Source organism: Chryseobacterium sp. ON_d1 (assembly GCF_006829085.1).
In the GTDB taxonomy this organism is placed as follows: Bacteria; Bacteroidota; Bacteroidia; order Flavobacteriales; family Weeksellaceae; genus Chryseobacterium.
In genome coordinates, this window is record NZ_BJTC01000012.1 from 71,903 (window position 1) to 129,573 (window position 57,671).

Consider the following 57,671-nt stretch of genomic DNA (forward strand, 5'->3'; position numbering starts at 1 on the left):
TCAAAAGAGAAAACGATTACAGTAATCATGAAAGTAATCAAGATTGGTACGATAACCCCTCCTTTGTAGATAATACCTAAAAACGATTCTGGGTGAATGTCTTTTCCTTCAACACTTGAAAAAGCTACAGATCCACTTCCTAGTTTATCTGCATCTTTAAAGTTTCCTGGGCTCCCAAGAACAAATAAATAAATACATACTCCTATAGCAAATAGAATAGGAATAATAACAGCTGGATTTAAACCTCCTGCCTTTCTAGCAACTACTTGCTCATCATTTTTTGAAACATTCATTTCCATATTTAACTAAATTATATTGTTTTAAAATTTTACAGGGTGTAAATTAAAGGCAAAATTAATTAAAATGCAAGAGTCTTAATTAAACATTTTGCTTTTTTTTGATAAAGAAATTTTAATACGATTTCGAAATAATAATTATTTTAAATTATTTTATTTATTTTTTCCAAATTTAACATTTGAATTAAAAAATCAAAAAAATAAGACACCCATTTTTTTTAATTTCCCAATGTTAATTTTTTTTTAAATTACGATATTCACAATACGGTGAGGAACTACAATGATTTTTTTAGGGGTTTTACCCTCCAAAATCTGTTGCATTTTTTCATTTGAAATCACCAAATCTTCCACCTCCTTCGCAGATAATTGAGCTGAAAGTGAAATTTTGAACTTCATTTTGCCATTTACACTTACCGGATATTCAATTTCGTCTTCCACCAGATAATCCTCATTCAATACCGGGAATTTTTCAAATTCGATGGATGTATTATGTCCTAATAAACTCCACAGTTCTTCACAGATGTGAGGCGCATAAGGAGAAATGATAACGGCTAACGGCTCTAAAATATTGCGTTTGTTACATTTTATTTTCTGAAGCTCGTTTACAGCAATCATAAATGAGGATACCGATGTATTGAAAGAAAAGTTTTCAATATCATATACTACCTTCTTTATTAAGGTATGTAAAACTTTGTATTCAGCTTTTGAAGGTTCTTCATCTGAAACTTCAAATACATCTCCATTGAAATAAAGATTCCAGAATTTCTTAAGGAAACCATATACTCCGCTTAACCCTTGTGTATTCCAAGGCTTGGATTGCTCCAATGGTCCCAGGAACATTTCATATAGTCTTAAACCGTCAGCCCCGTACTCTTCACAGATATCATCAGGGTTTACCACGTTATATTTAGACTTGGACATTTTTTCCACTTCACGGTCAGTGATGTATTTTCCATCTTCCAGAATAAATTCTGCGTTCGCATAATCTGGCCTCCATGCTTTAAAAGCTTCAGTATCCAATTCATCAGAAGTTCCTTTTAATAAGGACACGTCCACATGAATCTGCTGAGTCTGGTAGTCTTTAGCTAAATTTTTAGATACATATTGATTAGTCCCGTCAATTCTGTAAACAAATGCACTCATCCCTAAGATCATCCCCTGGTTGATCAATTTCTGAAAAGGCTCATCATGGCTGATATAGCCTCTGTCTTTTAAAAACATGTTCCAGAAACGGGAATATAACAAGTGACCGGTTGCGTGCTCGCTCCCTCCTATATATAAGTCTACCTGTCCCCAATAATCTGCCAATTCTTTTTTAACAAAAGCCTCATCGTCATTCGGATCCATATATCTAAGGAAATACCATGAGCTTCCTGCCCAGCCTGGCATTGTAGATAATTCTAACGGGAAAATTGTTTTATCATCAATTAAATCTGTGGCAACTACTTTCTGATTCAATTCATCCCAGGCAAATTCTTTTGCATTTCCCAGTGGCGGATCTCCATCTTCAGTTGGTAAGTATTTTTCAACTTCAGGAAGTTCCAACGGTAAAGCAGAAGCAGGCAGTGTGTAAGGCATCCCATCCTTATAATATATAGGAACAGGTTCTCCCCAATAACGCTGTCTTGAGAAAATAGCGTCACGCTGTCTGTAGTTGGTCGTTCCGTGGCCGATTCCTTTGGTTTCGATCTCGGAAATTATTTTTGCTTTCGCATCATTATAATGTAATCCGTTCAGGAAATCAGAGTTTACACAAACGGAATCTTTAGAATCAAAAGACTTCTCCTGAACATCTTCTTCAGTGTCTACCACTTTTTTGATCTCAAGGTTGAATTTCTTTGCAAACCTGTGATCACGCTCATCATGTGCCGGAACAGCCATCACGGCTCCTGTTCCATATCCCATTAATACATAATCAGAGATATAGATTGGCATTTTTTCATTGCTGAATGGGTTCACTGCATAGCTTCCAGTAAATGCACCGCTCACGTTTTTCACGTCAGCCATTCTGTCTCGCTCCGTTTTTTTGGAGGTTTCTTCAATATAAGTATCCACTTCTACTTTTTGTGCATCCGTAGTAATAGTTTCCACTAAAGGATTTTCCGGAGCCAATACCATAAAAGTTGCTCCAAAGATAGTATCAGGTCTTGTTGTAAAGACCTCAACAACCTTGTCATGCCCTTCTACCTGAAACTGCACCTGCGCTCCCTGAGATTTTCCAATCCAGTATTCCTGGGAATCTTTCAACGGCTGTGGCCAGTCTAAAGTATTTAATCCCTGTAACAGTCTTTCAGAATATGCAGAGATTCTCATGCTCCACTGCATCATTTTCTTCTGGAAAACCGGGAAACCACCTCTTTCGGATTTTCCATCTTTCACCTCATCGTTTGCCAGTACTGTTCCTAATGCTGGACACCAGTTTACAGTAGTCTCAGCCCTGTAAGCAAGTCGATAGTTTAATAAGATGTCTTCTTTATCAAGATCGGAAGCATTCTTCCATTCTTCTGCGGTGAAATTTAATTCGTCGTTCTGATTGGCATTTAAACCTTCTGTCCCTTTTTCTTCAAAATGCTGAATCAAAGAATCAATAGCTTCTGCCTTATCCGTATTTTTATTATACCAGGAATGATACAGCTGAATGAAAATCCATTGCGTCCATTTATAATAAGATGCATCTGAAGTTCTGACTTCCCTGCTCCAATCAAATGAAAAACCGATCTTTCTCAACTGCTCCTCGTATCTGTTGATATTTTCTTCAGTAGTGATGGCCGGATGCTGTCCGGTCTGGATCGCATACTGCTCAGCAGGGAGTCCGAAACTGTCATATCCTACCGGATGGAGCACATTAAACCCCTGATGCCTTTTGTACCTTGCATAGATATCCGATGCAATATATCCCAGCGGGTGACCCACATGAAGTCCTGCTCCTGATGGATACGGAAACATATCGAGTACATAAAACTTAGGTTTATCTGTGTTATTAGAGGTTTTATAGGTTTGATTATCCTCCCAGTATTTCTGCCACTTTTTTTCTATCTGCTGATGATCGTAAAACACTTTATATATATTATATGTTAGATTTTAAAATATTGAATTATTTTTTCTTTTTAACAAGATTCACAAAAATAATGATTTTAAAGGAAATAGAAATTTAATTTATAATGAATTGCAATTCCCATCTCAACAAAAAAATCCCATCCGTGGATGAGATCTATTTTTTGATGTCCTGAAGTCTAATTATTATTGAGGAACTCTTTTGAATGTATAAGTTCTTGTCTGGAATACAGTAGGATCCTGAGTTTCCTCTCTTACAGCAAGATTGAGTGTTGTATTGTCCAAAGTAACCACCTTTGCATTTTGCGGCTCTACTATTCCCTGGATCTTCATCTGAACGTCTTTTCCTTCTTTATTATAGGTATAGTTGAATTTTATATCAGAAAGAATAGCACACTGACCTGGTGTAGCAGTATCTCCCCAGTTCGTTTTTCCACCTTTGGAGTCTGCACCGAACCACCATCTGGTCTGCTTCTGGCAGTCAGTATAAGTAATCGTGTTAGAAACCGGGTCTTCGCCTACCTCAACAGTAGTAACTACTTCTTTTAATGGTTGCCAGGTCCCAACCAGAGGAGCTTCCAGAACAGTATCATTGTTATCACTACATCCTGTAGCGGCAAACAACGACAAACCTGCAAATAGTAATGCTAATTTCTTCATAGATCATTTTTTTCAAGCGCTAAAATTATAATTTTTTTGATTTATATTACTATTTTTTATGAAAAATTATTTCATTCAGCGTTATTTATATATATTTTAAAATGCTCAGACTTCATTTCCCCTTTATTTAACAAATAATGTACAGTTGACCCTTTCATTTTATTAAAAAAGTTATTTTTGTAGGAAAAGAAAATACAAATGCAGGATATTACGAAAAACAATTTTGACTTCATCCGTGTTCTCCTTGCTTTCATTGTCTTTATAGGACACCTGGGAGCATTAAGTGGCTCTGATCAGCTCACCATTTTAACATACAGCCCCGTAGAAGTAGCCGTTTTTTCATTTTTCATTGTGAGTGGGTTTCTTATTGCAAGAAGCTACGAAAGATCTTCCAGTCTAAAAAGTTATGCCAAAAAGAGATTCAACAGAATTGTTCCTGCTTATTTATTGGTTGTATTTTTATGTGCCCTGTTACTGAGCCTGGTCAGTACGCTTCCTTTTTCAGAATATTTTGGAAACACACAGGTTTATAAGTATCTGTTCTGGAATTCAATTTTTATGAATTTTAAGGCCCCGTGGCTTCCTGGTGTATTTGGCAATCAGGCGGTGAATGGCGCATTATGGACGCTTAAGATAGAAATATGTTTTTATATCGCTGTTCCTCTGATGTTTTTATTGTTTGGAAAAAATAATAAATACAGAAGTCTCAGTCTGATCGTGTTGTACTTTCTCTCGCTGGTTTATCTTAATTATTTTGAAATGGCCGGAAAAGCAGCTCTTTCAAGACAATTGCCAGGGTCACTATGTTACTTCATCGGCGGGATGCTGATCTATTTTAATTTTGATAAGTTTATCAAACATAAAAATGTCTTATTCATCATTGCTGTGCTTACAGTATGGATAGATCTTATTTTTAAAATAAAGCTGTTCTCTCCTATAATGATCAGTATTATTGTGCTGTATGTTGCCTATTCTTTTAAATTTCTGAACAATTTCGGGAAGTATGGAGATTTCACTTACGGGATCTATATCTTCCATTTTCCAATCATCAGGGTATTTGCGACCTTGGGACTTTTTGCCAATTACAACCCTTATTTTATGGGATTGGTATGTATGCTGGTGGTCATCAGCGTAGGAATTGCTTCCTGGCATCTTTATGAAAAAAGATTTTTATAATTTTACATATTCAAAAAGCATAAATGAAAGATCTTGTCTCCATTATCACTCCCTGTTATAATTCTGCTGAATTTATCGAGGAAACCATCCAGTCTGTTCTCAACCAAACCTATGAAAACTGGGAATGGCTGATCACCGATGACCTTTCCAAAGATAATACTGTTGAGATCATCAGAAAATACAACGACCCCAGAATAAAACTGCAGGTACTGGAGAAAAATGGAGGAGCCGGAAATGCCAGAAACAACAGCCTGAAAAGGGCACAAGGAAGATATATTGCTTTTCTGGATTCTGACGATTACTGGTACCCGGAATATCTGGAAACAATGACAGATTACATGCGGGAAAACAATGCGGAACTGGTTTACTGTAACTATTCCAGGTGTAATGAACAGCTGCAGCCTATTCTGAAAGATTTTCTCGCAGATAAAGTCGTTACTTTTTCCAATCTGCTGAAGACATGCCGTCTGGCCCCGGTTTCCACAATGTATGATACAAAGAGGGTTGGAAAATTTTTATTTCCTGTAAAAAGCAAGCGCGAAGATCATGTGATGTGGCTTAACCTTTTAAAAGAAATTCCGGAAGGAATACCTGTAAAGCAGACACTGGCAAAATACAGAATGCGCGAGAACAGTGTTTCCAGAAAAAAAAAGAATATCATTAAAGATCAATATCTTGTCTATAAAGATTTCATGGGGTTCTCAACAGTAAAATCATTATACTATACGGCTAACTGGGCGTTAAACGGATTTATGAAGTATTCAAAAATTTTCAATTAATGGAGTATTCAAAAGAGTTTAAAGCCGCTTTAAGTGCTTTTACCGGAGCAGAGAAAGATAAACTTATTTTCAGACTTCTGAGAAAGGATAAATTGTTATCTAAAAAACTGTATTTCGAACTTATTGATCCGGAAACCACCGATGATAAAAGGAATGCTATGGAAGACCATGTACAAGAGCAGGTACTCTTGGCTTCAAAATATGTCGGAAATGCCAAATACTTCCTTACCATCATCCGTAAAATAAGTGCCGAAATCACTGAACATGTAAAAATTACTACGGATAAATTCGGAGAAGCCACCCTTAACCTTCTTCTTATCAACAAAGTATTGAACAGCAATATTGACTTCAGCAGACAACGTTTTGACAATGTTTATAAGCTTTATATTTATATCATCAATAAAGTATTCAAATCTTTGGTCCTGATTAAAAAACTGGATGAGGATTACTGGATGGAAATTGATGAATATCTTCGTGAAACTTTAAGTAAAATTTTAGAAAATCACTATCTGCAAAAGCTTTGTATCAATAATGGACTTGATTTCAACTGGTTTGAATGTGATAAAATTCCTGAGAATATCGATCAGATCATGAAAGAAATTAAAAGTCAGGGATTTTTAAGATAAAATTTTCTGTAGAATCATCCTGGTAGAATCAGGCTTATCATCAACAAATCTTCCTGCATTTTGAGACATTGCTGATAGTTCTTCTTTATTATCATCATTGGTGAGAAACAAAACAAATTCTGACGCCGTATATTCATCAGGGAAGGCCTTTCCACCGTTCAATGAGATCAGGTCATCAGCTTCAGGGTTCTTCTTATAATGATTTCCAAAGATTACAGGAACACCAAAGGTTGCCGCCTCCAGAATATTGTGAAGCCCTGCATCATGAAATCCTCCTCCTACAACGGCTACATCTGCATAAGAATATAATTTTGACAATAAGCCTATACTGTCTATAATCAGAATCTGGGAATTCAGAGCTGAAGATTGGCTATTTTGTATTTCACTGTACAGTAAAGCACCGGGAAATATATTTTTAAGATGCTCTACCCTTTTCAGATCGTGCGGTGCTATAATGATTTTTACGGCCTTATTTTTAAGAGTAACTACTTCTGCTATTTTTTCTTCAGCCTGCCAGGAACTTCCAAAAACAACGGCTTTATTTTCTCCTTTGAAATCAGAAATAAAATCTACATGATTATCGCGTTTTCGCAGTTGCTTTACTCTGTCAAACCTTGTATCTCCCGTTACAGAAGATTGTAGCAACCCCACACTTTTTGCCAGGGCCAATGAAAACTGGTTCTGATGAAAAAACCAATCCACATTGTTCTTAAGCTGCCTTACAAACCATTTTCCATAAGAAGTAAAAAATGATTGCCTTTCATAGAACAGTGCAGAAATTACATAAATTTTAGTCCCTTGGTTTTTAAGTTCTGCAAGGAGATTATACCAATAATCGTATTTAACCGTAAAAAATAGTTCAGCATTAAACTGTGATGTAAATTCTTTTACAGTGCTTTTTTTATCAAAGGGTAAATAACAGATAACATCTGCAATATGCTTCTTTTTCACCACATTTTCATATCCAGATGGAGAAAAGAAGGTTACCAGAACTTTGTGTTGTGGAAAATTCTCCTTAAGCTTCTCCAGAACGGGTAATCCCTGCTCATATTCACCGAGGCTGGCTGCATGCATCCAGATGACTTTATCTGTTTTCGAAAATACAGATTTTACTTGAGCCAAAGACTGGCTTCTCCCTTCAACGCCTTTTTTAGTTTTATCATTAAATAAAGCAAAAACCTTCATTCCGAAAGTAATGAGACTGATAAATATATTGTATAGAAAAGCCATTTAATTATTCTTTAACTTCAATTCTATCATGATCCGCAGGTGGACTTGATATGACTAAAAATTCAATTTCTTCAGCAGATTCATTGGAGATAAGGTGCTTTGATTCCGGGGCAATAGAAATAGATTCATTTTGTTTAACCCAAAATCTTTCTTCATTGATAAAGAATACCGCTTCTCCTTTAAGAATGTAGAAAAACTGTTCTGCCACTTTATGAAAGTGTAGTTTCTCTGAAGTTCCAGCAGGCATCTTTTCCTGCTTTATGGATATTTTATTTGTATTTTTCAGAATCCAGCTCTCACAAAGGTTTCCCCAGATATAGTATTCTGAATTTTCTTTAGAATGTATCATTTAAATAAGTGAGTAATAAAAAGTAACAAGGGGACAAATAAAACAACGGACAAAAATATGGTCGCAAATGAAATCCTGGGTTTGGCCTTATCATCAGCAGCATATCTGAACATATAATCCTGAATATTCAAAAAAACCATTCCCAATACGATAAAGAGGGTCCTCAGTCCTATTTTCATAATTAAATACTGGGCATTCATATTCTGATCTGTAATTTCTACCGGAAAATTAGTATTTTCGGGATGTCTTGTTCCATAGGTGAACACAGCATACAATCCCAAGGCCAATACGGGCATCAGAAAGGCATAGATTCTTCCCCCGAAGCCATCAGCTTTTCCTTCCATATCAAAATGTACAGGAATCCGATCTGGTAAAGTCCTATAGTTTTTCAGGGTAAACCACCATAAAAAAGCAACCCATCCAAAATTAAAAATATCAAAAATTATAAAAAGAATATTTTCCATTTCAAATGAGATTTAACTGAGGCTAAATTACACTTTTCAGCACTCTCAGCTTATGAGTATGCTTGTTCATTTCTTTATTGAAAATCCCTGTGGAATCTAAGGTGTCAATTCTTACTTTCCCGGAAGCATGGATGATCTTCTGATTATCCAGCATTATTCCTACATGAATAATTTTTCCTTCTGCATTTTCAAAGAAGGCAAGGTCTCCGGGCTGTGCTTCTTCTACAAAAGTAAGCGGCTCTCCTACCTCTGCCTGCTGGGAAGCATCTCTCGGAATTTTGATATTGTGAATTTTATACACCAATTGAGTAAAGCCCGAGCAATCAACGGCAAAAAAGCTTTTACCTCCCCACAGATAGGGTACATTAAGGAATTCTTTTGCTGTCAGTGCGATACTTTCACGTACATCATGACTCCTTCTTGAAGCCACTACCGGAAACTCCACTTCTGAGCCCATAGAAAGCAAAGTCTTCCCATCATTCATCAATACGGAAGAAAAATCTTCAGTAACAACAGTCACTTTTCTGCTGGCCAGTTCTTCGTCTGTCACCGGTTTTAGCTGTTTGGTATCCATCCATCCTTCATACCCGTCATAATGCATTTTTATTCTGGTCCAGTTTTTATTGACTTCCAAAATATCTGCACTTTCCCCAAACAATATTTCTGTAACAATTTCAGCCCTGTCAGAATTCTCTGCACGGACCGGCGCTACTGTAACAATACAAATTCCTTTATTCATTAATTCTCACTTTAAAGATTGAATAATTTAAAGATTAAAATACGATCTTTAAATGTTTTTAATCTTTGAATATTTTAATTACTTTCTGCGAAGAAAGTTGACTCCGTCACGCAAAGGTAAAATAAGATTTTCAAAATCTTCGTCTTTTGCCGCTAAATCATTTAACTCCTGAATAGACTGGGTAGATTTAAGCTTCGGATTTTCTTCCAGGACTTTTCCGTACCACAGAACATTATCAAAAAGAATTACGCTTCCGGATTTTGTATGGGGCTTGATCAGCCTGAAATATTCCGCATAATTTTCTTTATCAGCATCTACAAAAATCAGATCAAAGAACTCATCTGTTTCTTTTAAGAACTCTTTAGCATCCTGAAGCCTGAAATCAATCTGCCTGGCATATTCACTTGATTCAAAATATTTTTTCGGCAGGTAAGCAAGGTCTTCATTAACGTCCAGAGTAGTAATCTTTCCGTCTTTTGCCAACCCTGAAGCAAGACATAAGGTAGCATACCCTGTAAATGTTCCTATTTCAAGAATACTTTTCGGCTGAAGCATCTGGGAGATAATCGTCAGAAGTCTTCCCTGCTGGTAACCGGAAATCATATGAGGCTGTGTCGTCTTCTGGTAAGTCTCTCTTCTCAGTTTTTTCAGAATTTCGGATTCCGAAGAAGCATGTGCTTCCAAATATCTGTCCATTTCAGGATTTTTTTCTTCAAAAAAACTCATACAATTTAATTTAAAACAAATTTAAGGATTTTAAAGCTACTTTTTCCATGGAAAAAGTAGATAAAAAAAGAGAGAAATTAATCTCTCTTAACTATTCTGCATGTTCTTACAGGTCATTACAATGCCACACAATACTGTCCTCTTGATGCACAAACCCATCCCGGGCAGCAGTCAGTCGTTCTTTGGCAGATGATTTGCGGATTACAGTCCAGAGCAGCGCCTTGTACGTTTTTCATTGCTCCTCTTGAAAGTTTCTTTAAATTTTTCATAATTATTGTAGTTTAGTATTAATCCCTACTCTTTAGATTTTCGGGGTCCTCTTTATTTAATTCCTTATATAGAGATTTAAATATACACTTTTTATTGTTAACCAGACCATTACAAGACCAATAATCTGGCATAAAAATCTTCATTATAACAAATCAGTAAAAACCCCATATGAAATACCGGGAAAACACGGATGGTATTTTTGTGGTATTAATGATAAGTTTGCAATAAGAATAAGGGGTAAAAACACTAAGAGAAAACAAGATGATTGCAGGAGAGACACAAACTAACCATGAGAATCACAAAAAAGTTATACCGAAAGGTAGAACAGATTCTTCTGCAGCAAAAACTAAGAAAGAAATATCCACTTCATTTTTGCAACGAATTATTTCGCTCCTGAAAAAGGAAGAATTAATTTGATTAAAAAAATCCCGGCCGCCTTCGGGATTTTTTTTTGCTTTAAACCTCATCATTTTCAAAAACATTCATTATACAGAACATTTCCAGGTTCTACAAGTTTTTATACCATACATTGATATAAGTGATGTAAACCATTTCCAATCGCCAGAAATAGCCATGAACGAGTATTCTTTTTGAATAAATACAATCTCCTATCTCATCTTCAAAAGTCAAAATCCTTACAAAAAAACAGGAAAAACACCTGCTCCCAAATGTTCATATGCTTCTACCTTTGATATAAGTTTTCCAACCATGAAATACTCACATCAAGGAGGAACCCGAAAATCCTGAAACAGAGTAGGGATATTTAAAAAACAACCACATGAAAACAAAGACTTTATTTTTAATTGGAGCGATAGTGGGACTTGTTATTATTTTTTCCCAGCTAAAACCGCAGGAAATGTCTTTTTATAAAGAAAAGGGCAATTACATCGTAGACAATAACTACATCCTGAAAGATGTCAAAAAAATTTCTGACGAAGACATAAAGAGTTTATTAAGCTTACAGAAACTGCACCAGAGCAGTTTGGGTACGAATTTTATTATTTACAAAATCAACAGACAGTATATCATCCGCGGATGCTTAATGAAAGCAAACATCGACTGGAAAAAATATGGTGATCTAAGGGCAAAAGTAGACGAAATTCTAAAAAAATACAGTGCTAAAGAACTGGGAACAGATTATTATGCCATTCAAAACAATCAGGTTGCAACCAGTGCTGCTTTGCTGAGTCAAAAAGACATTGCCTCTTTAAATAAATTAACAGTAAGAGGTGCTGAAGAATATACCATCTGCCCACCAACTATGGGAAGAAGGAATCTTACCAACGTGATTATAAAATCTTACAAAGTCAATACAGCAATTGATCCAAGAATCAATGTTAAGCTTAATAATGTATTGGCCAGTTACAAATAACAGCAAAAGGCTGTTTTTTATTCTGAAAACAGCCTTTTTTAAATCTTTTGTCATGAAAAGAAAGCTTCAGTTATCCGGAATTCTTATTATCCTGCTGGTAGTCTTCGTTATTGGTCTGAAAGGAACATTTGATGGCTATTATGGTTTTTATTATGAAAACAAAAACTATGAAAAACCGCTTCTTTATAAGATTTCAGAAAATATAGCACAATCAAAACCCATCAATATATTTACATCCTATACCGGTTTTGATACAGGATATGGTTTTTATGCACCTAATGTTGCCAGTGATTTTGTGATGAGCTTTGAGCTGAAAGATAAAAATGGAAATATACTGGAGCAAAAGACTATGCCTTATTTCAAAAACAAAGAAAGCAGAGTGAGGTATACTACCGTCTTTAATATGTTTCTTGATAAAATGTCTGACAAAAACACATATGACCAGAAATATTATCAATATCTGGATATCATCATCAGACAGATCGCTGCCCATGTAATAAGAGAAAATCCCAATGCATTCAGCGTGACAACAAAACTCTATCTGTACGACTACCCTACTATTACCGGTTTCAAAAAGGGAAAAACGAATGAAAATCTTATTCTTATTGATGAATTCAAATAACAAGGTGATGAAAAAACTGAATTTAATCTACACAAAAGTTGAAAATTTCTTTTTTAAAGAAGATAATCAAACTGAATTTTTAAGTTTCTTCCGGATTACCATAGCAGCAGTTATCCTATTACAGTTTGTCGCAGTACTGCCTGATTTTGGCCGGCTATTTTCAAGCAGCAGCATTATTCCACAGGATGTCATGGGGGTTTTTACTCCTGAATGGATGATCACCTTTTCAAAAATTGTAAGTTTCTTACAAAGTTTTGGAATTGAAGAAAACACAACGATTGTGATAACCAAAATAGTATTTATCACACTGTGTATTTTTATTATCACTGGGTTTTATTCAAGAATTGCTGCAATTTTATTGCTTATCCTACAGATTGCATTGCTTAAAGGAAGTTCTTTCTTTGCCTATGGTGCAGATTTTTTTACAAGCATGTCTTTATTTTATCTGATTCTTTTTCCAGCTGATCAGTATTTTTCATTGAGAAATTATATTTTCAGCAAAAAGCCTGGAGACATAAATTTCACTCCGGTCAAAAGATTATTCCAGGTTCATATTTCCATTGCTTATTTCTTTTCAGGTCTTGATAAAGCTTTAGGCTTCAACTGGTGGAATGGAGAATCCATATGGAAAGCCATTCATCTTCCTTACTCCAACAGAGATCTGAATATTGATTTCAGCTGGCTTGCTGAACATTCATATATTCTGAACTTCATAGGATGGAGCACCATTATCATTGAAATAGGTTATCCTTTTTTCATCTGGTATAAACCCACTCAAAAAACATGGCTTTTCCTTACGGTTTCCATGCATATAGGAATTGCACTCATTCTCAATCTGTACTATTTTTCAGCTATTATGATTGTATGGAACATTACCAATTTTTATTTTGAGCACCCCGCAGGAAAGACAGTCAGGATTTCAAATAAAAAAATTCCAGCGCATTATATACCCTAACAGAAAGGCATATAAACAACAAATCCCGAATTGCTTCGGGATTTATCATGAATATATTTTAGTGATTATTTCTTAGGAGCAATATCCATCAGTTTCATAAACTCATCCAGTTTAGGCATAATGATGATTTCTGTTCTTCTGTTTTCTGCTCGTCCTGAAACGCTCATATTAGTCGCTTTAGGATTGTATTCAGAACGTCCGCCTGCTGTAATTCTTGCAGGGTCTACTCCAAACTGAGTCTGAAGAACTTTAGCCACTGAAGTACCTCTCAATGCAGAAAGATCCCAGTTGTCTCTCGGCAGATTTGGAGAATTCAATGGAGCGTTATCTGTATTACCTTCGATCAATACTGAGTATTTATCATAATCGTTAATTACTTTAGCTACTTTACCTAACACTTCCTGAGCAGCAGGAAGAATGTTATAATCTCCTGTTTTGTATAACATTTTATCAGAAAGAGAGATCATTACTACCCCTTTCAATACTTTTACCTGTACATCTTCATCTGATACATTATCCAAAGATCTCTTCAGCTTGTTAGACAATGCAAGGTTCAGGCTGTCATTCTTCGCATTGCTGGAGATCAGTTGCTTGATATAAGAATTGGAAGCATTGATTTCACCTACCAGCTTATCAATGTTAGCAGAGCTTTTCCCGGTATTGGAAAGACATGCATCAAGTGATGACTTTAAGGCATCATGCTGGCTTTTCAGCAGGTTATTTTCGCCTGTCAATGCAGAGTTCTGAGATTTCAAATCCTGAATTTCTCTCTGTCTTTCTCCAATATTCTCAATACACTGCTTATAGTTTGTGCTCAAAGCATCATACTGCTTCTTGCTGACACAAGATGTCATTCCCAGCGCCATTGCAGAAACTGCTAAAATTTTTAAAATCTTCATAAATAATCATTTTTAGACTACTCAAAGTTAGGGAAATTCAATTGAATTATATCGGTTATCTTTGCATAAAAGAAATTCTCAACATATATGTTGGCAAAATCAACCTTTATCAGTCAATTAAAAAATCTCCTCCCCGAGCCGGAAAATCAAACCTATCTTCTGGCGGTAAGCGGAGGTGCTGACTCTATGGTTCTGGCCTCTTTGTTCCTGGATTTTGCATCTGAAATCCAGGATTCCAGATTCAGGTTTCAGGTTGCCCATATCAATTATAAACTTCGCGGAAATGATTCAGATCTGGACCAAAAAACAGTACAGGATTTTTGTGAGAAAAATCATATAAAATTTCATCTGTATGAAGTTTCAGAAAAAGATCAGAAACCAGAGAACTCTATTCAGCTTTGGGCACGGGAACTTAGATACCATTTTTTCAAAGAAATCCAGAAAAAAGAAAATCTGCAATTTCTGGTTACAGCCCATCATCTGAATGACCAGCTGGAGACCTTTGTCATCAATCTTTCTAAGGCAGCCGGCATCAATGGACTGAGCGGAATTCCATCGAATGACAATTCTATTCTCAGACCGCTTTTAGATTTTTCAAAAAAGGAAATTTATCAGTTTGCAGAGCAAAACCATATTGAATTCAGGGAAGATCTGTCTAATAAAAAGAATGATTATTTGAGAAATAAGATTAGAAATGAAATTGTTCCGCTTCTGATGGAAACCAATGATCACTTTCTTGAAAACTTCAGAAAAAGTTCTTTGTACCTCAATCAGACCAAAGATTTTGTTCAAAAACAGATTCAGGAAATAGAAAATCGTCTTACTGTATTTAACCCGGACTTCAAAATCTTATCAAAGAAACAGCTGGATCAGCAAAGTGATTTCGTAAAATTTGAAATTTTAAAAAAATACGGATTCATCCGGGAGGAAGAAATCCCCAAAATTTTTAAAGCAGAAAACAACCGTTCTTTTTTTTCAAAAGAATATCGTTTGATCGTTAACCGCGATCAGCTGATCTTTATCAGTAAGAATGATGATCAGGATACTGACGAGGAAATAGAACTGATGGATCATTCTGATTTTTCTGAAAACCAAATTAACATCAATCTCGTAGATTATATTGAAAGCAATGATGGAATGAATAAGGATTTTGAATGGCATTTTGCTGCTGAAAAACTTCAATTCCCACTGCGTTTGAGAAAGCAAAAAGAGGGAGATGAGTTTTATCCCACCGGTTTTTCGGGAAAAAAGAAGATTTCAAAATTTTTCAGGGATGAGAAATTATCTGCTTTGGTCAGGGAAAAGACCTGGTTACTATGTGATTCCAGAAATCATATTTTGGGGGTAGTCCCTCTTAGACAGGACCGCAGATACCAGGCAGACAGAACAACTCAAAAAAAGATAACTGTAAAGTGGACAGAAAAACAACTAATTCGTTAGCTGTTGATGATTTTAAAAAAGACAGCAATATAGCTTTTGGAATTTTATACCAACAGTATTTTGGTTATACTCAAAAATTCATTCTCAAGAATAAAGGTAATCAGGAAGATGCTGAAGATGTGTTTCAGGATGCATTACTCATTCTTTATCAAAAACTGAATGCTGACGAGTTTAAAGTTCAAACCTGTCTTGGAAATTATATTATCGGAATTGTTAAAAACCTCTGGTTTAAAAAATTAAAGCATCAACATTTTTATATAGAATCTCCTGAGGTTTACTTCTTAGAACATCAGCAGGAAATAAGTGCTGCCATTGAGAATGAAAGATATTACTGGGAAAAGCTGATGGGTTATATCAAGTCTATTTCTTCCCATTGCCAGAATCTGATCCATGACATTTTTATCGAAAATAAAAGTATGGAGGAAATTCAGGATAAATATCAGTATTCCAGCAGGCATAATGCTCAGAATCAAAAGTACAAATGTGTTGAACAGATTAAAAAGGCGAAAAACAATAATATTTTTTCTGTCTGAAAATCAAAATGTTATGGAAAAAATTTCAATATATGGGTGATTTTTTTATTGTTCTGAGAACATAATAAGAAAAGAAATATATGTTCAAAAAAATGATATTGAGCTTTCTTATAGCAACAGGAATTTCAATAAATGCACAAAGCAAGGGTATCAATTTTCAAAAAATTGATTTGGAGGCCGCGAAAAAAATCGCAGCAAAAGAGAATAAACTGATCTTCATTGATCTGTATACCACCTGGTGCGGGCCTTGTAAGCTCATGGCAAAAAATACTTTCACAGATTCTGAAATTGGAGAAATGTTCAACAACAATTTTGTGAATATTGCAATAGATGCAGAAAAAGAAGGACTGAGCCTGGCCAAAGAATTTAAAGTGGTCAACTATCCCTCTTTCTTATTCCTGGATCCAAAAGGGAAACTCGTTCAATATGATTTCGGATACTATAATCCTGAACAGTTTTTAGGAGTAGGAGCTTCAGTCTTGAAAAAAAAAGCATCCCAATCCGGCAAAACATTAGATCAGGTAAAAGGCAGAATGATAGGAGATAAGATTGATAACTTCACGGCGAAAGACCACTTGGGCAATACATTCTCTTCATCAGAAGAAAACAAAAAGCTGGTTGTAGTATTTATTCGTGGACAATGGTGCCCTTACTGTAACAAATACATTGAAACTTTACAAAATCTGGCTCCTGAACTGAAATCAAAGAATGCGCAGCTCGTTATTATCTCTCCTGAAAAACCGGAATTTATAGAAAAGACGATCAGCAAAACAAAGACAGACTATACTGTTTTATATGATGAGGGATATAAAATCGCAGAGGCATTTGATGTATTGTATACACCTGACAGTGAGACTCTTAATTTTTACAACTCAAAATTAAAGGACGATTTCGCTAACAGCAGATCAGATCATTCAGGAAGACTTCCTGTATCAGCTACTTTCATCCTTAATGAAGGTAAAGAAATTACATGGAGACATTTTGATACAGATTATAAAAAGAGAGCATCTGTAGAGGATATTGTAAAAAATCTGAATTGATTTTTTCAGAAGTTTTTAACTGGCCAAGGCTATAAGTCAGGAAAATTGACAAAATCAATAATCATTTTAAATGACAGAATAAGTTATACTTCTATTGTTATTAAGACAAAAGACGGAATATTTTAAACCTCAGGCTTAAAAAAGAAAGTTTCTAAGTTTTTTAGGGACGAAAAATTATCTATTTTAGCGAGGCAAAAATCTGGACACTGTCTGACAGTGATGATTCTGTATTTAGATCATCCCTTTCGGGCAATAGAGAAGATATACAAAGAATGAGAAGACAGAATGGAGTCTCAAAATTTTAATGAAAGGAACAATGAAATTTAGAAATTGGTTTTTATTAATTCTGCTATTTTTAGCAACGGGAATTAATGCACAGATAAAAAACCCTGTAAAATTTAAATTTACCATCAACGATCTGGGAAACAATCAATATGAAGCAGTATTGAATGCTACCATGGAAAGCGGATGGCACATCTACTCAAAAGATTTACCGGAAGATACGGGAATCCCCACCGAATATAAGGTGACAGGAAAGAATATCGAACTGATCGGAAAGTTTACTGAAACGGGTAAAAAACATGAAGAATTTTCTGAAGCATTCGGAGGAACGATTGTTTTCTATTCCAATACAGCTGGATTCAAGCAGAAATTTAAATTAAAAGACCCTACGAAACCTGCAGATGTCACTTCTGAAATTACTTATCAGACCTGTGATGACAGAGTATGCCTGGCGCCCAATACATTAGAATTCAATCAAAAGGTTACCCCAAAAGGAGCAACAGAAGAGGCTACAGCTGAACAAACAGCAACTCCTGTAAAGGACTCTGCAAAAATAACTGAAACCGTTACTGCAAAAACGGAAGCTACCATTACAGAAACTTCAAAACTGGATCCTAAGCAGCTGAAGATTGAAACCATAGATTTCAAAAAACCGCTGACTGACTGTGGTACTGCTTCTGCTAAAATGGATGAAAATTACTGGACCTATTTATTCTTAGGGTTTATCGGAGGATTAATTGCATTGCTTACCCCTTGCGTTTTCCCGATGATTCCTCTAACGGTTTCATTCTTTACCAAAGGAAGCAAAAACAAAGCAAAAGGGAAAAGAGATGCTCTGATTTATGGATTCTTCATCCTGCTTATCTTCGTTTTATTGAGTATTCCTTTCCATATTATTGATGGAATTGCAGGAAATATCTTCAACGAAATTTCTACAAGTGTATGGCTGAATATTACCTTCTTTATCATATTCATCTTCTTTGCCGGAAGTTTCTTCGGATACTATGATATCACCTTACCGAGTTCAATTGCCAATAAATCTTCTAAAGCGGAAGAAGCAGGAGGTATTATCGGTATTTTCTTCATGGCACTGACATTGGTGATCGTTTCTTTCTCCTGTACAGGACCTATTTTAGGAAGTTTATTGGGAAGTGCAGTAACAGGTTCTTCCAATGTTCCGATGCTCTTGACGTTTGCTTTAGCAGGATTCGGGCTGGCATGGGCTATTATTTTCGGATTACTGGCATTATTCCCACAGGCATTACAAAGTCTTCCAAAATCCGGAGGATGGATGAATACAGTAAAAGTAGTTTTAGGTTTTGTAGAACTGGCATTGGCATTAAAATTTTTATCAAAAGCAGATCTTGTATCTAAAACATTCTTCTTAAAAAGAGAACTTTTCATTGCGATCTGGATTATTATTGCCTTAGGACTGGCCTTATATTTATTAGGGTTTATCAGATTCCCGCATGATGATAAGAAACCTAAAATCTCTATCACCAGAAAAATATTGGGTGCATTGGGAATTGGCTTTGTAATCTACCTGGTGCAGGGTCTGATCCCTTCTGACCGTCCTAAGCTTCAGCTATTAAGTGGAATTTTACCTCCATTGAATGTGAGCTATTTCCATGATGAAAAAGACGGAATCCTAGGCATGCACCCGGAACACGACTTCTTCAAAGCGGTGGAGCTGGCTAAAAAAGAAGGCAAACCTATCCTGATCGACTTCACGGGATACGGATGTGAAAACTGTAGAAAAATGGAGGAATTTGTATGGAGTGAGCCAGATATTCTACCGATCTTACAGAATGACGTAGTATTAGCTTCTTTATATGTGGATGATAAAGAAGAGCTTCCTGAGGATCAAAAAACTAAAATTGACCTTGGTGACGGACAGATCAAAAAAGTAAAAACAATTGGCGACCGATGGAGCTTATTCCAACAGGTTAACTTTAACAATAACTCTCAGCCTCACTATGTATTGGTAACTCCAGACGGAAAAGTGATCAATACTCCGGTTTCAGGATACATGCCAAAAGAGGATTTCAAAAAATTCCTGGAATGCGGGGTTAATTTCTATAAAAAGAATAAATAAATTATTGATATACCATTTAAAAACTCACACTTTACCGTGTGAGTTTTTTTATTTAAATCTGTGGCCAATTAAGTTAATCAGTAAATCAATTATATCATGGTGATCAGTTTTTAAAAAAGATTAAAAACACGGGAATATTTAAAAATCACCATAAAAACATTCAATAGATTCATGAATTTATTGATCATCCATCAAACAAGGCATATCTTTTGTAAGAATTTCTCAACAAACACCGTTTAACATTTAAAAATTTTTAATCATGGCAGAAGTAATTGCACAAGAGAAACAAGGAGGCAAACAAAAGAAAAAAATGATCCAGGTAGACATGACCCCTATGGTAGATCTGGGATTCTTACTCATCACTTTCTTTATGTTCACAACCAATTTTACAAAACCTAACGTAATGGACTTAGGATTACCGGCAAAAGACCATAATCCCAACCCGCTCCCAACTGATCATGTAATCGGAGATCAAAACCAGATTACCTTTATCCTTGGAAAAGACAACCGTGTATTCTATCATCAGAGCAATCAGAAAGATCTGAATACAGGAAATCTTAAAGAAACAGATTTCAGCGGAATCAAAATTTCAAAAATCATTGCTGAAGCTTATAAAAAAGCTCCGGCACCGGACATATTCACCGTTATTGTAAAACCGACGGATGATGCCAATTACAAAAATTTTGTAGACATGCTGGACAACCTTGCTATTTCTAAAAAGGAAAGGTATGGAGTAACAGACATCAAACCCTGGGAAACAAAAGTTTACAAGGAATTAACCCAATAAAAGTCAAGAGCATTAAAAAAATGCTCTTTTTTGTTTACATTTGAAAGGAGAAATAAATCTGTAGTGCCTAACGGCTACACTATTTTTAAACTTCTATAATTTTGAAATCATGCTGAACTTTGAAAGAAAAGGAAACGGAAAAGAAACTTTGGTACTTCTTCATGGATTTATGGAGAATTTATCCATTTGGAGCGACATGGAACATCATCTTTCCAAAGATTTCTCATTGCTCAAAATTGATCTTCCAGGCCATGGACAGTCTGAAATTATCGCAGAGGTTCATACCATGGAACTGATGGCTGAAGAAGTAAAGAAAGTTTTAGATGATCAGCATTTAGAAAAGATTCACCTTTTGGGACATTCAATGGGAGGATACACCTCACTCGCCTTTGCTGAAAAATACCCTGATTCCTTAAAAAGCTTAACTTTATTTTTCTCTACTTATTTTCCGGATGATGAAGAGAAAAAACAGCAGCGCATCAAGAGCTACAGAATTATAAAAGATGCTTTTGCCCATTATGCAAGAGCCGGAGTACCCAATTTATTCAACCCAAATGAAAGAGATATCTTAGAAGGAAAAATAGAAACTGCTCTAGAAACTGCTCTTTCCACTAATAACTTGGGTGCGTTAGCCTGTGTGAAAGGCATGGTAATAAGAACCGACAAAAAACATATACTTGAAAATCTTGAAGCTAAAATATTAGTATTGGCCGGAAAACACGATAATGCCGTAAAAACAGATATGATGATCAAACATCTTCCGGACAGAACAAATATTAAATCTTATATTCTGGATTGCGGACACAACGGACATTGGGAAAAACCAGGTATCTGTGCAGAAATTATCAATACGGAACTTCTTCATAATCTTCCCAAAAAACTGATTTTATAACAATCGCTTCCCGATTAATTAAAGTCATGTTTAATAAAAAATCCTGTATATTAGTAGAGGATAATTTTGGCAATGGCTTTATTCTCATTCAAAAAAAAGAAACTACCGGCACCACCGGTTATCGGACTTACACTTTCAGGCGGAGGAATGCGTGGGATTGCTCATATTGCTGTACTGAAAGCTCTGGAAGAATACAACCTTAAGCCGCATATTATTTCCGGTACCAGTGCCGGCTCTATCATTGGTGCATTTTATTCTTTTGGAAAAACTCCTGATGAGATGATGGAGATTGTAAGACAGACTTCTTTCTTCTCCAGATCATCTTTAAAATTATCAAAAAATGGGATTTTCAGCTCCAATTTTATTGTAAAACTATTTAAAGATTATTTCCCGGAAGACAATTTCAGTATTTTAGGGATCCCCTTATATGTAGCTGCTACTGAAATGACCCATGGTATTGTAGACTTCTTTTCTGAAGGAGAGCTTTTTGGCCCGTTACTGGCTTCTTCCAGTGTTCCTTTTATTCTTCCGCCGGTAAGGATAGGCGAGAAAATCTACGTGGATGGTGGTGTTCTGGACAACCTCCCTATTGAGCCGATCATGGACAAATGTAATTTTCTGATTGCGTCTCATGTGAATTCCATCAGTTACGATGAATTACAAAAAATGAGCCTGATGAAAGAATTTGACCGAATTCTTCACCTAGCCATTGCAAAGTCTGTGTATTCAAAAGCGAAATACTGTAATATCTTTCTGGATCCTCCCAAAATGACAAAATACAGTCTTTTCAATAAGCGGTATATGGATGAAATGTTTCAGCAAGTGTATGAATACACCTGTCAGGAGCTTGAAGAAAAAGGATTTCTTAAATCGTCCGGAAATTTTAGCTAAACGAAATTAACAGGCTATTTTACCTCTTTACAATCTTTCGTCCTTTACTTTCTCTTTAAAGCTCTCTATAGTTCCGGCTAAAGAATCCAACGATTTCCCCCCAGCTGCATTAATATGCCCGCCACCATTAAAGTATTTTCTTGAGAACTGATTAACATCCACATCATCCTTACTTCTGAATGATATTTTAACGAAGTCTTCATACAGGTCTTCCATAAAGAATGCAGACATTCTTACCCCGGCAATACTCAGTCCATAATTGACAAAACCTTCTGTATCTCCTTTCTGGAAACCATATTCTTTCAGTTCATTCCTGGTAAGGCTTAAGATAGCTACTGTTCCATCATTCACTACTTCTATCCTTCCAAGAACCAGGGCAAGCAGATGCAGACGGGAAACGGTATTGGTATCCCAGGTATTGGATGTGATCATGGCAGGGTCTGCACCCTTTTCAATCAGATTAGCAATAATCCTGTGGGTAGTAGCACTGGTTGAACGAAAACGGAAACCTCCGGTATCTGTCATAATTCCGGTATAAAGACATTCTGCTATATCCTGATTCACCAGTTTTTCATCATCCATCGCTTCAATGAAATGATAAATCATCTGTGAAGTCGCCGGAATTACCGTATCTGAATACACGAAATCAAACTGTTCCGGCTGCTGATGGTGATCAATTAAAATTTTCTTTCCCGGAGCTTTTATCAGCCAGTCTCCCAATAATCCGATCCTTGACGGAGAATTAAAATCCAGGCAGAAAATAACATCTGCCCCAGCAATCATATCAGATGCCAGCTTTCTTTTGTACTCGGCAATAATTACTTTTTTAGACTCCGGCATCCACTTGAGAAATTTCGGAAAATCATTTGGGACGATAACCTCTGCATGAATTCCTTTTGCTTTCAGATAATGTTTCAATCCCAGGCTTGAACCAATAGCATCTCCATCCGGATTATAGTGGGTAAGGATAACGATTCTACGCTCTTCGGTAAGTAATGTATTGATATCTAAAAGTTCTGCTGGTGTAAACATCCGGTGTTTATTTTCGTTAAAATTAAAGTTTTCAAAGATAGAGCTTTTATATAAATCATTTAAATATTATTTTTGTACCCGAAAACGGTTTTCTCATCGGGGTTTGAAAATGCCTTACTGAAAAACATCACATTTAATTTTAAAAAAAGATAATTAAAATTTGTAACTTATAAAATTTTATATATCTTTGCAACCTGAAAATTAATAGATTAATTACGATTTAAACATATAGTAATGAGTAAAAGAACATTCCAGCCATCAGAAAGAAAGAGAAGAAACAAACACGGTTTCAGAGAAAGAATGTCTACGCCAAATGGAAGAAGAGTTTTGGCTGCGAGAAGAGCTAAAGGCAGAAAGAGATTAACTGTAAGTGCTGCACGCGCTAAGAGATAATTTCTACATTATCATATACAAAACATGCTTGAGAAGTTTCTTTTCAGGCATTTTTTGTTGTTAAAATTTACTAAAATTTAGGCCGCATCAACATCTTTTTTCTATTTTTAGAAGTTGAAATATTTTTATAAGAAACAGCCTTTAAAATTAAATTATGCCACATACCAATATCTCCGGAGATAATATTATAAGTTTACAGCACGCAAAGATTGCGCAAAAAAACTTCACTGTTCTTTCTGATGTAAATCTTAACATTAAAAAAGGTAGATTCTGCTATCTTATCGGAAAAACAGGTTCCGGAAAAAGTTCCCTTCTGAAAACGCTCTACGGACACATCCCACTAGCATCAGGACACGGAGCAGTTGTAGGATTTGACCTGGCAAAGCTAAAGCCTTCCGACATTCCAAACCTGAGAAGAAAATTAGGAATTGTATTTCAGGATTTCCAGCTGCTTTCCGACAGAACAGTTGAAAAAAACCTAAAATTTGTTCTGGAAGCAACAGGCTGGAATGATAAAGTAAAAATGGAAGACCGCATCAATGAGGTTTTGGGAAGCGTGAACATGAAAAGCAAAAAGCACAAGATGCCTCACGAGCTTTCAGGAGGAGAGCAGCAGCGTATTGCCATTGCAAGAGCTCTTCTTAATCACCCTGATCTTATCCTGGCAGATGAGCCGACAGGAAACCTCGACCCTGAGACGTCCAACGAGATTATGACATTATTGAAGCAGGTTGCCCTTGAAAACGGCGCTGCTGTAGTAATGGCAACACACGATTACCACATGATTCAAAACTTCCCTGGTGAAGCTATCAGATGTGAAGACGGAAAAGTTTCTGTATTGGATACGTCTGAGTTATTCGAATAAGAATAAAAAAATAAGAAGATTAGAAATAACTAAAATCTAATTTCTAACTTCTCTACTTAAAAACATGAAACTCTCTGGTGAGTTCAAGATATTGGTCCGAGTATTGTCTCGGACTTTTTTCTATAATAAATTCAGAATCATCAAGCTCTTTCTTTTGTAATGAAAATTCCAGTATCAGTCTTTTGATCTTTGAATTTTCGATTCCTTTTATCCTTATTCTCCGGTTTAGGAACAACCCATTTTCCTTCCCAATGGAAACAAAAAGTTCTCCCACATCAGCGGGAATGATCACTGAAAAAATTCCGTTTTCAGATAAAAGCCGGGATGCTTTGGATATTAGCTGTACAAAGTTCAGTTCTATAGTCTGACGCGCAATTTTATCTTTTTCAGACCCCGATTCTTCAAAATAAGGAGGGTTGGAGACAATAAGATCAAACTGATCATTTGTTTCAAAAGTTTTAAAATCCTGATGGCTATTTTTCAGTCTCCCACGAAAAGGAGAATTCTCAAAATTGAATTGGGTCAGCTCTGCAGCATTTTCATTAATATCTAATCCTAAAAACTCAGCCTGCAGATTTCTTTGTGCCAACATAAGAGAAATTAATCCTGTACCCGTTCCAACTTCCAGAACACCGGAAGCATATTCAACATCAGCCAGAGCACCAAGCAGAACACCATCTGTTCCTACCCGAAAGACGTCTTTAGACTGCTGAATTTCAAATTGCTTAAATGTAAAAGGCTTCACTATAAATTGGTAGGCAGTGTAATAATGAATGTAGACCCCTTCCCTACTTCTGATTTCACAGAGATCTCACCTTTGTAATCTTCAATCATCTTTCTTACCATAGATAACCCAAGACCCATTCCACTATTTTTAGAGGTAAAATTAGGCTCAAAGATTCTTTCGTACATATTCTCAGGAATGCCTATCCCGTTATCCTGAACAGAGATCATGACCCTTCTCTGATGCTGCTCTACATCCACATTGATGATCAGTTTTCTCTGGTCACTTTCTGCCTGTTTTGCATTGGTAACAAGGTTGGTTATGATTCTGGATAGATAAATCCTGTCCATATTGATCATAATATTGCTCTTATTGGCATGCATAAAGATACTGTCATCATTAAATACGCGGAGAATATCTTCGACTTCGGTATTCAGATTGATCACTTCATTGTTTTTTTCAGGAAGTTTCGCAAATTCTGAAAAAGCAGAAGCCACCGTGGCAATCAGATCAATCTGATCTACGATAGTTTTACTCATCTGTTTTACTTTTTCTTTAATATTCGGATCTTCCGGATCAAATTTTCTTTCAAAATTCTGAATAGTCAGTTTCATTGGCGTCAATGGGTTTTTTACCTCATGTGCCACCTGTTTGGCCATTTCCCTCCAGGCTTCTTCTGAGGCTTTAAACCTAAGCCTTTCCTTTTGGTCCTGAATCTGCAGAATCATTCTGTTATAAGCTCTTGCCAAAGCATTAAGCTCATCATTTTTATAGTATCTGATAGGACGCATTTCATTTTCAAACAATGTAATACGGGTAATCATATCAGAAAATTTTGTAATCGTTTTTGCAAGACTGTTGGATGTAACCCAACTGATCCATATGCTAAACAAGATCAGGAAAATATCAACTAAAAGAATATATTTTACATACTGATGAAGAACATCCAGATAAGCAGACTCATTATGATATAAAGGAATATAAACAATACCAATCGGTTCAAGCTCATTGTTTTTCAGCAAAAGATAAGAAGAAGTCAGCTTAGCATCCTTAGCAGCATCATATCTTGTCAAATCAATTCTTGCATCAGTAGAAAGAATTTTATTAATGATATCAATAGAAATGGTTTTCTGCTCTATTAAACTTTCATCCTTATTGGAAAGTAAATAGTTTCCTTTCAGATCATAAATAACAATATCATGCTGATTGATATCCGCTATTTCAAAAATTTTATTTCCTAAAACTGTTGGAAGATCTTTTGTTTCTACCAATGTACGGCTTACTGCATAGTCCAGATACCGCATTACAGCATTGGTCTTCTCCTGCATATCGATATTACTTTGCTGCATGGAGTTATTCCTTAAAACAAAATAAGGAACAAGCGAAGTGGCAACGACACTTAAGAAGCAGACCAGCAGGAATCCGAAAAACACCCGGTTCCTTAAGCTATATCCTTTATACTTATTAATTGACATTCTACTTTTTAATTAACCTAGCAATATACTTACCAATGATGTCAAATTCCAGGTTTACTTGATCTCCAATCTTCAAATGCTTCATATTAGTAAATTCCCAGGTGTAAGGAATAATAGCTACGGAGAACTGAGCATCTTCACTTTTAGCGACAGTAAGACTGATTCCGTTCACGGTAATGGATCCTTGCGGCACGGTTACAAAACTTCCGTCATTTTCATATTTCATGGTAATAAAATAACTTCCATCCTTATTCTCAATGCTTACCACTTCACCGGTTTTATCAACATGTCCCTGAACAATATGTCCGTCCAACCTTCCATCCATCTTCATACAACGCTCGAGATTCACGACAGTACCCAATTCCCATTTTCCAAGATTTGTTTTTTCAAGCGTTTCATTAATGGCGGTTACCACATATTGGCTCTCTTTTATCTCAACCACCGTAAGACAACAACCGTTATGGGCCAGGCTCTGGTCAATTTTCAATTCGTTTGTAAAAGGACATGTCAGCGTAAAATCTATATTGCTTCCTTTTTCTTCAATCTTCTCAATAACACCAACTGCTTCAATAATTCCTGTGAACATATTATTTTTTGCTAAATTTGTAAATTATAATCTTCAAAGATAATCAAAATGAGCCCAAAAAACCATAAAGTACGAGTAGGAATTTCAATCGGTGATTTCAACGGCATCGGCCCGGAGATCATTATGAAGTCTCTGAAAGACAAAACTATTACAGATTTCTTTACACCTGTAATTTTTGGTTCGGGAAAACTATTCACTTATCAGAAAAATATTTTCAAGCTGAATCTTAATTTCAATTATGTAAATGAAGCTTCACAGGCCCAGGCAGGAAAATTGAACATGGTGAACCTTACCAAAGAAAACGTAAATGTTGAGTTGGGAGTTCCCACAGAAGAATCTACGAAAATGGCCATTGATTCTTTGGAAGCCGCTACTGAAGCTTTGATGAGAGGAGATATCGACGTATTGGTAACCGCTCCCATCAACAAAGATGAGATGGTGAAAATGGGCTTTAAACATGCCGGACACACAGGGTATTTTGAAGAGAAATTCAATAAAAAAGGACTCATGTTCCTTGTCACTGAAGATCTCAAAGTAGCCGTTTCCACGCATCATATTCCTATTGCTCATGTAGCTGAAAATATTTCCAAAGAAAAAATAAAGAAACAGATCAGGGTTTTAAACCAGACACTTATTGAAGATTTCTGTATTCAAAAACCTAAGATCGCTGTGCTGGGGCTGAATCCTCATTCAGGAGACGGAGGAATTATCGGGACCGAAGAAATTGAAATCATCAGCCCGGCGATCAAAGAGCTTTCCGACAATGGAATACTGGCTTTCGGACCTTTTCCTGCAGACAGTTTCTTCCAACCGAACAAATACAGAAACTTTGACGCTGTTTTAGCAATGTATCATGATCAGGGACTGGCACCTTTCAAAACATTAGCATATGAAGAAGGAGTGAATTATACAGCGGGGCTGCCTTTTATCAGAACTTCTCCTGATCACGGAGTTGCTTATGATATTGCAGGAAAAAATATTGCTGACGAACAGAGCTTTACGGAAGCAATCTTCACTGCTATTAAGGTTTTTAAAAACAGAAGTGAACACGCCGAACTGATGAATGATCGCCTCCAGCCGAGAAAAATAGCTGTAGACAATGGAATAGATGAAGATCTGCCAGAGGAAACTGAAGCATAAATCTTTAAAACAAATTTTAAATTAATTTGTTTCAGATTTTATTTGTTATTATAAAAAAAATGCATATTTTTGCACACTCATTTTATGGACAAGTTAAGAAACTATGACGTAAGCTTTTCCGGACTTAAAAACGGAAGACACGAGTTCAAGTTTGAGATAGATAAAACGTTCTTTCAATTATTTGACACTGAGCAGGAATTTACGGATCCAAGAATAGAAGTGAATGTATTACTTGATAAACACACTACTTTTCTGGAGTTTGAAATTAAAATTAAAGGATTGGTCGAGTTAATTTGCGACATTACAAATGAAAACTTTGACTACCCTATTGAGAATGAAATCAAAATTCTGGTGAATTTCGGTGAAGAATATGATGACAGCAATGAAGATGTCATTACCATTCCGACCGGAGAGCATGCTTTCAATGTAGCACATTTGATTTATGAAAATGTAATGCTTTCTATCCCGATGAAAAAAATTTCACCGAATGTAAGTGATGACGATCTTAAAATTCTTGATCAGTTCAGTCCTAAAGATATTGAGGTAACTGAAGAAGAAGAACATGAAAGTGACCCTAGATGGGATGCTTTAAGAAAATTAAAAGACAATAATTAAATAGAATAATTTAAATATGATGAGATGATGAATCTCATCGCTCATCAATTAAAAAAGTTATTAGAAAATGGCACATCCAAAGAGAAGACAGTCGTCTACAAGAAGAGATAAGAGAAGAACTCACTACAAAGCTGTAGTTCCTCAATTAGCTAAAGATGCAACAACAGGAGAGCTTCACCTATACCACAGAGCTCACTGGCATGAAGGAAAACTTTACTACAGAGGTAAAGTAGTATTGGAAAAAGAAGTAGCTGCTACTGAAGAAAACTAAGAGTCGCTTTTCGCTGAAAAAGCCTCATTTTAATACAAAAACCGCCTAATTTTGATAAAATTTGGCGGTTTTTTGTTGTTTTTTACGTTTTTTTGGTATCTTTGGCATCAAATCAAATATCAAATTTATGGACATTAAAGACATACAAAATCTTATCAAGTTTGTATCTAAGGCTGAAGTTTCAGAAGTGAAGTACAAAACTAAAGATTTCGAAATCACTATTAAAACTCCATTAGCTGGAAGCGATGCTGTTTACGCACAGCCTGCAGTATACCATACTGCTCCGCAGGCGGTAGCTGCTCCGGCACCTGTTGCAACTCCTGCTGCTCCTGTTGCTGAAAAAGCTGAAGCTGCATCTGATGACAGCAAATATGTAACGATCAAATCTCCAATGATCGGTACTTTCTATAGAAAACCATCTCCTGATAAAGACGTATTTGTAAATGTAGGTGACGAAGTTTCTGTTGGTAAAGTAGTTTGTGTTATTGAAGCCATGAAGCTGTTCAACCAGATTGAATCTGAAATCAGCGGAAAAATCGTTAAAATTTTAGTTGACGACGCGACTCCTGTAGAGTATGACCAACCATTATTCTTAGTAGATCCATCTTAATTAAATATTGATTAATGATGATTGATGATTGATTATAAAATCAATTTCAAATTTCAAATTTTCAAATTTCAAATCGTATTAAGATGTTCAAAAAAATATTAATAGCCAATCGTGGCGAAATTGCAATGCGTATTTTACGTACTTGTAAAGAAATGGGGATCAAAACTGTTGCCGTATATTCTACTGCTGATAAAGACAGTCTTCATGTAAGATTTGCTGATGAAGCGGTATGTATTGGTCCTGCAATGAGTAAAGACTCATATCTTAAAATCCCTAACATTATTGCTGCTGCGGAAATTACCAATGCGGATGCCATTCACCCAGGTTACGGATTCTTATCTGAAAACGCCAACTTCTCAAGAATCTGCCAGAAAAACGGTATCAAATTCATTGGGGCTTCTCCTGAACAGATTGAAAAAATGGGAGATAAAGCGAATGCCAAGGCTACCATGAAAGCAGCTGGTGTGCCATGTGTACCAGGTTCTGACGGATTAATTGAATCTTATGAACATGCTGTAAAAATCGCTGAAGAAACCGGATATCCTGTAATGATCAAGGCTACTGCAGGAGGTGGGGGAAAAGGGATGAGAGCTGTCTGGAAAGCCGAAGACCTTAAAGACCATTGGGAATCTGCAATTCAGGAAGCTGTAGCTGCCTTTGGAAACGGAGGTATGTACATGGAAAAACTGATTGAAGAGCCAAGACACATTGAAATTCAGGTTGCCGGAGATCAATATGGTAAAGCATGCCACCTTTCAGAAAGAGACTGCTCTGTACAGAGAAGAAACCAGAAATTAACGGAAGAAACCCCATCTCCTTTCATGACAGATGAACTTCGTGAGAAAATGGGGGAAGCCGCTGTAAAAGCAGCAGAATTCATTGGATATGAAGGGGTGGGAACAATCGAATTCCTTGTAGACAAGCACAGAAATTTCTATTTCATGGAAATGAATACAAGAATCCAGGTAGAGCACCCTATTACCGAGCAGGTAATTGATTATGACCTGATCAGAGAACAAATTCTTCTTGCTGCCGGAACTCCTATTTCAGGAATCAACTATTACCCTAAACTGCATTCCATCGAATGTAGAATCAACGCAGAAGACCCTTACGCAGACTTCAGACCGTCCCCAGGAAAAATCACAGGATTAAATATCCCTGGCGGGCACGGGATCAGAGTAGATACTCATGTGTATTCCGGATATACTATTCCTTCCAATTATGACTCCATGATCGCTAAGCTGATCACTACGGCTCAGACCCGTGAAGAAGCTATCGCAAAAATGAGACGTGCGCTTGAGGAATTCTATATTGAAGGAGTAAAAACAACAATTCCTTTCCACAGACAATTGATGGATAATGAAGATTATCTTTCAGGAAACTATACTACAAAATTCATGGAAGATTTTGTAATGGATAGAAAGTATGATAATCACTAAGATTATTGTAAAATAAAAATTGAAACTGCCTCCTTCCGAGGCAGTTTTTTTCTTCAGGTTATCATATAGAATCTTTCACGAAAGACTTAAAAGGCACACTAAGACAATCCTCTCCGATTGTTAATAAAAATTAATAGATAAGTAAAAAATAAAATTCGGATATTATAAAGATATAATACCTATAACAATCTATTGGCAAAGAAAATATTTTCTTATACGGTATTATTCCGCGTTAAAATCTACTTCTATTTGATCCCAAAACGACATTGGATATTTGTTTAAGCATATCATTAATATTGCGTAAATTTGTTGAAAACCAAAATATATGTCAACAGCAGAACAAACAAAAAACTCACAGTATTTTATTGACCTTGAAGACAAACATGGAGCACATAACTATCATCCACTTCCAGTAGTTCTGGACCGAGGAGAAGGTGTTTTCGTTTGGGATGTAGAAGGCAAAAGGTACTATGATTTTCTTTCAGCGTATTCTGCTGTAAACCAAGGGCACTCTCATCCAAAAATCGTAGGAGCGCTTGTAGAGCAGGCACAAAAGCTGGCTTTAACATCAAGAGCTTTCTACAACTCCAAACTGGGAGAGTATGAACAGAAAATTACAGCGCTTTTTGGATTTGATAAAGTTTTACCTATGAACTCTGGGGCTGAAGCAGTGGAAACAGCAGTAAAATTAGCCAGAAAATGGAGTTATGAAGTAAAAGGAATTTCGGAGAACGCTGCAAAAATAATCGTTTGCGAAAACAATTTCCATGGAAGAACAACCACTATTGTTTCTTTCTCTAACGATCCGGATGCTAACCAAAATTACGGGCCTTTTACCCCAGGATTTATCAGGATTCCTTACAATGATATTGCAGCCTTAGAAGAAGTACTACACAGAGAAGCCGGAAATATTGCTGCTTTTCTTGTAGAACCAATCCAGGGAGAAGCCGGAGTATATGTTCCAGATGAAAACTTTCTGAAAAATGCTTCTGAGCTGTGTAAAAAACACAATGTGCTTTTCATCGCCGATGAAGTTCAGACCGGTATTGCAAGAACGGGAAGACTGATTGCATGTCACCACGAAGACGTTCAGCCCGATATTTTAATTTTAGGGAAAGCCCTTTCAGGAGGAATGTATCCGGTATCAGCAGTTTTGGCCAATGATCATATCATGAATGTAATCAAGCCGGGCCAACATGGTTCTACATTCGGAGGGAATCCGATTGCATGTGCAGTAGCAGTAGCAGCACTCGATGTGGTAGCTGATGAAAAACTGTCTGAAAGAGCAGAAGAATTAGGAAACCTGTTCCGGGCCGAAATTGAAAAACTGATTGGAAAAACAGACCTTATTACCAAAGTGAGAGGAAAAGGACTTTTAAATGCGATCCTGATCAATGACTCCCCTGAAAGTTCTACCGCATGGAATCTTTGTCTTCAATTAAAAGAAAATGGATTACTTGCAAAGCCCACTCACGGTAATATCATCAGACTGGCTCCGCCATTGGTCATTACTGAAGAGCAATTATTGGACTGTGTGAAGATTATAGAAAAGACTATTCTTGAGTTTAGATAAAAATGGCTCTCTCCCTTGCAATCATTACTTATAATGAAGAAGAAAATATTGTAAGACTTTTAGATTCAATAGCAGATATTGCTGATGAAATCATTATTGTCGATAGTTTTTCAACAGATAAGACCAAAGAATTCTGCACTCAAAAATATCCTGAAGTAAAGTTCTTTGAGAAAAAATTCAATGGGTATGGTGAACAAAAAAACCATGCCCTTAATTTATGCTCTCATGAATGGATTCTTTTTCTGGATGCTGATGAAGTTCCTGATGAAGACATGAAAAGATCCATAAAAAAGATTGTTTTTTCGGAAAATACGGAATTCAATGTTTATATGGCCAAATTCAGTAACCATCTTGGGATACACCTGATCAAGCATGGAGGGTGGGGAAATGTATATCGTGACAGGCTTTTCAAAAAACAGTATGCCCGATATTCTGATGACAAGGTACATGAATTTTTGATTACCGATCAGAAATCCGGCCTTTTGGAAGGAAAGCTTGACCATTATACTTACAAAAGTATTCACCATCATGTATCAAAAATCAATAAATATTCTGATATGATGGCGGAAAAGATGTTTGAAAGAGGAAAAAAAATCAACAGGTTCAAAATCATTGTCAGTCCTGTTTTTGAATTTATTAAAGTATTTATTTTCAAACTGGGTTTTCTGGATGGATTCCCCGGATTTTATATCGCCAAAACAATGTCCTATTATACCTTTTTGAAATATATCAAACTGCGTGAAAAAATAAGACTGTCTGAATTGAAAAAACACGGTAAATAGCATGATCCTATACCTGATTCCTGTTGTATTGGCGGCATTTATCGCTGTGTATTTCCGTCTATACCTTTTTATGTTTCCACATAACAGACTGGTTATTCTCATGTATCACCAGATTGAAAAAGAAAGCCATGAAGACCTTACAGTCAGCTTAAAAAATCTTGAGCAGCAGTTTTCTTATCTAAACCATAAAAAATATACTCCACATTTTTTTTCAGAGCTTAATACTCCATCAAAAAAGAATATTATCATCACCTTTGATGACGGATATCGAAATAATCTTGAATACCTGCCTGCCTTACTTGAAAAGTATGACCTGAAGGCTACTATATTTATTCCAACAGGCTTTATTGAAAAAGGATATAAAAACTACCCTATGATGACCTTTGATGAAATCAGAAGCCTTGATAAAAAATATTTTGAGATTGCCCTTCACAGCCACGCTCATGAAAATCTTAAAAATGGATCTCCTGATTTTATAGAAAAAGACCTAAAAAAGAATATGGAAATTCTTGATGCCCAAAACATACAGTATTCAAGGGTTCTGGCCTATCCGTACGGTAAATATCCCAATAAAAATAAAGAAAAACATGCTTTTTTTTCTATTTTGAAAAAAATAGGAATTGATTTTGCAGTAAGAATTGGTAATAAAGTGAATTATTACCCTACGCAGTATCCATACGAGCTGTGTAGAATTGATATAAAAGGCAAAGATTCGATCATAAAATTCAAATTAAAACTTATCTTTGGAAGATTAAAACTATTTTAAAAAACAATTTTAGGTAAATATTTTCACATAGTTACCTATCAAACAAATCGTTGTGATGAATATAAGTGGTTTAATCATAACATATAATGAAGAAAAAAATATACAGGATGTCCTTGAGTCTTTTGATTTTTGTGATGAAATAATTGTGATAGACTCTTTTAGTACGGATAAAACTGTAGAAATTGCGAAGAAATTCTCCCATGTAAAAGTGATTCAAAATAAATTTGAAGACTTTACAAAACAAAGAAATCTGGCTCTGGATGCTGCAAAAAACGACTGGGTCTTATTTTTGGATGGTGATGAAAGAATTACCCCGGCCCTGAAGCAGGAAATTATTAACGTACTGAATAAACCCGGGCAAAAAGATGCTTACTATTTTTACAGGAAATTCTTTTTTGCCCAAAAGCCGATTCATTTTTCAGGAACACAGTCTGATAAAAACTTCAGACTTTTCAGAAAATCGAAGGCCAGATATATGGCAGGAAAAAAGGTACATGAAACGCTTGAAGTAAATGGATCCATCGGAGTTTTAAAAAATAAATTGCTTCATTACTCCGTTTCAGATTATGAATCTTATAGAAAAAAAATGGTTCATTACGGCGTTTTAAAAGGAAAAGAGCTGGCAGCAAAAGGGAAGAAATACAATGTTTTAATTCAATATATTAAAACAGCTTTTAAATTTTTTAAAGCCTATATAATGAGACTGGGTATTTTAGACGGGAAAGAAGGCTATCAGCTGTCCTACCTGCAATCTTTGAGCGTTTTCGAGACCTATGAATCATTAAAAAAAGAGCAAAATTAGTTGAATGAAGATTTGTATCATTAGTTATGATTTTTGGGATTATGATAAGTATATTGTTGAAACATTATGCAAACGTGGTATTGATGCCCATCATATAAAGATCAGTACCGTTACTCATTCCAACTTCAATGAAAGAGCTGTAAATGCTTTAAGTAAAACTTTTTTAAACAAAAATCTTAAGACTGAAAAAAGACAGAAATACGTTCTGGACTCCCTGGAAAAATTAGGATATCAGGACCAGATACTGGTCATGAGCCCGGATACATTTGATCTTTCCACTCTAAAAAAAATCCGAAAATATACAGACCGGCTGGTTACTTATCTTTATGACAATCTGGAAAGGGTTCCGGTAGAAGATAAACTGTATCTTTTTGATAAGGTATTTTCATTTGATCATATCGATGTAAAGAAGCATGGTTTTGAAAAACTAACGAATTACATCTATCTTCCGCATTGTCCGGAAAGCAAACAACATCCGGAAATGGACCTTTTCTACATTACATCTTATGATAACAGAAGGGTTTCACTAATAAAACAACTGGCCAAAAAACTGGTTGAACAGGGTCTCAAATTTCAGATTATGGTTATTGGAAAAAAGTCTTGGAAACATCAGCTGACCAATATCTTTACAACAGTACCTAAAAACCTTTTTCTGATTTTCAGTATCAAAAAGATTCCTCATAATGATCTTCCAAGGTATTATAAAAATTCAAAGGTTTTACTTGATCTGATGCGCGAAGGCCAATACGGACTCAGCTTCAGGGTTTTTGAAGCCATGTCTCTGGAAAAGAAAATCATTACTGATAATGAAGCCATTAAAACGTATGATTTTTACAATCCCAATAATATTTTGATTTTAAACAAAAATATTAGTAATCTTGACAAATCTTTCTTTGAGAAACCCTATGAAAAAATTCCGGAGGAAATCTATTACAGATATACGTTGGACAGCTGGGTGAACAAGGTTTTTGAAATAGCTGATAATGGCAATAATTTATGAAAAAAAAACTTTTATTTATCGCTCCTGGTTATTATGGGTTTAATGATGTCGTTTTTGAAGGTCTGAAAAAATATAGTGGGTATGATGTCACTCATATTAATTCAACCTTGCCATATCAGTACAAAAATATTTTTGAAAAGATATATAATTTCTTTTTAAAAACCTTTCTTAAAAAAAATCTCAAAAATATAAAAAGAGGAGAGCATATTCAACGGATCATTCAACTTCATGATTATGATGTATTATTAGTAAACAGACCTGATGTATTGAGCAATGATGATCTAAATTCTGCTCTTGATAAATCTAAAAAGTCTATTGTTCTCTTTTGGGACAGTATTCAGAAAATACCTTCTCAGGAAGCCTATATTCAAAAGTTTGATATATGCTGCAGTTTTGACAGCGATGACTGTAAGAATTATAATTTAAATTATGTGACCAATTTTTACTTTGTCAAAGACAAAAAATCAGTCACAAATTTTGATGTTTGCTATTTAGCAACTTATGATAAAAGAATAGCTGAAGCACAAATTCTTTTCGAATATTTTAACGATAACAATATCTCTGCAAAAGGGAAATTATTTACTTACAAGTCTATTCCCATTAAAGAAAAACTTCCTAAGAATATTCAGGTCATTCATGAAATCATTCCTTTTTCAAATTCATATAAATATTACTTAGATAGTAAAATCATTCTTGATATAGCACATCCTCATCAGAAAGGATTATCATTCAGACCATACGAAGCCATTGGTTTAAATAAAAAACTGATAACAACCAACCAGGAAATCATCACATATGATTTTTATAATCCAAACAATATTTTTGTCATTAAAGATATTTCAAACTTTACAATTCCCAAGAACTTCTTAAGTGAAGATTATGAACCTGCTGAAGATTGGATAAAAGAAAAGTATTATATTAAGAACTGGATAAAAACAATACTTTCATTTCATGAAAACTAAAATTTATTTTGTATGCCCCACTAATAAATTTGCGAGCGGAGGTGTGAAACAAATTTACCGACAAGTCGAAACATTAAACAAAAATGGATTCGAAGCTTATTTGTTACTTAAAAAAAGAGGAAAAAAGGAAAACTGGTTCAATAATAATGTTCCGATAAAAGTTAGCCCATACTTATTCAAGGAGCTGAAATATCTGTATAAAGGAAAAAAGATCAATTTTTTTAAAAAATTAATTTTAAGTTTTTTAAAAACTCAAAGTATTGATATTGAAAAAGATGCTATTCTCGTTTTTCCTGAAATTTATGGCCCAAATATTCATAAACTAGCTCCTGAAAACTCCAAAGTGATCTTTAATCAAAATTGTTATTATACATTTGGTTACTTTTCAATTTATGAAAACTATGAAGTGAATCCTTATAATCATCCTAAAACGCTGGCTACAATTGTAGCTTCAGAGGATGCTGAAAGATATTTAAAATATACGTTTCCCGATTCTAAAGTTTTCAAAATGCGATTAGGCATTGACAATCAAATATTTAATTACGGTGAAAATAAAAAAAAGCAAATTTGTTTTATGCCAAGAAAGCTTGGCGATGATGTCACACAGGTTATTTGTATATTAAAACAAAGAAATACATTAAGAGGATGGAACCTCGTTGCTATAGATAACAAAACAGAGCAGGAAGTAGCAGAAATCATGAAAGAAAGTGCTATTTTTCTGAGCTTTAATCATAAAGAAGGTTTTGGCCTTCCTCCTGCGGAAGCTATGTCTTGTGGTTGTTATGTAATTGGATATTCCGGCCAGGGTGGAAAAGAATATCTAAAGCCTGAGTTTTCTACGCCTATAGAAGATGGTAATATTATTGAGTTTGTAGAAAAAATAGAAGAAACAATAAAAATTTATGAGGAAAATTCTCAGGAAATATTAAATAAAGGAAAGCTTTCTTCTCATTTCATTTTAGAAAATTATAGTTTAAAAAATGAGACCGGTGATACTGTAAATATTTGGAATAATATTATACGATAACTTAAAAAGGATAATTTAGCAATTATCCTTTTTTTAATTGAATCTCATTCCTTTCTCTTAAGGCCCATTATTTAAGCAGAAATCCAGCGGTTAAGTTTTTATTGTAAAAAAACCGCCCCTATGCTGAGGCGGTTTCTTTGCTGTAAAATATCAATATTTTTAATTAATATGCATAGAACATAATTCCTTCATTTACATAATAATTAGGTGTTGCTGGGCTTTTAGAAAGATAATGATCCTGATATTTTCCACTATAGAATCCATACACAGGAACAGTTCCGGGAGCCTGGTAAGTGTAAGCATAAAAGAAAACACCTTCATTGATGTAATAATTCGGAGTAACCGCTGAAGTATTGTAATAATGATCATTATACTTACTGCTGTAATATCCATAAACAGGTACTGCCCCAGCTGCCTTATAGTTTAAAACATTAAAAACAGCTCCTTCATTTACATAGTAATTAGGAGTGACATTTGATGTATTATAGTAGTGATCATTGTATTTAGAACTGTAATATGAATATACAGGGACCGTATTGTGTTGTAAATAAACCTTATTATCAATCAAATACTGATCAACGTAAGCTTTAAGCTGGGCCTTTTTAACAGCATCTTTTACCAAATCATAAATAAGTATCAGCCCATTAGAACCAAAGTCTACCAGAACAGAATTACTCGGAGTAGAACTATTTTGCCATGCTGAAATGCTAATTTTTGGATTATTCTGATCTAAGTTCAGATCATTCATCAGGCCTTTGGAAGGATCTCCTCCTCTTGTTTTATAAGATAACTTTTTAGAAAAGTTCTGGTTAGAAGACGAAGTGTTCACATCATTGGTTACATCTACATCAAAAATATCCTTCATTCCAACTTTTATCCCAACTCTGGCTGCATGTTCTCTGTTTTGATTACTTGTTTCAGACTGGAATAAAATATCCATTTTTGCCCCTGTATAAATATCAAGCATTACGTGGGTTCCATAATCATTTACAATCTGCTGAGGGGATTTTGTCTGCAAATCCTGAGTAAATTCCGGAGTTAAATAATCTCCCAAAGCATCTACTGTTGAATTAAATCTTATTCTCTTCTGCTTTATGGTAAGATTATAACTCCCATAAATATATTTTGCATCAAATTTATTTGTATTAGTAACGGCACTGTTAAAAGCAACTGAAAGAGTTTTTTTAAATAATGGAATTCCTGCAGTAGCAGTGATTTTCGTAGAAACCATTTTAGAATAAGACTCTGCATTTTCACCATATTCTTCTACATATTCCTGTGCATTAGTATTTTCAGAGATCAATCTTCCGGGTTGTTCTGCCTTGAAACGATCGATATCAATTACTTTAAACCCGGCAGAATTGGCATTGGCATATTCACCAGCAGCATCAAAACCGTGTCCCAGGACATCATAAATTCCGTCGCCTGCAAATTTTGCAGCAGATATTCGGTTATTGGTCTTTGCCGCAGGGTTTTCAGGTGTTACCTCATTGTTGAGCTCTTCTGTAGAGCAAGAACTCATAAAAAGCATCAGTAAAGTACTGAAGCTAAATAAAATTTGTTTTTTCATAGATTAATAAAAGTTTTCGCAAATATGCTATTCGACAATAAGTGGAAACAACTACACAATGAGTATATATCATTGTATAAGAATTTACACTCTATTCAGATTCTTCTAATAAGCATTTTTAAATCACTTAAACTGGCAACAATTTAAATCGTAATAAAAAATATGCTTTCATTTCAAACCAAATGATGATTAAACAAAAAGTGAAACAGGAAATAACTGGCTTTACTTTTATAATGACCACAAATTGATTTATATTTATAAAAGTTAGTTAGCAGGAATATAGAAAGCGATTCCTTCTTTTACCCAATAACTTGTTGGTCCAAGATTAGGATTTACAGTCAAATAATGATCTGATTGATTTCTTGCTTTATAGTTATAAACCGGAATTCTGTCACCAGCAGGATCTTTATATGCATAAAATGCTATCCCCATATACACATCCCAATATGAAGAAGGCTGCAATGTGCTTGATTGTGTGAAATAATGATGGGCACCTGAGGTACTTTTGAAACAGTATATAGGAACTGTATTAGGTGCTTTATATTGGAAAACTTTAAATGTAGGCCCTTCGTTTGTCCAATAAGAAGATGGCTGAAGATTGGTATTAAAAGTAAAATAATGATTACTGTCTGCCTGATTTTGATAACCATACAACATAGTAGTATTATATTCCAATGAAATCTGGTTATCAATCAAATACTGATCTACATATGCCTTGAGCTGAGCTTTTTTAGCAGGATCTTTTACCAGATTATAAATAAGAACCAATCCGTTGTTTCCAAATTCTACCAAAACTGAATTATTGACTGTCGAACTGTTTTGCCAGTTAGCAATATTTACTTTTGGTGTATTCTGGTCAAGGTTTAATTCTCCTACCAGACCTTTTGAAGGATCCCCACCTCTTGTTCTGTATGACAGTTTTTTAGAATAGTTCATGGAAGATTCTGATGTATTAACATCATTTTGAACATCTACATCAAAAACTTTAAGCATTCCGATCTTCACTCCAATTCTTGCAGCACGCTCACGGCTTTCATTACTGGTTTCAGATTGGAACATGATATCCATTTTAGCTCCAGTATAAATATCAACCATTACGTGAGTTCCGTAGTCCTGTACAATCTGCTGCGGAGATTTAGTTTGCAAATCCTGTGTAAATTCAGGAGTTACATAGTCTGCAAGCATATCCGTTGTAGCATTAAATCTCAGTCTTTTCTGTTTAATCAAAAGGTTGTAGCTACCATAAATATATTTTGCATCAAATTTATGATTAGTAGTTACTGCTGAATTGAATCCTACTGATAATGTTTTTTTGAACAAAGGAATTCCGGCAGTAGCATCTACTTTTGTAGAAACCATTTTGGAATAAGTCTGAGCATTCTCTCCATATTCTTCAACATATTGCTGAGTATTGGCATTTTCAGAAACCAATCTCGCTGCCTGCTCTGTTTTGAATCTGTCGATATCAATGACCTTAAAACCAGCAGAATTTGCGTTGGCATACTCACCTGCGGCATCAAAACCATGCCCTAAGACATCATAAACCCCATCTCCTGCAAATTTAGCTGCGGACAAACGATTGGATTTTGTGGGATTATCAGGCGTTGCTTCATTACTTAACTGCTCTGACGAACATGATCCCATAAAAAGCATCAGTGCTGTACTGAAGCAAAATAAAATTTGTTTTTTCATAGTATTATTTCAAAAATTCTCCACAAATATAAAACTCCACATTGAGTGAAGTAAGTAATATCAGGTGATATATATCATTTTATAGTGAATTTAATGACTAATAAAAACATCGATTAATAAAACAAAATATAGTCACCAATAAGAGATTTACAATCAAAACAAAACCTATTCAATGAATATAAAAAGCATTCTTATTATTTATATTATTTATCCAAAATATTTTCTTTATGATTTCAATTTTAGCAATCCAGCTATACTTACATTCTACAACCAGTCACCTTCCGGACGAAGATACATTTCAACAGTATTTTATGAATATCTATAGAAATAAACAGAAAGGCCTGAATCAAAAATATAATACACGATGATAAATCATCCCGTAAACGCATAATTTTAAGTAAATTTGCAAAAATTAAAAATTGAAATGGAGAAAGTAAGAGTACGTTTTGCTCCAAGTCCTACAGGGCCGTTACATTTGGGAGGCGTAAGAACTGCGTTATATGATTATCTTTTTGCTAAAAATCAAGGTGGTGAGTTTGTATTAAGAATTGAAGATACGGATACTGCCAGATATGTAGAGGGCGCTGAAGAATATATTGAAGAAGCATTGGAATGGTGCGGAATCATCCCTGATGAAAGCCCTAAGAAAGGAGGAAAGTTCGCCCCTTACAGACAGTCTGAAAGAAGAGATATCTATGACAGGTATACTGAACAGATCCTGAAAACAGATTATGCATACATTGCTTTTGATACCGCAGAAGAATTGGATGCAGTTCGTGCGGAGTACGAAGCACGAGGTGATGTTTTCTCTTACGATAATAAAACAAGAAATCATCTGAGAAACAGCCTTGCCCTTTCAGAAGAAGAGGTTCAAAGATTATTGGATGAAAAAACTCCTTATGTGGTAAGGTTCAAAATGCCGGTTGACAGGGTATTAAATCTTGAAGACATTATCCGTGGTAAATTCTCAGTGAATACCAACACTTTAGATGATAAAGTTCTGGTAAAGAATGATGGAATGCCAACCTACCATTTTGCGAACATCATTGATGATCACGAAATGGAAATCTCTCACGTAATCCGTGGAGAAGAATGGCTGCCGTCTTTAGGGCTTCATACACTTTTATATGAAGCAATGGGCTGGAAAGCACCACAGTTTGCACATCTTTCTTTAATTTTAAAGCCGGAAGGAAAAGGAAAATTAAGCAAAAGAGATGGAGATAAATTCGGATTCCCTGTTTTCCCGCTTGACTTTAAAGATCCTGCTACAGGAGTTATTTCCAAAGGGTACAGAGAGAATGGTTATCTTCCTGATGCATTCATTAATATGGTTGCATTACTGGGCTGGTCGCCTGCAGATGATAAAGAAATTCTTTCTTTAGAAGAAATGATCAAAGAATTTGATCTTCATAAAGTACATAAAGCCGGAGCAAGATTCAGCAAGGAAAAATCTGAATGGTTCAACCACCAGTATATACAAATGAAATCTGATGAAGAACTTCTTCAGGTCCTTAAAAATACAGATCTTGAACTTTCAGGAGTTTCAGATGAAAAACTGTTGAAAGTTATTCATCTGATGAAAGAAAGAGCAACTTTCCCAAAAGATATTTATGAAAACGGAAAATTCTTCTTCGAAGCTCCAGCATCTTATGATGAAAAAGCATCTAAAAAAGCATGGAATGATGAAACTTCAGCAGTTTTAGGAGAATTGGCTTCAAGTTTTGAATCCACAGAATTTATTGCAGAAACATTGAAACAAACGATGCATGATTTCGCTGAAAATAAAGGTCTGGGTATGGGGAAAGTTATGATGCCGTTACGCCTATCTTTAGTAGGAGAGCTGAAAGGACCGGACGTTCCGGATATCCTGGAAACCCTTGGTAAAGAGGAAAGTATCAGCAGAATAAACAATGCTATAAATAATTTTAAATAGAATAACCATAATTTTTCATACATTTGAAAGATTTAATTTACTTCAAGAAATGGAATATTTAAGTTTCGAACTTCCTATCAAAGAATTGATGGATCAATACCAGACCTGTTCTTTAGTAGGAGAAGAAAGTGGTGTTGATGTAAAATTAGCATGCAGCCAGATTGAGGATAAGATTCTGGAAAAGAAAAAAGAAATCTACGGAAATCTTACACCTTGGCAAAGAGTACAGCTGTCCCGCCATCCGGACCGTCCTTATACATTGGACTATATTAAGGGAATGGCAGACAAAGGCAGTTTCTTAGAACTTCATGGAGACAGAAATTTCGCTGATGATCCGGCAATGATTGGAGGATTGATTACCTTAGATGGTCAAAGAGTAATGATCATAGGGACTCAAAAAGGAAGAACGACAAAAGAAAGACAGCACAGAAGATTTGGAATGCCAAATCCGGAGGGATACAGAAAAGCTTTAAGACTGATGAAGCTTGCTGAGAAATTTAATATCCCTGTGGTGACTTTAGTAGATACACCGGGAGCTTACCCTGGATTGGAAGCTGAAGAAAGAGGACAAGGAGAAGCTATTGCAAGAAACATTTTTGAAATGGTGCAGCTGAAAACTCCAATCTTCACTTACATCATTGGAGAAGGAGCCAGTGGTGGAGCCTTAGGAATAGGTGTTGGAAATAAAGTATATATGTTGGAAAATACATGGTATACAGTAATTGCCCCTGAAAGCTGTTCTTCGATTTTATGGAGAAACTGGGATCACAAGGAAGATGCAGCCAATGCATTAAACCTTACTCCACAGGATGCCTTAAGAGAAAAGTTCATCGACGGAATCATTGAAGAACCACTTGGAGGAGCTCATTATGATCAGGAGACTACCTATCTGAACTTGAAAAATTCTATTTTACAAAACATCAAAGCTTTTTCTAAATTTACAGGACAGGAGCTTGAAACCCAAAGACAGGATAAATTCATTGCGATGGGTCAGTTTAAAGGATAAAATAAAAGGTTAAGAAAAATTTTCTTAACCTTTTTTCTTTAGTTTTCTTCTCTTCTTATTCTGCAACATTGAGTGCAATTTCAATATCCTGATCTATTTTCTTCAATGCAGAATATTTTGCATCACAAACCATTGTTGTCATCACATATTCTCCTTTATCTATAAGGATAAAGTTTTCGCCTTTTGCAGGGACACTCAGGTTGTAATATTTTTTCCCGCTTATTTTTACAATAAGATTACAGGCAGATCTATTTTTAATATTAACGTATGCCTCATTTTTGTTCACATCATTATTAAAAAGATGGGTAAGCATGGCAGCTCTTCTTTTATTTTCTTCGCTTGGCTCGGCCTTGGATGTTCCCGCACTTTTTGCTGATCCTGCAGAACCTACAGATGCATAGGTAGTTCTTCTTTCTTCCTTAAGAGCTTCTATAGCAGCAGCTGTATTATTGGAAACAGGCTTCCCATTAGCGGTATAAGTTTTATTGGCTGCAATCGTTTTACCACTGTTAAGTTCATTATTTTTAACGATATTCTCAATCTTATCCTTACTGATAGGTCTTATGGTAGGCTTAGCTTCGGGAGAATTACCTGCCATAATAATATCAATCAGCTTTCTTTTAAAATAATCTGTTTTGGCATGTCCGGGATTCTGTTTCAAAAAGCCTGCAATCACTCTTGCCTCCTTTGAAGTTTCAGCCTCCTGTTCTGTATAGATAATAACCGTTTCTTTTTCAACAACAGCTTTTGATTTTGTTTTTTTCTTTTTTTGGGAAAAACCAAGTGAAAAAATGCATATAAATAGAAGGAAGAAGATTTTTTTCATTAATCAAATCTTTAAAATAGTATTAAATATATTAATAACGTGAAAAGTCATTTTTTAGTTTATCATTAAAATCATTATCTTTGCACTGCTCTAAAATTAAGCTAAAAATTAATACTAATCTTAAATAAAAAATAATAGATATTATGTCTTATACACCAGTTGCTGCAGACGTAGCTAAATTAAGAAACCAAACAGGTGCAGGTATGATGGACTGCAAGAAAGCTCTAGTTGAAGCTGAAGGAGACTTCGAAAAAGCGGTAGATATCCTTAGAAAAAAAGGACAAAAAGTTGCTGCTAACAGGGCTGACAGAGAGTCTACTGAAGGTGCAGTAATCGCAAGAGTAAACGAAGACAACACTTTAGGTGCTGTAATTTCTTTAAATTGTGAAACTGACTTCGTTGCTAAAAACGAAGCATTCGTTGAGCTGGCTTACGAATTGGCTGAAATGGCAATCTTTGCTGCTACTAAGGAAGAGCTTTTAGCTACGGATTTCCACGGAATCACTGTTGCTGAAAAATTAGTTGAGCAAACAGGAGTTATCGGTGAGAAAATTGAAATCGGTTCTTTCGAAAGAATCCAGGGAGATTTCTTAGGAGCTTACATCCATGCTGGAAACAAAATTGCTGCAATCACTTCTCTTTCTGCTAAAGTAGACGGAGCTGACGAAGCTGCTAAAGCTGTTTCTATGCAGGTTGCTGCAATGAACCCAATCGCTCTTGACGAAAACGCTGTTTCTCAGGAAACTATTGACAGAGAATTAGAAATCGAAAGACACAAACTTACTGAAGAAGGTAAGCCTGCAAACATTATCGACAATATCCTGAAAGGTAAAATGCAGAGATTCTACAAAGACAACACTTTGGTACACCAGGATTTCATCAAAGACAGCTCTATTTCAGTTGCTGATTATGTAAAATCTGTAAATCCAGAGCTAAAAGTAACAGGATTTGTAAGAGTAAGCTTATAATAAGCCCTCTCCAAAAAATATACTATCCCGGTGCAATTCACCGGGATTTTTTATGCTTAAAAATTTATAATTATTAACACAATATGACGAGAATTTTAAATATTCAATAATTACACAATAAACACAATTTCAAAGTTTTTTTTATATAAAAATTTGATTATTAATGTTTAAATTTGCGGCCCCTTATAATAACGCATGAAAAAAATTCTACTGGCTTTTTGCACTTTCCTTTGTTTATTTGTCAATGCACAATTGGATACTGAACATTGGATCGCTCCTATGTCTGCAAGTAACCTGCTTGGAACCCCCAAAGGATATCTTTACCTTTCAACCAATGAGATAACGCCCTTTTCTGTACAGGTATATAATAACAACAATGTAATTTCTACAGTCCAGGTAAGTAAAGGAAATCCTGTACAGGTAACCATCCCCAATAATATGATGATTGCTTCTACCCCAACCTCTTTGTTTACCTCTACTTCAATGGGTTTATATGTAAAAGGAATTAAAAAATTCTTCGCGAGTTATAGATTTACTGTACAGGACCAGGCTGAATTTGTTACTTCAAAAGGACTAGCCGGACTTGGGAAAACCTTCTTTGTAGGAATGGCTCCTAATACAACTGCTAAACCTTATGTAAACTCAACAATCGGAGTAACTGCTACGGAAGACAATACTACAGTCACTGTATCAGGATACAATCCAGGAGTTGTTTTTTCTGACGGTATCTCAGCTACTTCAAGAACTTTCACCATCAATAAAGGAAAATCATACATCCTTGAAGCCCAGAGTAACCTTAATCCTAATAACTTAACAGGATTGGTAGGCGCAAAAATTGTTGCCAATAAGCCCGTTTCTGTCACCAATGGAAACTTCAACAGTATCTATACAACTCAAAACAATACCAACGTAGATGTATTGATGGATCAGGCAGTTCCTGTGGAAAGACTAGGAAAAGATTTTGTAATGGTAAAAGGGAATGGCCCTGCCAATTCAGGAATGGAAGCAGCTGTAGTGGTTGCAACGCAAAGTAATACCAAACTTACCGTAAATGGAAATCTTCTGAATAATGTCACACTGAATGCGGGACAATATTATGTGATTCAGGGAACTAACTATATCAACCAAGGGAACGGAAATTACAATATGAGTATTTCAGCCAGTAATAATGTTTATGTATATCAGCTTCTAGCCGGAACATCTTCAGGTACTGTTTATGCTACAGGAGGAATGAATTTTATCCCACCATTAAGCTGTTTTTTACCTAAAGAAATCAACGAAATCGGATTTATCAATAAAATAGGTACTGATACATTCAACACCAGACTTAATATCATTACCCAATCAGGAGCTGCAGTAAATATTAATGGAAATCCAATTGCTGCCGGTACCGGACCGGCACCCGTAGCAGGAAATCCGAATTGGGTCACTTATTCCATTCCGAGCGTAACGGGAAATATAACAGTTACCTCTACAAAACCTGTTACAGCAGGTATTGCCGCAGGAAATGGAGCTGTGGGATATGGTGGATATTTCGCCGGTTTTTCTTCAGTTCCGGTTATCACAAAAAACGGAGACTGTTATAATGGAGTTCAGCTTTCTGTAGAAACCGGTTATGATGCTTATCAATGGTATCTGAACGGAATTCTTATTCCCGGAGCAACATCACCTGCTATTAATCCGGACCTGTACGGTTCCGGGATATATACTTGCTATATCACCAGAACCAATTGCGAGTCAAGACTTACCGCAGAATATGATTATACTGTATGCCCACCAATCACAACCACAACTTATGATATCGGATCATGCAACACAAAAACCATCAACCCCGTATTTACCAGTTCCAGTCAGAGCATTGATCCGTCCAATACCACTATTATTGTACAGCCAACCAATGGAACCGTAAGTGTGAACCCTACAACCGGACAAATCATATATACTCCTAATACAGGTAATACAGCAAATATTACTGACGCCTTTACCTATTATATCCAGGGAACCGGAACTCCTGCTGCTTTTGAGTATTTTAAGATTATAATAAACACCCATTCCTTTCAGGTAAACAACGTCTCACTTACCAGCTGTGCAGCATCTAATGGAAATGGAACATTCAATCTAACAACAGCTAATGTAACCCTGGAACCCGGTACTACAACAAATTATTTTACAAATACGAATCTGACGGGTCAGATTACCAATCCAACGGCTTATTCTGGTCAGTCAGGGACAGTTTATGCCAATATAACATCTGTATATGGATGTTCTCAGCTAGCCATCATCACATTAAATACCTATCCTACTCCAAACCTTACTACAAGTAATTTCAATGCCAATATTTGCGATGAAAACTTTGATGGTGCTGCAAGTGTTAATTTTATCAATGTAACGCCGCAAATTGTAACTAATCCTGCAAGCTTTACAGTACAATATTACCTTAACCAGGCCGATGCCAATGCTGGAAACAGCAATACACTTCCAGCAAACTGGATTTTTACAGCTAATACAACAGTATATGTAAGAGTAACCGGTATTGCTGGAGAATGCCCTCCTGCTTTGGGACAAATCAACTTCACAATAGGAAATAAAATTCCTTTGATAACCAATAATGGACAGGCCGATATCTGTGATAATGATATTAGTGGTACTGAAGCTATAAATCTTAATAACTATAAAAATTTATTCACAACAGATCCAGGGGTTATCTTATCATTCTATACTTCACTGGCCAATGCTCAGGCGGGCCTGAATCCTATCCCATCAAATCAAACACTTAACACCTCTGCCAGTGTCTTTTATGTGAGGTTTCAAAGCAGTACTGCATGTCCTAATACTGCTGTTTTAACTCTTAATCTGAAAACACCTAAAAAATCAACCAAACTGAATGATCAGGTAATCTGTTCCAATGAAAAAATAATGCTGGATGCCGGCCCCGGATTTACTTCATATCTATGGAATACCGGTGCTACTTCTCCAGATATTTCTGCAGGAACCGGAACTTATTATGTAGATCTTGGCTTCAACGGATGTATATACCGTCAGTATGCACATGTTACAGCTTCACAGGCTCCCGCTATTACCAAAGTGGATGTTACAGGAACTACGGCAACAGTATTTGTAACCGGAGGAACAGCTCCTTATAAATATTCATTGAACGACTTTGATTATCAACCTTCTAACGTTTTCACAGGATTATCAAGAGGCCTGCATACGGTATATGTATTAGGCTCCGATGGATGTAGCCATGTTACCAAAGAATTTTTAGTCCTTAATCTTATTAATACCATTACCCCTAATGGAGACGGAATTAATGATATTCTTAACTATTCAGAACTCAGAATAAAACGGAATGTCACCATTGAAGTAGCTGACCGATATGGAGCTTCTGTATATAAGTCATCTGACAAGAACTATACATGGGATGGAAAATCAAACGGACGAAATCTTCCTACGGGAACCTACTGGTATATTATCCGATGGAACGAGCCCGACACTCAATTACCAGTTTCATATTCAGGATGGCTTTTAATTAAAAATAGAGAGTAATTTTTTAACATTTATTTAAATTTTATTAAAAGTATTTCATTTTTTATTTTATTTTTGTAGAAATCCTAATTCCATACACATGAAAAGATTTCTACTCAGTCTGGTATTAATTTTTTTGACAATTAATACGCTCTTTGCACAAAGGGACACCGAGCACTGGATCGCTCCTTATTATGACAGTTACGGAGGTTATAACAACATGGTATATCTTTCCACTGACTCACCAACCCCCTTTGATGTGACGATCTATAACAACAATGCTGTGGTTACTACAGTTACCATCAGCAAAGGTAATCCTCAAACTTATAAGGTTGCCAACAATCTTATTTCCACAGGTACAACAACTGATGCTTTCACTGTGGGTAATAAAGGACTTTATCTGAAAGGAGCAAAACCTTTCTACTGCAGTTTAAGACTTGCCCAGGATATCCATGGGGAAGTTATTACCAGTAAAGGAAAAGCCGGAATTGGAAAAACATTTTTTGTTGCTCAAAGCCCTAATACAGACACCAACAGTTTTTACAACTTTACAGCCGGTATCCTGGCTACTGAAGATAATACCAGTGTAACAGTAACATGGAACCCTACTGCAGGAGTAGTTTTTATCAACGGAACTCCTACCAGTAATTCTCATACTTTTACATTACAGAAAGGACAATCTTTTATTTTCGCAGGCTCTGGTTCTCAATCGGCTAATAAAACCGGCTTCATAGGAGCTAAAGTGGTTGCAGACAAACCTGTAACTCTTACCAATGGAAGCTGCAACGGTAACTTTTCAACACCAACATCCGGTACAGATCCTATTTTGGACCAATCAGTTCCGGTAGACAGACTTGGAAATACGTTTGCCATGGTAAAAACCAGATCTACAGCCCCCAATCTGAATATGGAAGGAGGACTTATTATTGCAACGGAAGATAATACTGAAGTATACCTGAATGGAGGCACTACTCCAGTAGCGACCCTTGCTTCAGGACAATGGTATAGAATCAACGAAACGAGTTATGTGGCACAAGGCACTTTGGGACATTCCAATATGTTTATTTCCACTACTAAAAATGTATATCTTTATCAGTTTATAGGAATTGGCTCCAATGCAGCAACTAATGGGTTTAACTATATCCCGCCATTAAACTGTTTCCTGCCAAGAAAAATTGATGAAATCGGAAAAATTAATGAGATGCCTCTTGGCCCAGGTGGAACAAGTGTGACGCAAGGCGACTTAATTGTAAAATTAAATATTCTAACGGAGGCGGGTGCTACAGTGCTTGTAAACGACAATCCAGTTGCCGTTTCAGACGGCCCATATCCATTAACAGGAAACAGTAACTGGGTTACCTACGGAATAACAGGAGTAACAGGAAATATTAAGATCACTTCTACCAAAGCTGTAACCGCCGGTATCAATGGAGGATATAGTACTGCAGGATATGGTGGATATTTCGCAGGATTCTCATCCATTCCTGTTATTGCTAAAAAAGCAGGAGAATGTGTTCCGGGAATCATTCTTGAAGTAGACGACGGATATGAAACATATCAATGGTTCCGTGAAGGAGTAGCTATTCCTGGTGCCACTACTTATACATATACACCTACACAGTCAGGTAACTATACTGTAAAGGTAACCATGGGAACATGTCCTCCTGTGACAACTCCTGTCTATAAAGTACAAAACTGTTTAAAAGAAACGACACAAGCACTTAATGCCTGTTCTACAAAAATCATAACTCCTGCATTTACTTCTTCCACACAAACTGTGGTTCCAAGTACAGTAGTAATTTTAACTCCTCCTACAAAAGGAACAGCTGTAGTGAATCCAAACGGAACAATTACTTACAATCCCAACCCCGGATATTTAGGACCGGACAAAATCATTTATAAATTCTGTGGAAACTCAGTTGAGTTTACAGATTGTGAGCAGGTAACATTAAATCTTACTGTAGTACCATTTATTGTAACGGATACATCTATTAAGGCATGCTGGTATGACGTAGCTCCTTATGCTTATTTTGATCTTACAAAAGCTAAGGTAACAGACTATAACGCTGTTGTAAAAAAATACTACCGTACACTGAATGATCTTACTGCAGGGATTAATGAAATTACAACTCCGGAAAACTTCCCTTCAACAGGAGGATTTGTATATGTAAAAGTAACCACCGCTGAAGGGTGTACGGCAAATGCTAAAATTGAATTAATTGTACTTCCAATCAAAAAATCGCCGGTTCTGGTAGATCAGTATATCTGTATGGATGCTAAGACTAACCTGGATGCAGGCCCTGGATATGATTCATACCAATGGAGTACGGGTGCTACCACTTCAGGTATCAGAGATGTAGGTGTTGGAGAATATACAGTAGTTCTTGGCAAAAGCGGATGTTTCCTTACACAGACAGTAAGGGTTAAAAAAGTTGAAGATCCGGTAATCCAAACCATTGAGATCAATAATAATACAGCAACAGTAATTGTAAATGGAGGCAAAGCCCCTTATAAATACGCTGTTGACGGAACTGCCACCTGGCAGGATTCGAGTACCTTCACAGGTTTAACAAGGGGACAGCACACATTCTATGTAAAGGATGCCTATAACTGTACTCCAGTAGCTGTAGAAGTTACGGTTCCTAATCTGTTAAATGCTATTACGCCTAATGGAGATAATGTAAATGATTATATAGATTACAGTGAACTGGCTTATAAAGAAAATCTTTCTTTTGTAGTATATGACAGATATGGAAATATGGTATTTACCGGAAATAAGTTCAACAACTTCAGATGGGACGGAAAACACTTTGATAAGAAATTAGGAACAGGAACATACTGGTATCATATCACGTGGAATGAGTCCAACCAAGAAAAGACTCCAATAAAATATACTGGCTGGATTCTTGTTAAAAACAGAGAGTAATAATTAGTTTAAAGCTATATTTATAAGCCACGATTATAAAATCGTGGCTTATTTTTATCACATTAATACTAAATACATTAAATATTTTAACAATTAATCAATTATTCTTTTATTTTTGTAAAAACTCTAATTAAATATCCATGAAGAAAACTCTATCGATTTTTCTGTTATTTTTTGTTTCAAGCTATATGCTTTTTGCTCAAAGAGATACAGAACACTGGTTCGCTCCCATGGCTGCCAGATCTCCCAAAGTGGTAACCCCGATGCAGGCCCTTTATTTTTCTACAGATTCTGCAACTCCGTTTACAGTAGACATCTATAGTAATAATACTGTATTAGGTACTGTAACAATCAGCAAAGGTTCTCCACAGACATTTAATATCCCATTAAACAGAATGGTTGCGACAACCAATGGAGAATTATTCGCACCGGGAAATAAAGGATTGTATACCAAAGGTTCCAAACCCTATTTTGTTACTTACAGATTTTCAGTAAGCCAGCATGGGGAAATATTGACATCAAAAGGGAAAGCCGGAATTGGTACAAAATTCTACGCAGTTACTGCTCCTATTGAAGAGCTTAACAGTGAGTATAATTTCACAACAGGAATTCTTGCAACAGAAGACAATACTAAGGTAACGGTTTCCAATTACTCTCCCAACATTGTATTTACGAACGGATGGACCGGAGTTACCAATCCTACCCTTACATTTACATTAAACAAAGGGCAATCTTACATTATTGAAGGTATAGGTGATAAAACAGTAAATAAAGAAGCTTTCATTGGGGCCAAAATAGAAGCTGACAAGCCAATATCGGTGACCAATGGAAATTTCAACGGACAGTTTGCTATGGCCGCCGGAGGTTCCTATCAGGGATCTGATATTATTATGGACCAGTCTGTTCCGGTAGACCGGCTAGGAAATGAATTTGTAGTTGTAAAAGGAAACGGAGACATTGGCAGAAGAATGGAAGATGCCCTTATTGTTGCTACAGAAGGAGGAACACAGGTATACATCAATAACGGCACAACACCAGCAGCAACATTGGCTGAGGGTGAAAGCTACAGAGTGAATAAAATCAGTAATACCAACTATATCAACCAAGGGAATGAACATTACAATATGTACATCAGAACCACAAAGAATGTATATGTATATCAGCTGATGGCAGGTGTTGGAGCCAGCAATGCGACACTTGGGTTCAATTATATTCCCCCATTAAACTGTTATCTTCCAAGAAAAATTGATGAAATTGGAAAAATCAAAGACCTTCCTTATTCTACAACTTTGTCCGGGCACGTCGTAAAACTGAATATCCTGACAGAAGCAGGAGCCACAGTTACCATAAACGGAGGTCCTTTACTTCCCTCCTATGGTCCTTACCAGGTGACAGGAACTCCAAACTGGGTTTCTTATTCCGTCCCGGATATTACAGGAAATGTTACTATTAACTCTACAAAAGCTGTCACTGCAGGTATTTCAGGTGGAAGTGGTGTTGTGGGATATGGCGGATATTTTGCAGGATTCTCCTCAATCCCTGTTATCGCCAAACAAAATGGTGATTGCATTCCGGGAATTGTACTGGAAGTTGATGACAGCTTTGACACTTACCAATGGTATAAGGAAAACAATCCTATCCCCGGCGCAACAAGCCACTCATACACACCTACTCAATCTGGAAATTATACCGTAAGAATTACGGTAGGATCATGCCCACCAGTAATTACACCTGTATATAAAGTATATACCTGCCTTAAGAAAACCACAATAAATGATACAGTATGTGACGGGGTAAAACAGATTGTACCAACATTCTCCAGCTCTACACAAACTGTAGTACCGGGAACAGTAACCATACTGACACCTCCTGCTAATGGAAATGCGGTTATTGATCCTGTGACAGGAGTGATTAGCTATGCACCGGCTTATGGCTATATAGGACCGGATAAAATTGTTTATAAATTCTGTGGAAACAATCCTGATTTTACAGACTGTGAAGAAGTCACTCTGAATCTGACAGTTTCTGAAAGTCCTGTGGTAAATGACGCATTAATCAGAACCTGCTTCCTGGAAGCTAATCCTGCCACCGGATTATTTAATCTTATAAATGTCAGCGTAACCTTAGCTACAGGAGTTACAAAGAAATACTACCCTTCTCTTGCAGATGCACATGCCGGAACAAACGAAATTTTAACCCCATCAAATTACATTGCTCCGAATGGTGTTGTTTATATAAAAGTAATCAATGCGAACGGATGTTACAGGGTGGCCATGGTAACACTGGTTGTTCTTCCGCCTGTAAAATCCGATGTACTGGCAGATAAAATTATCTGTATGGAAGGAAAAACAACCCTTGATGCAGGACCAGGATTTAAAAGTTACGAATGGAGTACCGGTGCTACAACTCAAACTATCAAAAATGTAGGAGTAGGAGTATATTGGGTAAAACTGAAAACCGGAGAATGTATCACCACGCAGACAGTAAAAGTGTACGCTTCTGAACAGCCCGTTATCTCCAATATTGATATTTCAAACAATACCGTAACAGTAAATGTTATAGGAGGTACCCCTCCATATAAATACTCAATGGATAATATCAACTGGCAGGATTCTAATATCTTCACCAATATTTCAAGAGGAAATGCCAGCATATATGTGAAAGACGACTATAATTGTGAACCCATCAAAGTAGATATCACAATCCCAAATCTGATCAACGTGATTACCCCTAATAATGATGGAGTAAATGACTTGGTAGATTACTCTTCACTAGCCATTAAAAACAATCTTGTATTTAACATTTTTGATCGATATGGAAGCAAGATCTTCCAGGCAGATAAAACCAACGGTTATAAGTGGAATGGAACTACTGACGGAAACAAAAGAGTACCAACAGGAAACTACTGGTATGAAGTTGGCTGGAACGAACCCAATGCCAGACAAACCCCAATAAAATTCACAGGTTGGATTATGGTAAAAAACCGGGAGTAATTTGGCCGATATAAATTTTAAAAGCTACGATGTTTAAATCGTGGCTTTTTTTATTCTGTTTTCAAAAATTTAATACTTTTTATTATTAAATTTGTGGGAAAGACTACTGCTGAATGAAAAAAATTTTATCTTTTTTATTTATGTTTTGCATTTTCACCTCTGCCTTTGCCCAATTGGACCGAGAGCATTGGTTTGCACCGATGATAGATAGAACTAATGCGACCGTTCCATATCAGAGATTGTATTTATCTACCAACAGAACAACTCCTTTTCCTGTAAGTATTTATAACAATAATGTTCTGATCGGAACAGTGAATATCAGTAAAAATAATCCACAGAAATTCGATGTATTAAGGACCTATATTATTACCAAACTGCAGACAGATTTATTTACCCCAACTACCAAAGGATTATATCTTAAGGCAGAATTTCCTTTTTATGCCAATTTAAGATTCTCAGTATTTAACCACGCAGAAATCATTACTTCCAAAGGAATCCCTTCAACAGGACAAAAATTCTATACCGCTTCAGCTCCCATCACTGTAAGCAACAATATTCTTAATTTTATGACCAGTGTACTGGCAACTGAAGATAATACAACTGTTACCATTACCGGATACAACCCTAATGTTCAGTTTTCCAATGGGATGACCGGCGCTACCAATCCGACAATGACATTCACCTTAAATAAAGGGCAATCATACATTATTGAAGGAATTGGGAATATAACCGGAAACTTTGATGGTTTTATTGGTTCAAAAATTACTTCAAACAAACCCATCAGTGTCACCAACGGAAATTTTAACGGACAATATGCCGGAAATTTTCCATCCAGTTCAGATATCCTAATGGATCAGTCAGTGCCTGTTAACAGGCTCGGAAATGAATTTGCCCTTGTAAAAGGTAACGGAGCCATTGGTGCTCATATGGAAGGAGCCATTGTAGTTGCTACTGAGGACAATACCCAAATCTTTGTCAATAATGAAATACCTCCTATAGCAACTATCAATGCCGGAAAATACTTTGTCATTCCTGATTCTAAGTATATTCTCCAGGGAAACGGACATTATAATTTATATCTCAAAACATCTAAAAACGCTTATGTCTACCAGATTTTAGCAGGAGCTTCAAATACAGGAAATGAAACAGCAACCGGAGGATTCAATTTTATTCCTGCCCTGAACTGTTATCTTCCTAAACAGATTAATGAACTCGGGCTTATTAATGAAAATTTTGTACATTCCAATGGTAATCCCGGAGGAATTCTGAATATTCCTACAAAGCTGAATCTTATTACAGAAAGAGGAGCTACCGTCACCGTAAACGGTACGAATCCTCCTGTAATAACCGGCCCTTATAATATGACAGGTACCAATAATTGGGTTACCTATGGAATTCCCAATGTAACGGGGAATATTACTGTCGTTTCAGACAAGGCCATTATGGCCGGAATTACTGCCGGAAGTGATGCCGTAGGATATGGAGGTTTTTTTGCAGGCTTTCCTACCCAACCCGTTATTTTACAATCTGGTAACGGCTGTATTCCAGGAGTGGTCCTTACTGTAGACCCTCTCATTTATGATACTTACCAATGGTACAGAAACGGAAATATTGTTCCGGGAGCCACAACTTCTTCAATTACTCCTACACTGCCGGGATATTATACATGTTCTGTAACCATGGGAAGCTGCGCTCCTTTGGTTACAGAACAATTTAAAGTACTGAACTGTACAAAGCTATCCAGCATATCATACAACGTATGTAACGCCAAAACGATAATCCCTGCATTCAGCACTTCAGCACAGACTCCTGATCCCGGTACTGTAGCTATTACGACAGCCCCTTCATTAGGTACCGCTGTTGTAAACCCTACTACCGGCAATATTACCTATACTGTAAATACTCCCGGTACACCAGGAACGGATACATTCACCTATACATTCTGTGGAAATGACCCTGATTTCCCAGATTGTGAAACGGTAACTGTCACCAT

General features: G+C 36.0%; 51 protein-coding genes (2 of these 51 running past the window's edge). 34 read left to right on the top strand and 17 right to left on the bottom strand.

The features are described 5' to 3' along the window. From CRS_RS18520 to CRS_RS18530, 3 genes are all read right to left on the bottom strand, one after another. Positions 1-299: the beginning of a MotA/TolQ/ExbB proton channel family protein gene (locus CRS_RS18520; RefSeq protein ID WP_002976280.1), read on the bottom strand. Its footprint begins 565 nt before the window's first position; only the first 299 of its 864 coding nucleotides appear in the window; its start codon is at positions 297-299; its stop codon lies off the left edge, out of view. Between the two features lie 240 nt (positions 300-539). After that, on the bottom strand, positions 540-3,353 hold the full coding sequence (gene leuS, locus CRS_RS18525) for a leucine--tRNA ligase (RefSeq protein ID WP_142725455.1): 2,814 nt from the start codon (positions 3,351-3,353) through the stop codon (positions 540-542). A 183-nt stretch (positions 3,354-3,536) separates the two neighbouring features. Next, positions 3,537-4,010: a lipocalin family protein gene (locus CRS_RS18530; RefSeq protein WP_142725456.1), complete on the bottom strand. Its 474-nt coding sequence runs from the start codon at positions 4,008-4,010 to the stop codon at positions 3,537-3,539. A 198-nt stretch (positions 4,011-4,208) separates the two neighbouring features. Between CRS_RS18530 and CRS_RS18535 the strand changes: the two genes are divergently transcribed. Genes CRS_RS18535 through CRS_RS18545 form a run of 3 tightly spaced genes read left to right on the top strand, consistent with a single transcriptional unit; the run spans position 4,209 to position 6,591 of the window. Next, a complete protein-coding gene (locus tag CRS_RS18535; protein ID WP_142725457.1) occupies positions 4,209-5,186 on the top strand; it encodes an acyltransferase in 978 nt (325 codons plus the stop codon). A gap of 23 nt (positions 5,187-5,209) precedes the next feature. Further along, positions 5,210-5,965, top strand: coding sequence for a glycosyltransferase family 2 protein (locus CRS_RS18540; RefSeq protein ID WP_142725458.1), 756 nt, complete (start codon positions 5,210-5,212; stop codon positions 5,963-5,965). Beyond that, positions 5,965-6,591 carry a deoxyuridine 5'-triphosphate nucleotidohydrolase gene (locus CRS_RS18545; protein ID WP_142725459.1) on the top strand — a complete coding sequence of 209 codons (627 nt, stop codon included), beginning with the start codon at positions 5,965-5,967 and terminating at the stop codon, positions 6,589-6,591. The genes CRS_RS18540 and CRS_RS18545 overlap by 1 nt, the downstream gene beginning before the upstream one ends. On the opposite strand, the gene CRS_RS18550 is transcribed toward CRS_RS18545, so the two are convergent. From CRS_RS18550 to CRS_RS18575, 6 genes are all read right to left on the bottom strand, one after another. Then, a complete protein-coding gene (locus CRS_RS18550; RefSeq protein ID WP_142725460.1) occupies positions 6,583-7,821 on the bottom strand; it encodes a 3-deoxy-D-manno-octulosonic acid transferase in 1,239 nt (412 codons plus the stop codon). The genes CRS_RS18545 and CRS_RS18550 overlap by 9 nt on opposite strands. Positions 7,822-7,825: 4 nt before the next feature. Beyond that, positions 7,826-8,170, bottom strand: coding sequence for a cupin domain-containing protein (locus CRS_RS18555; protein ID WP_142725461.1), 345 nt, complete (start codon positions 8,168-8,170; stop codon positions 7,826-7,828). Further along, a complete protein-coding gene (locus CRS_RS18560; RefSeq protein ID WP_142725462.1) occupies positions 8,167-8,634 on the bottom strand; it encodes a DUF1648 domain-containing protein in 468 nt (155 codons plus the stop codon). The genes CRS_RS18555 and CRS_RS18560 overlap by 4 nt, the downstream gene beginning before the upstream one ends. A gap of 22 nt (positions 8,635-8,656) precedes the next feature. Further along, positions 8,657-9,373: a C40 family peptidase gene (locus tag CRS_RS18565; RefSeq protein WP_142725463.1), complete on the bottom strand. Its 717-nt coding sequence runs from the start codon at positions 9,371-9,373 to the stop codon at positions 8,657-8,659. A gap of 78 nt (positions 9,374-9,451) precedes the next feature. Next, positions 9,452-10,099 (bottom strand): O-methyltransferase, encoded by a 648-nt coding sequence (locus CRS_RS18570; protein WP_142725464.1) that lies wholly within the window; start codon positions 10,097-10,099, stop codon positions 9,452-9,454. Between the two features lie 116 nt (positions 10,100-10,215). Continuing rightward, complete coding sequence (locus CRS_RS18575; protein ID WP_142725465.1) at positions 10,216-10,368, bottom strand: hypothetical protein; 153 nt, start codon at positions 10,366-10,368, stop codon at positions 10,216-10,218. 779 nt (positions 10,369-11,147) lie between these two features. Between CRS_RS18575 and CRS_RS18580 the strand changes: the two genes are divergently transcribed. From CRS_RS18580 to CRS_RS18590, 3 genes are read left to right on the top strand one after another with little or no spacing between them, the layout of a single operon-like run. After that, positions 11,148-11,741: a hypothetical protein gene (locus CRS_RS18580; RefSeq protein WP_142725466.1), complete on the top strand. Its 594-nt coding sequence runs from the start codon at positions 11,148-11,150 to the stop codon at positions 11,739-11,741. Between the two features lie 52 nt (positions 11,742-11,793). After that, complete coding sequence (locus tag CRS_RS18585) at positions 11,794-12,363, top strand: hypothetical protein (RefSeq protein ID WP_142725467.1); 570 nt, start codon at positions 11,794-11,796, stop codon at positions 12,361-12,363. Between the two features lie 7 nt (positions 12,364-12,370). Next, the gene (locus CRS_RS18590; protein ID WP_142725468.1) at positions 12,371-13,318 is read left to right on the top strand and encodes an HTTM domain-containing protein; all 948 of its coding nucleotides are present in this window, start codon (positions 12,371-12,373) and stop codon (positions 13,316-13,318) included. A gap of 65 nt (positions 13,319-13,383) precedes the next feature. Here CRS_RS18590 and CRS_RS18595 read toward each other — a convergent pair whose 3' ends face one another. Further along, complete coding sequence (locus CRS_RS18595; protein ID WP_002976267.1) at positions 13,384-14,217, bottom strand: OmpA family protein; 834 nt, start codon at positions 14,215-14,217, stop codon at positions 13,384-13,386. Between the two features lie 87 nt (positions 14,218-14,304). Between CRS_RS18595 and tilS the strand changes: the two genes are divergently transcribed. The 7 genes from tilS (at position 14,305) to CRS_RS18630 (ending at position 22,177) form a co-directional block, all read left to right on the top strand. Continuing rightward, positions 14,305-15,657 (top strand): tRNA lysidine(34) synthetase TilS, encoded by a 1,353-nt coding sequence (gene tilS, locus CRS_RS18600; RefSeq protein ID WP_142725469.1) that lies wholly within the window; start codon positions 14,305-14,307, stop codon positions 15,655-15,657. Continuing rightward, entirely contained in the window at positions 15,630-16,190 is a 561-nt protein-coding gene (locus CRS_RS18605; RefSeq protein WP_142725470.1) for an RNA polymerase sigma factor, read from the top strand. The genes tilS and CRS_RS18605 overlap by 28 nt, the downstream gene beginning before the upstream one ends. 98 nt (positions 16,191-16,288) lie before the next feature. After that, positions 16,289-17,230: a redoxin domain-containing protein gene (locus CRS_RS18610; RefSeq protein WP_172617110.1), complete on the top strand. Its 942-nt coding sequence runs from the start codon at positions 16,289-16,291 to the stop codon at positions 17,228-17,230. Positions 17,231-17,546: 316 nt separating this feature from the next. Further along, positions 17,547-19,607, top strand: coding sequence for a protein-disulfide reductase DsbD (locus CRS_RS18615; RefSeq protein ID WP_142725472.1), 2,061 nt, complete (start codon positions 17,547-17,549; stop codon positions 19,605-19,607). A gap of 259 nt (positions 19,608-19,866) precedes the next feature. Further along, positions 19,867-20,394 (top strand): biopolymer transporter ExbD, encoded by a 528-nt coding sequence (locus CRS_RS18620; protein WP_142725473.1) that lies wholly within the window; start codon positions 19,867-19,869, stop codon positions 20,392-20,394. 109 nt (positions 20,395-20,503) lie between these two features. Further along, positions 20,504-21,286: an alpha/beta fold hydrolase gene (locus CRS_RS18625; protein WP_142725474.1), complete on the top strand. Its 783-nt coding sequence runs from the start codon at positions 20,504-20,506 to the stop codon at positions 21,284-21,286. A 72-nt stretch (positions 21,287-21,358) separates the two neighbouring features. Next, entirely contained in the window at positions 21,359-22,177 is an 819-nt protein-coding gene (locus CRS_RS18630) for a patatin-like phospholipase family protein (protein ID WP_142725475.1), read from the top strand. 27 nt (positions 22,178-22,204) lie between these two features. Here the strand turns inward: CRS_RS18630 and CRS_RS18635 are convergent, their stop codons facing one another. Beyond that, on the bottom strand, positions 22,205-23,209 hold the full coding sequence (locus tag CRS_RS18635; RefSeq protein ID WP_142725476.1) for a bifunctional oligoribonuclease/PAP phosphatase NrnA: 1,005 nt from the start codon (positions 23,207-23,209) through the stop codon (positions 22,205-22,207). A gap of 234 nt (positions 23,210-23,443) precedes the next feature. On the opposite strand from CRS_RS18635, the gene rpmH reads away from it, so the two are divergent. Both rpmH and CRS_RS18645 read left to right on the top strand, forming a co-directional pair. Next, entirely contained in the window at positions 23,444-23,602 is a 159-nt protein-coding gene (gene rpmH, locus CRS_RS18640; protein ID WP_002976260.1) for a 50S ribosomal protein L34, read from the top strand. 154 nt (positions 23,603-23,756) lie between these two features. Beyond that, entirely contained in the window at positions 23,757-24,467 is a 711-nt protein-coding gene (locus tag CRS_RS18645) for a cell division ATP-binding protein FtsE (RefSeq protein ID WP_076594903.1), read from the top strand. 52 nt (positions 24,468-24,519) lie between these two features. Here the strand turns inward: CRS_RS18645 and CRS_RS18650 are convergent, their stop codons facing one another. From CRS_RS18650 to CRS_RS18660, 3 genes are read right to left on the bottom strand one after another with little or no spacing between them, the layout of a single operon-like run. Continuing rightward, positions 24,520-25,212, bottom strand: coding sequence for a tRNA1(Val) (adenine(37)-N6)-methyltransferase (locus CRS_RS18650; RefSeq protein ID WP_142725477.1), 693 nt, complete (start codon positions 25,210-25,212; stop codon positions 24,520-24,522). Next, the gene (locus tag CRS_RS18655) at positions 25,212-26,666 is read right to left on the bottom strand and encodes a HAMP domain-containing sensor histidine kinase (RefSeq protein WP_142725478.1); all 1,455 of its coding nucleotides are present in this window, start codon (positions 26,664-26,666) and stop codon (positions 25,212-25,214) included. The genes CRS_RS18650 and CRS_RS18655 overlap by 1 nt, the downstream gene beginning before the upstream one ends. A gap of 1 nt (position 26,667) precedes the next feature. After that, on the bottom strand, positions 26,668-27,252 hold the full coding sequence (locus CRS_RS18660; RefSeq protein ID WP_142725479.1) for a riboflavin synthase: 585 nt from the start codon (positions 27,250-27,252) through the stop codon (positions 26,668-26,670). 48 nt (positions 27,253-27,300) lie between these two features. On the opposite strand from CRS_RS18660, the gene pdxA reads away from it, so the two are divergent. The 12 genes from pdxA to CRS_RS18720 all read left to right on the top strand — a co-directional run bounded on the left by pdxA (position 27,301) and on the right by CRS_RS18720 (position 38,239). Then, complete coding sequence (gene pdxA, locus CRS_RS18665; protein WP_142725480.1) at positions 27,301-28,392, top strand: 4-hydroxythreonine-4-phosphate dehydrogenase PdxA; 1,092 nt, start codon at positions 27,301-27,303, stop codon at positions 28,390-28,392. A gap of 84 nt (positions 28,393-28,476) precedes the next feature. Continuing rightward, positions 28,477-29,007 carry a DUF177 domain-containing protein gene (locus CRS_RS18670; protein ID WP_142725481.1) on the top strand — a complete coding sequence of 177 codons (531 nt, stop codon included), beginning with the start codon at positions 28,477-28,479 and terminating at the stop codon, positions 29,005-29,007. 67 nt (positions 29,008-29,074) lie between these two features. Beyond that, positions 29,075-29,278, top strand: a complete 204-nt coding sequence (rpmF, locus tag CRS_RS18675) for a 50S ribosomal protein L32 (RefSeq protein ID WP_002976251.1) — start codon at positions 29,075-29,077, stop codon at positions 29,276-29,278. A 127-nt stretch (positions 29,279-29,405) separates the two neighbouring features. Continuing rightward, entirely contained in the window at positions 29,406-29,888 is a 483-nt protein-coding gene (accB, locus tag CRS_RS18680) for an acetyl-CoA carboxylase biotin carboxyl carrier protein (protein ID WP_034692974.1), read from the top strand. Positions 29,889-29,971: 83 nt separating this feature from the next. Further along, on the top strand, positions 29,972-31,327 hold the full coding sequence (gene accC / locus CRS_RS18685) for an acetyl-CoA carboxylase biotin carboxylase subunit (RefSeq protein ID WP_142725482.1): 1,356 nt from the start codon (positions 29,972-29,974) through the stop codon (positions 31,325-31,327). Between the two features lie 325 nt (positions 31,328-31,652). Further along, positions 31,653-32,900, top strand: coding sequence for an ornithine--oxo-acid transaminase (gene rocD, locus CRS_RS18690; RefSeq protein WP_142725483.1), 1,248 nt, complete (start codon positions 31,653-31,655; stop codon positions 32,898-32,900). A gap of 2 nt (positions 32,901-32,902) precedes the next feature. Then, entirely contained in the window at positions 32,903-33,682 is a 780-nt protein-coding gene (locus CRS_RS18695) for a glycosyltransferase family 2 protein (protein ID WP_142725484.1), read from the top strand. A 1-nt stretch (position 33,683) separates the two neighbouring features. Beyond that, the gene (locus tag CRS_RS18700) at positions 33,684-34,448 is read left to right on the top strand and encodes a polysaccharide deacetylase family protein (protein ID WP_142725485.1); all 765 of its coding nucleotides are present in this window, start codon (positions 33,684-33,686) and stop codon (positions 34,446-34,448) included. A 55-nt stretch (positions 34,449-34,503) separates the two neighbouring features. Further along, positions 34,504-35,250: a glycosyltransferase family 2 protein gene (locus CRS_RS18705; RefSeq protein WP_142725540.1), complete on the top strand. Its 747-nt coding sequence runs from the start codon at positions 34,504-34,506 to the stop codon at positions 35,248-35,250. Between the two features lie 4 nt (positions 35,251-35,254). Continuing rightward, a complete protein-coding gene (locus CRS_RS18710) occupies positions 35,255-36,250 on the top strand; it encodes a hypothetical protein (protein ID WP_142725486.1) in 996 nt (331 codons plus the stop codon). Further along, positions 36,247-37,212: a lipopolysaccharide core biosynthesis protein rfaS gene (locus CRS_RS18715; RefSeq protein ID WP_142725487.1), complete on the top strand. Its 966-nt coding sequence runs from the start codon at positions 36,247-36,249 to the stop codon at positions 37,210-37,212. The genes CRS_RS18710 and CRS_RS18715 overlap by 4 nt, the downstream gene beginning before the upstream one ends. After that, complete coding sequence (locus CRS_RS18720) at positions 37,202-38,239, top strand: glycosyltransferase (RefSeq protein WP_142725488.1); 1,038 nt, start codon at positions 37,202-37,204, stop codon at positions 38,237-38,239. The genes CRS_RS18715 and CRS_RS18720 overlap by 11 nt, the downstream gene beginning before the upstream one ends. 163 nt (positions 38,240-38,402) lie before the next feature. Here the strand turns inward: CRS_RS18720 and CRS_RS18725 are convergent, their stop codons facing one another. Next, positions 38,403-39,809 (bottom strand): MAC/perforin domain-containing protein, encoded by a 1,407-nt coding sequence (locus tag CRS_RS18725; RefSeq protein WP_142725489.1) that lies wholly within the window; start codon positions 39,807-39,809, stop codon positions 38,403-38,405. A 264-nt stretch (positions 39,810-40,073) separates the two neighbouring features. Then, positions 40,074-41,501 (bottom strand): MAC/perforin domain-containing protein, encoded by a 1,428-nt coding sequence (locus tag CRS_RS18730; protein WP_142725490.1) that lies wholly within the window; start codon positions 41,499-41,501, stop codon positions 40,074-40,076. 424 nt (positions 41,502-41,925) lie between these two features. On the opposite strand from CRS_RS18730, the gene gltX reads away from it, so the two are divergent. After that, the gene (gene gltX, locus CRS_RS18735; protein ID WP_142725491.1) at positions 41,926-43,434 is read left to right on the top strand and encodes a glutamate--tRNA ligase; all 1,509 of its coding nucleotides are present in this window, start codon (positions 41,926-41,928) and stop codon (positions 43,432-43,434) included. A 49-nt stretch (positions 43,435-43,483) separates the two neighbouring features. Further along, positions 43,484-44,440: an acetyl-CoA carboxylase carboxyltransferase subunit alpha gene (locus CRS_RS18740; RefSeq protein ID WP_142725492.1), complete on the top strand. Its 957-nt coding sequence runs from the start codon at positions 43,484-43,486 to the stop codon at positions 44,438-44,440. Between the two features lie 55 nt (positions 44,441-44,495). Here the strand turns inward: CRS_RS18740 and CRS_RS18745 are convergent, their stop codons facing one another. After that, complete coding sequence (locus CRS_RS18745; protein WP_142725493.1) at positions 44,496-45,266, bottom strand: DUF6759 domain-containing protein; 771 nt, start codon at positions 45,264-45,266, stop codon at positions 44,496-44,498. Between the two features lie 143 nt (positions 45,267-45,409). Here CRS_RS18745 and tsf point away from each other — a divergent pair, with 143 nt between their 5' ends. From tsf to CRS_RS18770, 5 genes are all read left to right on the top strand, one after another. After that, on the top strand, positions 45,410-46,234 hold the full coding sequence (gene tsf, locus CRS_RS18750; protein WP_142725494.1) for a translation elongation factor Ts: 825 nt from the start codon (positions 45,410-45,412) through the stop codon (positions 46,232-46,234). A gap of 195 nt (positions 46,235-46,429) precedes the next feature. Continuing rightward, complete coding sequence (locus tag CRS_RS18755; RefSeq protein WP_142725495.1) at positions 46,430-49,780, top strand: gliding motility-associated C-terminal domain-containing protein; 3,351 nt, start codon at positions 46,430-46,432, stop codon at positions 49,778-49,780. A 79-nt stretch (positions 49,781-49,859) separates the two neighbouring features. Continuing rightward, positions 49,860-52,685, top strand: coding sequence for a gliding motility-associated C-terminal domain-containing protein (locus CRS_RS18760; protein ID WP_142725496.1), 2,826 nt, complete (start codon positions 49,860-49,862; stop codon positions 52,683-52,685). A 140-nt stretch (positions 52,686-52,825) separates the two neighbouring features. Then, complete coding sequence (locus CRS_RS18765) at positions 52,826-55,678, top strand: T9SS type B sorting domain-containing protein (RefSeq protein WP_142725497.1); 2,853 nt, start codon at positions 52,826-52,828, stop codon at positions 55,676-55,678. A 113-nt stretch (positions 55,679-55,791) separates the two neighbouring features. Further along, positions 55,792-57,671 carry the 5' portion of a T9SS type B sorting domain-containing protein gene (locus tag CRS_RS18770; RefSeq protein ID WP_228451294.1) on the top strand. Its footprint extends 1,519 nt past the window's final position, so 1,880 of the gene's 3,399 nt are visible here — the first part of the coding sequence; the start codon lies at positions 55,792-55,794; its stop codon lies off the right edge, out of view.

Bases quoted from the DNA above. Each gene is read 5' to 3' on its own strand.
- CRS_RS18530 (WP_142725456.1), bottom strand. From the start codon at position 4,010: ATGAAGAAATTAGCATTACTATTTGCAGGTTTGTCGTTGTTTGCCGCT.
- CRS_RS18535 (WP_142725457.1), top strand. From the start codon at position 4,209: ATGCAGGATATTACGAAAAACAATTTTGACTTCATCCGTGTTCTCCTT.
- CRS_RS18540 (WP_142725458.1), top strand. From the start codon at position 5,210: ATGAAAGATCTTGTCTCCATTATCACTCCCTGTTATAATTCTGCTGAA.
- CRS_RS18545 (WP_142725459.1), top strand. From the start codon at position 5,965: ATGGAGTATTCAAAAGAGTTTAAAGCCGCTTTAAGTGCTTTTACCGGA.
- CRS_RS18550 (WP_142725460.1), bottom strand. From the start codon at position 7,821: ATGGCTTTTCTATACAATATATTTATCAGTCTCATTACTTTCGGAATG.
- CRS_RS18555 (WP_142725461.1), bottom strand. From the start codon at position 8,170: ATGATACATTCTAAAGAAAATTCAGAATACTATATCTGGGGAAACCTT.
- CRS_RS18560 (WP_142725462.1), bottom strand. From the start codon at position 8,634: ATGGAAAATATTCTTTTTATAATTTTTGATATTTTTAATTTTGGATGG.
- CRS_RS18565 (WP_142725463.1), bottom strand. From the start codon at position 9,373: ATGAATAAAGGAATTTGTATTGTTACAGTAGCGCCGGTCCGTGCAGAG.
- CRS_RS18570 (WP_142725464.1), bottom strand. From the start codon at position 10,099: ATGAGTTTTTTTGAAGAAAAAAATCCTGAAATGGACAGATATTTGGAA.
- CRS_RS18575 (WP_142725465.1), bottom strand. From the start codon at position 10,368: ATGAAAAATTTAAAGAAACTTTCAAGAGGAGCAATGAAAAACGTACAA.
- CRS_RS18580 (WP_142725466.1), top strand. From the start codon at position 11,148: ATGAAAACAAAGACTTTATTTTTAATTGGAGCGATAGTGGGACTTGTT.
- CRS_RS18585 (WP_142725467.1), top strand. From the start codon at position 11,794: ATGAAAAGAAAGCTTCAGTTATCCGGAATTCTTATTATCCTGCTGGTA.
- CRS_RS18590 (WP_142725468.1), top strand. From the start codon at position 12,371: ATGAAAAAACTGAATTTAATCTACACAAAAGTTGAAAATTTCTTTTTT.
- CRS_RS18595 (WP_002976267.1), bottom strand. From the start codon at position 14,217: ATGAAGATTTTAAAAATTTTAGCAGTTTCTGCAATGGCGCTGGGAATG.
- tilS (WP_142725469.1), top strand. From the start codon at position 14,305: ATGTTGGCAAAATCAACCTTTATCAGTCAATTAAAAAATCTCCTCCCC.
- CRS_RS18615 (WP_142725472.1), top strand. From the start codon at position 17,547: ATGAAATTTAGAAATTGGTTTTTATTAATTCTGCTATTTTTAGCAACG.
- CRS_RS18620 (WP_142725473.1), top strand. From the start codon at position 19,867: ATGGCAGAAGTAATTGCACAAGAGAAACAAGGAGGCAAACAAAAGAAA.
- CRS_RS18625 (WP_142725474.1), top strand. From the start codon at position 20,504: ATGCTGAACTTTGAAAGAAAAGGAAACGGAAAAGAAACTTTGGTACTT.
- CRS_RS18630 (WP_142725475.1), top strand. From the start codon at position 21,359: ATGGCTTTATTCTCATTCAAAAAAAAGAAACTACCGGCACCACCGGTT.
- CRS_RS18635 (WP_142725476.1), bottom strand. From the start codon at position 23,209: ATGTTTACACCAGCAGAACTTTTAGATATCAATACATTACTTACCGAA.
- rpmH (WP_002976260.1), top strand. From the start codon at position 23,444: ATGAGTAAAAGAACATTCCAGCCATCAGAAAGAAAGAGAAGAAACAAA.
- CRS_RS18645 (WP_076594903.1), top strand. From the start codon at position 23,757: ATGCCACATACCAATATCTCCGGAGATAATATTATAAGTTTACAGCAC.
- CRS_RS18655 (WP_142725478.1), bottom strand. From the start codon at position 26,666: ATGTCAATTAATAAGTATAAAGGATATAGCTTAAGGAACCGGGTGTTT.
- CRS_RS18660 (WP_142725479.1), bottom strand. From the start codon at position 27,252: ATGTTCACAGGAATTATTGAAGCAGTTGGTGTTATTGAGAAGATTGAA.
- pdxA (WP_142725480.1), top strand. From the start codon at position 27,301: ATGAGCCCAAAAAACCATAAAGTACGAGTAGGAATTTCAATCGGTGAT.
- CRS_RS18670 (WP_142725481.1), top strand. From the start codon at position 28,477: ATGGACAAGTTAAGAAACTATGACGTAAGCTTTTCCGGACTTAAAAAC.
- rpmF (WP_002976251.1), top strand. From the start codon at position 29,075: ATGGCACATCCAAAGAGAAGACAGTCGTCTACAAGAAGAGATAAGAGA.
- accB (WP_034692974.1), top strand. From the start codon at position 29,406: ATGGACATTAAAGACATACAAAATCTTATCAAGTTTGTATCTAAGGCT.
- accC (WP_142725482.1), top strand. From the start codon at position 29,972: ATGTTCAAAAAAATATTAATAGCCAATCGTGGCGAAATTGCAATGCGT.
- rocD (WP_142725483.1), top strand. From the start codon at position 31,653: ATGTCAACAGCAGAACAAACAAAAAACTCACAGTATTTTATTGACCTT.
- CRS_RS18695 (WP_142725484.1), top strand. From the start codon at position 32,903: ATGGCTCTCTCCCTTGCAATCATTACTTATAATGAAGAAGAAAATATT.
- CRS_RS18700 (WP_142725485.1), top strand. From the start codon at position 33,684: ATGATCCTATACCTGATTCCTGTTGTATTGGCGGCATTTATCGCTGTG.
- CRS_RS18705 (WP_142725540.1), top strand. From the start codon at position 34,504: ATGAATATAAGTGGTTTAATCATAACATATAATGAAGAAAAAAATATA.
- CRS_RS18710 (WP_142725486.1), top strand. From the start codon at position 35,255: ATGAAGATTTGTATCATTAGTTATGATTTTTGGGATTATGATAAGTAT.
- CRS_RS18715 (WP_142725487.1), top strand. From the start codon at position 36,247: ATGAAAAAAAAACTTTTATTTATCGCTCCTGGTTATTATGGGTTTAAT.
- CRS_RS18720 (WP_142725488.1), top strand. From the start codon at position 37,202: ATGAAAACTAAAATTTATTTTGTATGCCCCACTAATAAATTTGCGAGC.
- CRS_RS18725 (WP_142725489.1), bottom strand. From the start codon at position 39,809: ATGAAAAAACAAATTTTATTTAGCTTCAGTACTTTACTGATGCTTTTT.
- CRS_RS18730 (WP_142725490.1), bottom strand. From the start codon at position 41,501: ATGAAAAAACAAATTTTATTTTGCTTCAGTACAGCACTGATGCTTTTT.
- gltX (WP_142725491.1), top strand. From the start codon at position 41,926: ATGGAGAAAGTAAGAGTACGTTTTGCTCCAAGTCCTACAGGGCCGTTA.
- CRS_RS18740 (WP_142725492.1), top strand. From the start codon at position 43,484: ATGGAATATTTAAGTTTCGAACTTCCTATCAAAGAATTGATGGATCAA.
- CRS_RS18745 (WP_142725493.1), bottom strand. From the start codon at position 45,266: ATGAAAAAAATCTTCTTCCTTCTATTTATATGCATTTTTTCACTTGGT.
- tsf (WP_142725494.1), top strand. From the start codon at position 45,410: ATGTCTTATACACCAGTTGCTGCAGACGTAGCTAAATTAAGAAACCAA.
- CRS_RS18755 (WP_142725495.1), top strand. From the start codon at position 46,430: ATGAAAAAAATTCTACTGGCTTTTTGCACTTTCCTTTGTTTATTTGTC.
- CRS_RS18760 (WP_142725496.1), top strand. From the start codon at position 49,860: ATGAAAAGATTTCTACTCAGTCTGGTATTAATTTTTTTGACAATTAAT.
- CRS_RS18765 (WP_142725497.1), top strand. From the start codon at position 52,826: ATGAAGAAAACTCTATCGATTTTTCTGTTATTTTTTGTTTCAAGCTAT.